General features: G+C 62.8%; 56 protein-coding genes and 1 tRNA gene (1 of these 57 running past the window's edge). 36 read left to right on the forward strand and 21 right to left on the reverse strand.

Annotated elements, in window-relative coordinates; all coding sequences use genetic code 11:
- The first annotated feature begins 839 nt into the window (after positions 1–839).
- The 19 genes from Q0X62_RS04605 (at position 840) to Q0X62_RS04695 (ending at position 19,073) form a co-directional block, all read left to right on the forward strand.
- Positions 840–1,295 carry a hypothetical protein gene (locus Q0X62_RS04605; RefSeq protein ID WP_297732218.1) on the forward strand — a complete coding sequence of 152 codons (456 nt, stop codon included), beginning with the start codon at positions 840–842 and terminating at the stop codon, positions 1,293–1,295.
- Positions 1,296–1,632: 337 nt separating this feature from the next.
- A complete protein-coding gene (locus Q0X62_RS04610; protein WP_297732219.1) occupies positions 1,633–2,490 on the forward strand; it encodes a thymidylate synthase in 858 nt (285 codons plus the stop codon).
- A gap of 11 nt (positions 2,491–2,501) precedes the next feature.
- Positions 2,502–2,840 (forward strand): phosphoribosyl-ATP pyrophosphohydrolase, encoded by a 339-nt coding sequence (locus Q0X62_RS04615; RefSeq protein ID WP_297732220.1) that lies wholly within the window; start codon positions 2,502–2,504, stop codon positions 2,838–2,840.
- A gap of 46 nt (positions 2,841–2,886) precedes the next feature.
- On the forward strand, positions 2,887–3,627 hold the full coding sequence (locus Q0X62_RS04620; protein ID WP_297732221.1) for a hypothetical protein: 741 nt from the start codon (positions 2,887–2,889) through the stop codon (positions 3,625–3,627).
- A gap of 3 nt (positions 3,628–3,630) precedes the next feature.
- A complete protein-coding gene (locus Q0X62_RS04625; RefSeq protein WP_297732222.1) occupies positions 3,631–4,152 on the forward strand; it encodes a dihydrofolate reductase in 522 nt (173 codons plus the stop codon).
- A gap of 124 nt (positions 4,153–4,276) precedes the next feature.
- Complete coding sequence (hflK, locus tag Q0X62_RS04630) at positions 4,277–5,428, forward strand: FtsH protease activity modulator HflK (RefSeq protein ID WP_297732223.1); 1,152 nt, start codon at positions 4,277–4,279, stop codon at positions 5,426–5,428.
- Entirely contained in the window at positions 5,425–6,303 is an 879-nt protein-coding gene (locus Q0X62_RS04635) for a protease modulator HflC (protein WP_297732224.1), read from the forward strand. Before hflK ends, Q0X62_RS04635 begins: the two co-directional genes overlap by 4 nt.
- Positions 6,304–6,550: 247 nt before the next feature.
- The gene (locus tag Q0X62_RS04640) at positions 6,551–7,951 is read left to right on the forward strand and encodes a Do family serine endopeptidase (RefSeq protein ID WP_297732225.1); all 1,401 of its coding nucleotides are present in this window, start codon (positions 6,551–6,553) and stop codon (positions 7,949–7,951) included.
- Positions 7,948–8,874, forward strand: a complete 927-nt coding sequence (gene miaA / locus Q0X62_RS04645) for a tRNA (adenosine(37)-N6)-dimethylallyltransferase MiaA (RefSeq protein ID WP_297732226.1) — start codon at positions 7,948–7,950, stop codon at positions 8,872–8,874. Before Q0X62_RS04640 ends, miaA begins: the two co-directional genes overlap by 4 nt.
- Positions 8,871–9,386: a hypothetical protein gene (locus Q0X62_RS04650; RefSeq protein ID WP_297732227.1), complete on the forward strand. Its 516-nt coding sequence runs from the start codon at positions 8,871–8,873 to the stop codon at positions 9,384–9,386. The genes miaA and Q0X62_RS04650 overlap by 4 nt, the downstream gene beginning before the upstream one ends.
- Positions 9,367–10,371, forward strand: a complete 1,005-nt coding sequence (gene ilvC, locus Q0X62_RS04655; RefSeq protein ID WP_297732228.1) for a ketol-acid reductoisomerase — start codon at positions 9,367–9,369, stop codon at positions 10,369–10,371. The genes Q0X62_RS04650 and ilvC overlap by 20 nt, the downstream gene beginning before the upstream one ends.
- Positions 10,372–10,434: 63 nt before the next feature.
- A complete protein-coding gene (locus Q0X62_RS04660; RefSeq protein WP_297732230.1) occupies positions 10,435–10,959 on the forward strand; it encodes a hypothetical protein in 525 nt (174 codons plus the stop codon).
- A gap of 63 nt (positions 10,960–11,022) precedes the next feature.
- On the forward strand, positions 11,023–11,760 hold the full coding sequence (locus Q0X62_RS04665) for a VTT domain-containing protein (RefSeq protein WP_297732232.1): 738 nt from the start codon (positions 11,023–11,025) through the stop codon (positions 11,758–11,760).
- A gap of 171 nt (positions 11,761–11,931) precedes the next feature.
- On the forward strand, positions 11,932–12,972 hold the full coding sequence (locus Q0X62_RS04670; RefSeq protein WP_291889023.1) for a rod shape-determining protein: 1,041 nt from the start codon (positions 11,932–11,934) through the stop codon (positions 12,970–12,972).
- A gap of 35 nt (positions 12,973–13,007) precedes the next feature.
- Positions 13,008–14,039 (forward strand): rod shape-determining protein MreC, encoded by a 1,032-nt coding sequence (gene mreC, locus Q0X62_RS04675; protein ID WP_297732234.1) that lies wholly within the window; start codon positions 13,008–13,010, stop codon positions 14,037–14,039.
- Positions 14,036–14,557, forward strand: coding sequence for a rod shape-determining protein MreD (gene mreD, locus Q0X62_RS04680; protein ID WP_297732236.1), 522 nt, complete (start codon positions 14,036–14,038; stop codon positions 14,555–14,557). The genes mreC and mreD overlap by 4 nt, the downstream gene beginning before the upstream one ends.
- A gap of 12 nt (positions 14,558–14,569) precedes the next feature.
- Positions 14,570–16,444 carry a penicillin-binding protein 2 gene (gene mrdA / locus Q0X62_RS04685; protein ID WP_297732238.1) on the forward strand — a complete coding sequence of 625 codons (1,875 nt, stop codon included), beginning with the start codon at positions 14,570–14,572 and terminating at the stop codon, positions 16,442–16,444.
- Positions 16,444–17,601 (forward strand): rod shape-determining protein RodA, encoded by a 1,158-nt coding sequence (gene rodA / locus Q0X62_RS04690; RefSeq protein ID WP_297732240.1) that lies wholly within the window; start codon positions 16,444–16,446, stop codon positions 17,599–17,601. Before mrdA ends, rodA begins: the two co-directional genes overlap by 1 nt.
- A 119-nt stretch (positions 17,602–17,720) precedes the next feature.
- Positions 17,721–19,073, forward strand: a complete 1,353-nt coding sequence (locus tag Q0X62_RS04695; RefSeq protein WP_297732242.1) for a sodium-dependent transporter — start codon at positions 17,721–17,723, stop codon at positions 19,071–19,073.
- On the opposite strand, the gene pip is transcribed toward Q0X62_RS04695, so the two are convergent.
- A complete protein-coding gene (pip, locus tag Q0X62_RS04700; protein ID WP_297732244.1) occupies positions 19,070–20,035 on the reverse strand; it encodes a prolyl aminopeptidase in 966 nt (321 codons plus the stop codon). The two genes, Q0X62_RS04695 and pip, sit on opposite strands and share 4 nt — an antisense overlap.
- 334 nt (positions 20,036–20,369) lie before the next feature.
- Between pip and Q0X62_RS04705 the strand changes: the two genes are divergently transcribed.
- Positions 20,370–20,810: a hypothetical protein gene (locus Q0X62_RS04705; RefSeq protein WP_297732246.1), complete on the forward strand. Its 441-nt coding sequence runs from the start codon at positions 20,370–20,372 to the stop codon at positions 20,808–20,810.
- Positions 20,810–21,412, forward strand: coding sequence for a class I SAM-dependent methyltransferase (locus Q0X62_RS04710; protein WP_297732248.1), 603 nt, complete (start codon positions 20,810–20,812; stop codon positions 21,410–21,412). The genes Q0X62_RS04705 and Q0X62_RS04710 overlap by 1 nt, the downstream gene beginning before the upstream one ends.
- Here Q0X62_RS04710 and Q0X62_RS04715 read toward each other — a convergent pair.
- Genes Q0X62_RS04715 through Q0X62_RS04725 form a run of 3 tightly spaced genes read right to left on the reverse strand, consistent with a single transcriptional unit; the run spans position 21,372 to position 24,458 of the window.
- A complete protein-coding gene (locus Q0X62_RS04715; protein ID WP_297732250.1) occupies positions 21,372–22,469 on the reverse strand; it encodes a hypothetical protein in 1,098 nt (365 codons plus the stop codon). The genes Q0X62_RS04710 and Q0X62_RS04715 overlap by 41 nt on opposite strands.
- A complete protein-coding gene (locus Q0X62_RS04720; RefSeq protein WP_297732251.1) occupies positions 22,469–23,188 on the reverse strand; it encodes a methyltransferase domain-containing protein in 720 nt (239 codons plus the stop codon). The genes Q0X62_RS04715 and Q0X62_RS04720 overlap by 1 nt, the downstream gene beginning before the upstream one ends.
- Positions 23,189–23,192: 4 nt before the next feature.
- Positions 23,193–24,458 carry a glycosyltransferase family 4 protein gene (locus tag Q0X62_RS04725; RefSeq protein ID WP_297732253.1) on the reverse strand — a complete coding sequence of 422 codons (1,266 nt, stop codon included), beginning with the start codon at positions 24,456–24,458 and terminating at the stop codon, positions 23,193–23,195.
- A 149-nt stretch (positions 24,459–24,607) separates the two neighbouring features.
- Between Q0X62_RS04725 and Q0X62_RS04730 the strand changes: the two genes are divergently transcribed.
- Genes Q0X62_RS04730 through Q0X62_RS04750 form a run of 5 tightly spaced genes read left to right on the forward strand, consistent with a single transcriptional unit; the run spans position 24,608 to position 29,295 of the window.
- The gene (locus Q0X62_RS04730; protein ID WP_297732255.1) at positions 24,608–25,780 is read left to right on the forward strand and encodes an MFS transporter; all 1,173 of its coding nucleotides are present in this window, start codon (positions 24,608–24,610) and stop codon (positions 25,778–25,780) included.
- A 19-nt stretch (positions 25,781–25,799) separates the two neighbouring features.
- The gene (locus Q0X62_RS04735; protein ID WP_297732256.1) at positions 25,800–26,945 is read left to right on the forward strand and encodes an ABC transporter permease; all 1,146 of its coding nucleotides are present in this window, start codon (positions 25,800–25,802) and stop codon (positions 26,943–26,945) included.
- On the forward strand, positions 26,942–27,715 hold the full coding sequence (locus Q0X62_RS04740; RefSeq protein ID WP_297732258.1) for an ATP-binding cassette domain-containing protein: 774 nt from the start codon (positions 26,942–26,944) through the stop codon (positions 27,713–27,715). The genes Q0X62_RS04735 and Q0X62_RS04740 overlap by 4 nt, the downstream gene beginning before the upstream one ends.
- A gap of 3 nt (positions 27,716–27,718) precedes the next feature.
- A complete protein-coding gene (locus Q0X62_RS04745; protein ID WP_297732260.1) occupies positions 27,719–28,669 on the forward strand; it encodes an MlaD family protein in 951 nt (316 codons plus the stop codon).
- On the forward strand, positions 28,666–29,295 hold the full coding sequence (locus Q0X62_RS04750) for an ABC-type transport auxiliary lipoprotein family protein (protein WP_297732262.1): 630 nt from the start codon (positions 28,666–28,668) through the stop codon (positions 29,293–29,295). The genes Q0X62_RS04745 and Q0X62_RS04750 overlap by 4 nt, the downstream gene beginning before the upstream one ends.
- On the opposite strand, the gene Q0X62_RS04755 is transcribed toward Q0X62_RS04750, so the two are convergent.
- Positions 29,292–31,331, reverse strand: coding sequence for a hypothetical protein (locus Q0X62_RS04755; protein ID WP_297732264.1), 2,040 nt, complete (start codon positions 31,329–31,331; stop codon positions 29,292–29,294). The two genes, Q0X62_RS04750 and Q0X62_RS04755, sit on opposite strands and share 4 nt — an antisense overlap.
- 173 nt (positions 31,332–31,504) lie before the next feature.
- Entirely contained in the window at positions 31,505–31,771 is a 267-nt protein-coding gene (locus tag Q0X62_RS04760) for a hypothetical protein (protein WP_297732266.1), read from the reverse strand.
- 142 nt (positions 31,772–31,913) lie between these two features.
- Between Q0X62_RS04760 and Q0X62_RS04765 the strand changes: the two genes are divergently transcribed.
- A complete protein-coding gene (locus Q0X62_RS04765) occupies positions 31,914–33,083 on the forward strand; it encodes a DUF418 domain-containing protein (RefSeq protein ID WP_297732268.1) in 1,170 nt (389 codons plus the stop codon).
- A 99-nt stretch (positions 33,084–33,182) separates the two neighbouring features.
- A complete protein-coding gene (locus tag Q0X62_RS04770) occupies positions 33,183–34,007 on the forward strand; it encodes a nuclear transport factor 2 family protein (protein WP_297732270.1) in 825 nt (274 codons plus the stop codon).
- Here the strand turns inward: Q0X62_RS04770 and maiA are convergent.
- Together maiA and Q0X62_RS04780 are read right to left on the reverse strand one after the other, a co-directional pair.
- Complete coding sequence (maiA, locus tag Q0X62_RS04775) at positions 34,004–34,651, reverse strand: maleylacetoacetate isomerase (RefSeq protein WP_297732271.1); 648 nt, start codon at positions 34,649–34,651, stop codon at positions 34,004–34,006. The genes Q0X62_RS04770 and maiA overlap by 4 nt on opposite strands.
- A gap of 3 nt (positions 34,652–34,654) precedes the next feature.
- Positions 34,655–35,299 (reverse strand): fumarylacetoacetate hydrolase family protein, encoded by a 645-nt coding sequence (locus tag Q0X62_RS04780; protein WP_297732273.1) that lies wholly within the window; start codon positions 35,297–35,299, stop codon positions 34,655–34,657.
- Between the two features lie 84 nt (positions 35,300–35,383).
- Between Q0X62_RS04780 and Q0X62_RS04785 the strand changes: the two genes are divergently transcribed.
- Entirely contained in the window at positions 35,384–35,857 is a 474-nt protein-coding gene (locus tag Q0X62_RS04785; protein ID WP_297732275.1) for a MarR family transcriptional regulator, read from the forward strand.
- Here the strand turns inward: Q0X62_RS04785 and Q0X62_RS04790 are convergent.
- A complete protein-coding gene (locus tag Q0X62_RS04790; protein ID WP_297732277.1) occupies positions 35,854–36,333 on the reverse strand; it encodes a paraquat-inducible protein A in 480 nt (159 codons plus the stop codon). The genes Q0X62_RS04785 and Q0X62_RS04790 overlap by 4 nt on opposite strands.
- Positions 36,334–36,618: 285 nt before the next feature.
- Between Q0X62_RS04790 and Q0X62_RS04795 the strand changes: the two genes are divergently transcribed.
- From Q0X62_RS04795 to Q0X62_RS04805, 3 genes are all read left to right on the forward strand, one after another.
- On the forward strand, positions 36,619–37,128 hold the full coding sequence (locus tag Q0X62_RS04795) for a hypothetical protein (protein WP_297732279.1): 510 nt from the start codon (positions 36,619–36,621) through the stop codon (positions 37,126–37,128).
- Positions 37,129–37,158: 30 nt separating this feature from the next.
- On the forward strand, positions 37,159–39,174 hold the full coding sequence (locus tag Q0X62_RS04800) for a TonB-dependent siderophore receptor (protein WP_297732281.1): 2,016 nt from the start codon (positions 37,159–37,161) through the stop codon (positions 39,172–39,174).
- Between the two features lie 121 nt (positions 39,175–39,295).
- Positions 39,296–40,999 carry a methyl-accepting chemotaxis protein gene (locus Q0X62_RS04805; RefSeq protein ID WP_297732283.1) on the forward strand — a complete coding sequence of 568 codons (1,704 nt, stop codon included), beginning with the start codon at positions 39,296–39,298 and terminating at the stop codon, positions 40,997–40,999.
- Positions 41,000–41,091: 92 nt separating this feature from the next.
- Here the strand turns inward: Q0X62_RS04805 and Q0X62_RS04810 are convergent, their stop codons facing one another.
- The 4 genes from Q0X62_RS04810 to Q0X62_RS04825 form a co-directional block, all read right to left on the reverse strand.
- Complete coding sequence (locus Q0X62_RS04810) at positions 41,092–42,216, reverse strand: alpha/beta hydrolase (RefSeq protein WP_297732285.1); 1,125 nt, start codon at positions 42,214–42,216, stop codon at positions 41,092–41,094.
- A 135-nt stretch (positions 42,217–42,351) separates the two neighbouring features.
- Positions 42,352–42,427 (reverse strand) — tRNA-Lys (locus Q0X62_RS04815).
- A 115-nt stretch (positions 42,428–42,542) separates the two neighbouring features.
- A complete protein-coding gene (locus Q0X62_RS04820; RefSeq protein WP_297732287.1) occupies positions 42,543–43,643 on the reverse strand; it encodes a lyase in 1,101 nt (366 codons plus the stop codon).
- Positions 43,644–43,710: 67 nt separating this feature from the next.
- Complete coding sequence (locus Q0X62_RS04825; protein ID WP_297732289.1) at positions 43,711–44,178, reverse strand: hypothetical protein; 468 nt, start codon at positions 44,176–44,178, stop codon at positions 43,711–43,713.
- Positions 44,179–44,332: 154 nt separating this feature from the next.
- Between Q0X62_RS04825 and Q0X62_RS04830 the strand changes: the two genes are divergently transcribed.
- Positions 44,333–44,659: an Hpt domain-containing protein gene (locus Q0X62_RS04830; protein WP_297732291.1), complete on the forward strand. Its 327-nt coding sequence runs from the start codon at positions 44,333–44,335 to the stop codon at positions 44,657–44,659.
- 6 nt (positions 44,660–44,665) lie between these two features.
- On the opposite strand, the gene Q0X62_RS04835 is transcribed toward Q0X62_RS04830, so the two are convergent.
- Positions 44,666–44,992, reverse strand: coding sequence for a chorismate mutase (locus tag Q0X62_RS04835; protein WP_297732293.1), 327 nt, complete (start codon positions 44,990–44,992; stop codon positions 44,666–44,668).
- A 169-nt stretch (positions 44,993–45,161) separates the two neighbouring features.
- Between Q0X62_RS04835 and Q0X62_RS04840 the strand changes: the two genes are divergently transcribed.
- The gene (locus Q0X62_RS04840) at positions 45,162–45,785 is read left to right on the forward strand and encodes a glutathione S-transferase family protein (RefSeq protein ID WP_297732295.1); all 624 of its coding nucleotides are present in this window, start codon (positions 45,162–45,164) and stop codon (positions 45,783–45,785) included.
- A gap of 10 nt (positions 45,786–45,795) precedes the next feature.
- On the opposite strand, the gene Q0X62_RS04845 is transcribed toward Q0X62_RS04840, so the two are convergent.
- Together Q0X62_RS04845 and Q0X62_RS04850 are read right to left on the reverse strand one after the other, a co-directional pair.
- A complete protein-coding gene (locus Q0X62_RS04845) occupies positions 45,796–46,971 on the reverse strand; it encodes a VWA domain-containing protein (protein ID WP_297732297.1) in 1,176 nt (391 codons plus the stop codon).
- A 118-nt stretch (positions 46,972–47,089) separates the two neighbouring features.
- Positions 47,090–49,519, reverse strand: coding sequence for a TonB-dependent receptor (locus tag Q0X62_RS04850; RefSeq protein ID WP_297732299.1), 2,430 nt, complete (start codon positions 49,517–49,519; stop codon positions 47,090–47,092).
- Positions 49,520–49,739: 220 nt separating this feature from the next.
- On the opposite strand from Q0X62_RS04850, the gene Q0X62_RS04855 reads away from it, so the two are divergent.
- Positions 49,740–50,402 carry a TetR/AcrR family transcriptional regulator gene (locus tag Q0X62_RS04855; protein ID WP_297732301.1) on the forward strand — a complete coding sequence of 221 codons (663 nt, stop codon included), beginning with the start codon at positions 49,740–49,742 and terminating at the stop codon, positions 50,400–50,402.
- On the opposite strand, the gene Q0X62_RS04860 is transcribed toward Q0X62_RS04855, so the two are convergent.
- Positions 50,403–51,521, reverse strand: coding sequence for an SO2930 family diheme c-type cytochrome (locus Q0X62_RS04860; RefSeq protein WP_297732302.1), 1,119 nt, complete (start codon positions 51,519–51,521; stop codon positions 50,403–50,405).
- Positions 51,522–51,535: 14 nt separating this feature from the next.
- Positions 51,536–52,774, reverse strand: a complete 1,239-nt coding sequence (locus Q0X62_RS04865) for a parallel beta-helix domain-containing protein (protein ID WP_297732304.1) — start codon at positions 52,772–52,774, stop codon at positions 51,536–51,538.
- A 257-nt stretch (positions 52,775–53,031) separates the two neighbouring features.
- On the opposite strand from Q0X62_RS04865, the gene Q0X62_RS04870 reads away from it, so the two are divergent.
- A complete protein-coding gene (locus Q0X62_RS04870) occupies positions 53,032–54,162 on the forward strand; it encodes a hypothetical protein (protein ID WP_297732306.1) in 1,131 nt (376 codons plus the stop codon).
- 20 nt (positions 54,163–54,182) lie between these two features.
- On the opposite strand, the gene Q0X62_RS04875 is transcribed toward Q0X62_RS04870, so the two are convergent.
- The 3 genes from Q0X62_RS04875 to Q0X62_RS04885 form a co-directional block, all read right to left on the reverse strand.
- Complete coding sequence (locus Q0X62_RS04875) at positions 54,183–54,548, reverse strand: VOC family protein (RefSeq protein WP_297732308.1); 366 nt, start codon at positions 54,546–54,548, stop codon at positions 54,183–54,185.
- Between the two features lie 53 nt (positions 54,549–54,601).
- Positions 54,602–55,270, reverse strand: coding sequence for a CatB-related O-acetyltransferase (locus Q0X62_RS04880; RefSeq protein ID WP_297732310.1), 669 nt, complete (start codon positions 55,268–55,270; stop codon positions 54,602–54,604).
- Positions 55,271–55,427: 157 nt separating this feature from the next.
- Positions 55,428–55,991, reverse strand: the 3' portion of a protein-coding gene (locus Q0X62_RS04885; RefSeq protein WP_297732312.1) for a hypothetical protein. Its footprint extends 198 nt past the window's final position; 564 of the gene's 762 nt are visible here — the last part of the coding sequence; its start codon lies beyond the right edge, outside the window — the gene reads right to left on this strand; the stop codon is at positions 55,428–55,430.

Consider the following 55,991-nt stretch of genomic DNA (forward strand, 5'->3'; position numbering starts at 1 on the left):
CCCGCTTGCGGAGTTTTCCCGGGCTGTCTCCACCCCGATTCCAATGCGCCAGGTAGATGGGGTCGGTCGTTTAGTGCCCCGCGACCCGGTCGCACGCCCTGCCGGAGCATCGGGATGTCATCCCCGAGGCGCAGACAGGCTCCGCTCGTTTCCGGGCACAAGTGACAGGGCCCGTGCCTCCCATCCCGAAAACCACGGGTATTATCGCTTGAGGTGGAGGGGGTGGGGATAAGTTTTTGACTTTTTCGCCCCACACACCGTCATCCCGGCGCAGGCCGGGACCCAGTCTGCGACGCAAGCTATTGCCAAGATTGGGAAATCCGCGCCTGCGAGACTGGGTCCTGACTTTCGTCAGGATGACGGTGTGTGGGGCGGAGGGCGGGGGATAAGCGTTCAGGATGGGCGGCAGGGTCCACAGGCCGGTCGCGTGGGCTTTTTCTCCGCACATCGTGGGGCGGGGGTCTCGGTAAGCGGAAATTGGCGGGGATTGCGCTGTCGGCGCGGGTCGATGAGGGGCATTGGTGAAAAACGGTGTGTGTCCCCGGAGATTTCGGCGACACCTTCTATGCGGGCTATTTCCGTGACCCGAACGGCAACAAGCTGAATGTGTCCTGTATGGGCGGCTAAGCTGCGGGACCGATGCAGACGGACCTTCCCCCGCCCGGCGGGGGAAGTGGCCCTCCGAGGCCAAGGCGTAGGACGGACGATGGGGGGGCGGCAGACGAGACAAATCTCGCGTCTCTCCCCCATACCTGCCGAGCGATCGCCCGCGACCGGTCGTCCCGAATCTGCGATGGACGCCGAGTGTGCATTTGGCTAGGCTGCCATCAGAGGTGGCTATGACTGAAGCAAGAAGCAGGGTGGCGCGCAGCGCGCTGGGCGCGATCATTTTCGTGGTGGTGATGGCCGTGCCCGTCTGGGCCAAGGTCGTGACCGGACAGGATCCGGCCGGGGCGCTCTTCAGCTGGTTCACGCCGCTGGCGTTCGGACTGGCCCTCTTGCCAACCTATAAAGGCCTAGCGCGCCTCATCTTGTGGAGCTTCGCCTTTGTTACCGTCCTGACCCACGTCACGGTCTTTGCTCTGGCATTCGGGATGACCGTCTTTGTCGCGCCTGAGTTTTCCCTTGGTCATTATGTGGGTGAAATCGGGACCGGATTTGGCGGTCTGATCCAGATCGCTTGCGCGCTCTTTGTTGTGCCTGTCCTGCTGGCCCGGGACCGACGCCCGTCATCGCTCCCGGAATTCCCTGACAGCCTGACCGGGCGCTTCGAGCGACAAGCTGATGCCGGGTAGAGGCGTCGGAAGCAGGGTTGACCGGAACACGGCCTTCTCTTGGCAATCGAATTATGGTTGAGCGTGCGCCGAAGCGCCACGTGAATGGCCTGTTTCGCGTCACACTCTCTACTCCCCCAGGCGAAGACCCGGGTCCCATGAGACCATCCGCAAAGTGATGGGCCCCCGGGAAAGCGGAGGCATTGCCGTCAGGCAGGCTACCCGCCACCCCGCACCCAATTCACCGCAGCGCCACCAAGCACTTGCCGCGACTATCCCCGGCTGATCTGGCCTCGCTGGTTCAACCCGGCTGACTTCCCTGGCATGCTGCGGGCGGCAGAATCACCGGGAGAGCGACATGGCGGTTATCGACAGTGAGAGCTTTGCGGCCGCGCGCACCGGTGCGGCGGGATCGGACGTCGAGCGCGCCTATCTCGATCTACTGCGTGACATCCTGGAAAACGGCGCCGAGCAGGCGGACCGGACGGGTGTCGGCACGCTGTCGGTCTTCGGGCGCCAGCTGCGCTGTGACCTCTCCAAGGGCTTCCCGCTGCTGACCACCAAGAAGGTGCATTTCAAGTCGATCGCCATCGAGCTCCTCTGGTTCCTGCGCGGCGAGACCAATGTGCGCTGGCTGCAGGAGCGCGGCGTGTCGATCTGGGATGAATGGGCGGACGAGAATGGCGATCTCGGTCCGGTCTATGGCAAGCAGTGGCGTCGCTGGGAGGGGCCGGACGGCACCGAGATCGACCAGCTCTCCAACATCCTTGAGCAGATCCGCAATAATCCGTCCTCGCGGCGGCTGATCGTGTCGGGCTGGAACCCGGCCGATGTGCCCAATATGGCGCTGCCGCCCTGCCACACGCTCTACCAGTTCAATGTCGCGGGCGGAAAGCTGAGCTGCCAGCTCTACCAGCGCTCGGCCGACATGTTCCTCGGCGTGCCCTTCAATATCGCCTCCTATGCGCTTTTGACGGCGATGGTGGCGCAGGTCTGCGGGCTCGAGCCGGGCGAATACATCCACACTTTTGGCGACGCCCATATCTATTCCAATCATATGGACCAGGTCCGCGAACAGCTCTCGCGGGAGCCGCGCGCCCTGCCGCAGCTGAAGCTCAATCCGGAGGCGAAGGATCTGTTCGGGTTCGAATACGAGGATATCGCGCTGGAGGGGTATGACCCGCATCCGCGGATTGCCGCCCCGGTCGCCGTTTAGGGGCGGCGGGCATGTCCGGACCGCTCGACGCGCTGGCCGACAGGATCGTCCGGGTCTCCGACATCTATGCCGAACATTTCGGGATTGATCGCTCGGGCGACTGGCCGCTTCTGAAACTCCAGGAGGAGATCGGTGAGTTGACCCAGGCCTATCTCACCACCACCGGCCGCACCCGCCGTCCCGCCGACGAAGCGGCGCGCGAACAGCTGGCGCTGGAAATGGCCGACGCGCTGGGCATGCTGCTGATTATGGCCAAGGCCGAAGGCATCGATATGGATCAGGCCATGCAGGACAAATGGCTGCACTGGCTGGAACGCGACAGTGCCGTGATGGAAGTGGGCGAGGGCTGAGCTGTCAGTCGATTAGGTCATGAAGCATGGGCAGTGCAAGTACTGTTTGAAAAAGGCCGAACTATGCGTTTCGCATGCCATACCGAATGCTTATTTCCGCAAAATGTTCAGAATGGATGGTGGAAACGCGATACATCTAACAGATGGGCCCGACAAAAATAAAAAGACCCAGGACTCAGGCTCAGATTACTTGCTGTGCGAGCAGTGTGAGGATGCGTTCAATGCGGAGTTTGATCGACCTGCCATCAGCTTCCTCAAAAAGTACCGAACGCAAATTTCAAGTACCGGTCACCGAGGTATTTACCCAATTAGAAATTTATTCCAATTCGTTGTTTCCGTGATCTGGAGGGCGGCTGTTTCCAGAGCTTCACTTTACTCTCAAGTTCAGCTTTCTAGTGCCGATGAATTCAGAATACGCAGCGCACTATTTAACAGGAAGCAGCTGCGGAACGTGGCGTCAGTGTCCATTCGAAACCTATCAGATTCGACACCAAACGGATTCTCTGAGAGCGAGCTAGCTAACTTTATCCAACCTCCGGCGCGCTTCGATGGGATATCCAAGGGGAAGAATTATGCCCTTTATGCGATGATATTTGATGGTTTCGTGCTTACTATCCACTTGCCTAGATTACCTTATCCAAGGGGGCGTAAGCGAACCTTTGTTACGTCGGAACACCGGCGCGTGTTTGCAGCGGATTTCGATATCTTTAGCTATCCACCAATGCTGCAAGTGATGAGGTCAGCTTTCCAAAAGTACAAAGCTGGTCATCAGACATTCAAGGGCTGAGTCATGGTCACCATCATTCCCAGGATCGCCTTCGTTGTGGCGCGCGGTGCCAATGGCGTCATTGGCGCGGACGGTGACCTGCCCTGGCGGCTGTCGTCTGACCTCCGGCGCTTCAAGGCGATCACCAGCGGCAAGCCGATTATCATGGGTCGCAAGACCTGGGAGAGCCTGCCGCGGCGACCGCTGCCGGGTCGGCTCAATATCGTCATTACGCGCCAGGCTGATTATCAGGCCGAGGGTGCCTGCGTGGTGCCGGATCCGGGCGAGGCCCTCAAGGCGGCGTTTGACCAGGCCCGGCAGGACGGTGTCGACGAGGTCTGTGTGATCGGAGGTGCGCAGATTTACGGCGCGATGATGAATTTGGCCGAACGACTCTATCTCACCGAGGTCGAGGCCAGCCCGCCAGGTGATGCCCGCCTGCCGGAGATCATCGAAAGCGAGTGGCACGAGGTGGCGCGCGAAGCGCATCCGGCCGGCGAGCGCGATGACCATGCCTTTGTTCTGCGCACACTCGAGCGCGCCTGACACAGGGTGCTCGCGCGGCAAAGGGGGGATGCGCTGCTGCGCCGTCCCGTCCGATTACCCTTGAACCGCAACGCGCATACGTTCATTTAGGGCACAACGGAAATTGAGAGGATCGATCCAGCACATGCCGTGGAACGACAATCAGGGTGGAGGCGGCGGAGGCCCATGGGGCTCCGGCGGAAACAATAATAACGGCCAGAACCCGTGGGGACAGCGTCCCCAGGGTGGTGGCGGACCGGACGGTCCCGATCTCGACGAGGTCGTCCGCGACATGCAGCGCAAGATTCGCGGCATGTTTGGCGGCGGCGGCGGCTCCGGCAAGGATGGCGGCTCTGGCGGCGGCAAGGGTGCCGGCGCGTTCGGCTTCGGCCTGATCCTGCTCATTCTGGTCGGTGTCTGGTTCATCATGCCGGGCTCCGGCTGGTATCAGGTTGGCCCGAACCAGGCCGGTGTTGTGCTGCGCTTTGGCGAGTACAGCCGTACGACAACTCCGGGCTTCCACTTCAAACTGCCCAGCCCGATCGAAACCGTGATGCTGCCGGAAGTGACCACGACCAACTCGATCACGATCGGTCAGGGTCCGGCCGGTCAGATGCTGACCCGGGACGAGAATATCGTCGATATCGATTTCGCCGTGCAGTGGCGTGTTGATCTGGGTTACCAGGAAGGCGTTCGCGACTTTCTCTTCAATGTCCGCGATCCGGAAGGCACGGTTGCCGATGTTGCCGAAAGCGCGATGCGTGAAGTTGTCGGCACCTCCGACCTGCAATTCATCATTACCGAAGGCCGCGCTGAAGTTTCCCGGCAGACGCGTGAAATTCTGCAGGAAACACTGAACGAGTACGAAGCCGGGATTGAAATCCTGCAGGTCAACTTGCGGAACGCGCAACCGCCAGAGCGCGTGATCGACGCCTTCCGTGGTGTCGACATTGCCCAGCAGGAAGCCGAGCGGGCCCAGCTGAACGCGACGGCCCACGCCAACCGGGTTATCCCCGAGGCACGGGGTGTTGCAGCTCAACTGACCCAACAGGCTGAAGCCTATCGTGACAGCGTGATCGCCGAAGCCCAGGGTAATGCCGACCGTTTCGTGGCGATCTATGAGGAGTATGCGCGCGCACCGGATGTCACCCGTCGCCGCATGTATCTGGAAACCATGGAGCGTGTGCTGGGGAGTTCCGAACTCATCATCCTCGACGGTGAGGCAGGTGCGCTGCCCTATCTGCCGCTTGATCAGCTTGGTCAGAACCGGGTCCGTACCCAAGGAGGCAACCAATGATTCGCACACTGGGAATCATCATTCTCGTCGTCGCCGTCTTTGTCGGCCTCCAGAGTGTCTACACGGTCTCGGAAACTGAACAGGCGCTGATCCTGCGTCTCGGCGAGCCGGTGGATGCGGTCAATGAATCCGCCGAGCCGGATCCCGGGCTGCATTTCAAGCCGCCCTTCATCATGGACGTCCTGATTTTCGACAAGCGGAATCTGGAACTCGATCTGGATGCCGAGGAAATCCTTGCCTCCGATCAGGAACGTCTGATCGTCGACGCTTTCTTGCGCTACCGGATCACGGATCCGCTGCGCTTCTACCAGACCTTCCGTGACGAGCGCGGGGCGCGGGTGCGCCTCGAGCAGATCATGGATGACAGTTTGCGCGGCGTGATCGCGTCCATCCCGTCCTCTGATGTGATCTCTGGTCAGCGTGCCGAACTGATGACACGGGTCCAGGCGGCGGTTGAGGCTCAGGTCCTCACCGGAAGCTTTGGCATCGAGGTCATCGATGTGCGCATCCTGCGAGCCGACCTGCCGTCGCAGATCGCGGACAACGTCTTCGAGCGCATGCGCTCCGAGCGTGAACAGGAAGCCGCCCGGATCCGGGCCGAGGGTGAGCAGCGCGCGACCGAGATTCGCGCCGACGCTGATCGCCAGGCCTCGATCATCGAAGCCCAGGCTCGCGCGGACTCCCAGCGCCTGCGCGGTGAAGGTGATGCGCGTCAGAACCAGATCTACGCACAGGCCTATAATCGCGACATGGAGTTCTTCGCCTTCTATCGCTCCATGCTCGCCTATGAGCAGGCGGTCCAGGAAGGCACGCCGATCGTGATTCCGCCGGACTCGGAATTCTTCCGCTATTTCCGCAGCGAGACCGGCGAATAGTCGAGAGCTGACGGATATCTGGCAGGGCAGGGCCCGGTACCGCGCAGGCGGGCCGGGCCCTGTTCGTTCCGGGGCCTGGCAGGAATCATCGCCGCGGGTGACGAAAGCGTCATGCGCATGACGATTGCGACACTGCGGTTGCGGTGAACCCTCGCGAAGCGGTATTCACCTTGTCAGGCTTGAACTTGCCCGGAATTTGCTTGGGCTTTTGGCAGCGACCCGACTTAACGATCCAGCACGGCGGACCATGATGCAGCGTTTCCTTGTCCTAACGACTTTCCTGGCGTCTCTACTTTGCGTGGCTGTGACGCCCGCATTGCAAGCCCACCCGGCGCCGGACGGCTTCGCCGACCTGGCTGAGCGGCTATCGCCGGCTGTCGTGAATATTTCCGCTGCCCAGCGGCTGGACAGCGGCGACGGCCTCCCGGATTTCCCCGAAGGCTCGCCACTCGAGCGCTTCAACGACATTTTTGGCAATGCGCCGCGCATCGCCAATTCGCTCGGTTCGGGCTTCATTATCGATCCGTCCGGTCTGGTCGTGACCAATAATCACGTCATTGACGGTGCCGATGAGGTCGAGGTCGCGCTGCCTGATGGCCGTGTTTTCCGCGCCGAAGTTGTCGGAATCGACAGCGTCACTGATCTGGCTGTGCTGCGCATGGACGTCGATGAACCCATGCCTTTCGTGGCCTTTGCCGACAGTGACAGCGCCCGTGTTGGTGATTGGGTGATTGCGATCGGCAATCCCTTCGGCCTTGGCGGCACGCTGACGGCGGGCGTGGTTTCGGCACGCGGTCGTGAGGCCGGCGGACGCTATGACGACTATATCCAGACCGATGTCGCCATCAATACGGGCAATTCCGGGGGGCCGCTCTTCAACATGGATGGTGAAGTTGTGGGTGTGAACACGCTCATCCTGTCGCCGACCGGTGCCAGTGTTGGTATCTCCCTGTCCATCCCGTCCAATCTCGCGGAGATCGTGGTCAATCAATTGGTTGAGTTCGGCGAAACCCGCCGGGGCTGGCTGGGTGTATCGGTTCTGCGTGTGACGCCGGAGATGGCAGAAAGCTTCGAGCTCGCAACACCTTATGGCGCGATTGTCTCGCGCATCGAGGAAGATGGTCCGGCTGCCGGAAGCGGGCTGCGCAATGGCGATCTCGTTTTGCAGTTCGACGGTCGCCGCGTGCGCGACAGCCGGTCTTTCCCGCGTATGGTCGCCGAGACCGAGATCGGCCGTGAGGTCGAACTCGACATCATTCGGCGTGACCGGCCGATGACCGTGTCTGTCACCATCGGTGAACTCTCCGAAGGTGATGATGACGGCGCCACCGCCAATGCCGAAGTCGTGGCGCCGACACCGGCCAATGGCAATGAAATCATGGGCATGACTTTCGGGACGCTGGACACGGCGTCGCGCCGGCGTTTCCGCGTCCATCCCGATGCCGAAGGTGTGCTGGTGACCGAGGTCGATGCGACCAGCGATGCGGCCGGCAAGGTCCGTCCGGGTGATGTGATCGAGGAAGTCGAATTCACGCGTGTCGACAGTGTCGCCGCGATCCGCGAAATCGTGGATGGCCATGGCGGCGGCCCGGTTCGCTTCCAGATCAATCGCGGCGGGCAATACGTGCTGCAGTCAATCCGGCCGTGACGCCCTGCCTGCTGATTGCGGGCCCAACGGCGGCGGGCAAGACCGCGCTCTCGCTGGCAGCCGCGGAATCGCTCGGCGGGGAGATCATCAACGCCGATTCCATGCAGGTCTATGATGGCTTGCCCCTGATCACGGCCCAGCCCGATGCCCACGAGCGGGCGCAGGCGCCACACCATCTCTTCGGCACCATCGATCCGGCCGTGCGCTATTCGGTCGGGGAGTGGACGCGCGATGTGCTGGCCCTGATCGGCGCGTGTCGGGCACGGGGCCGGGTGCCGATACTGGTGGGCGGTACCGGTCTGTACTTCAACGCGCTGGTACGCGGTCTGGCTGCGGTGCCGGAGATCAGCGACGCCACTCGCAAACATGTCGCCAACATGCTGGACGCGGCCGGCCTGTCCGGCCTGCGCGCTGAAGCCCTGCGGCTTGACCCTGTGGCTGCAAGGCGCGTCGAGGCTGCGGACCGCCAGCGCCTGATGCGCATCGTCGAGGTCGCCATTGAGACCGGGCGTCCATTGAGCGCCTTCCAGGCCGATACGGTGGCGCCCCTGGTTGCGGGGACATGGCGCGGGATCGTCATCGAGCCGGATCGCGAGGCGCTCTACGCCAGGATTGATACCCGTTTCGACCGCATGCTCGATATGGGCGCGCTGGATGAGGTGGCCAACTTCGCCGCCCGCGGTCTCGATCCGGACCTGCCCGCCTGCAAAGCCCTTGGCGTGCCCCAGCTGATGGCGCATCTGCGCGGCGAGATGACATTCGACGAGGCAGTCGATCTCGCCAAGCGGGACAGTCGCCGCTACGCCAAACGGCAGGGGACATGGTTTCGTAATCAAGCGGCCAGCTGGGATCGCATAACCTCCCTCGATCCGGTCACTGCCCGCGAGGCGCTGGCTGTCATGCTGGAGGGGGAAGCGACATGAAAACACTGATCACAAGTGCGAGCCTGGCCCTGGCCATGGTCCTTGCCGGACCAGTGCTGGCCCAGAGCCCGGCGGATACGGTTGCCGCTATCCTGCAGGCCGACCGCGACTTTGCTGCCATGGCCGCCGAAGAGGGGGCCGCCGCGGCCTTCGGACAATGGATGGATCCGACCGAGGGGCGCCTGGTCCGCGGCACGCCGGAGCCGGTCATCGGGACAGAGAATATCGCTCCGCTCTACGCGGCTTTCACCGGCGATACCCTGCTTCACTGGGAGCCATCGGAAGGCTTTGCCGGGAGTGGCGATGATTTTGGCGTCACCTGGGGTGTCTGGAGCATTCATACCGATGGCGACAGCGCGTCCGCACCGGTGGCGCGCGGGACCTATGTCACGGTCTGGCACCGCAATGAAGACGGCAAGTGGCGCGGCCTGCTGGACATGGGCACGGAAGACCCGTCCTATCGGCCCGAGCCAGCCGGGAGTGAGTCGTCCGATGACGGTGGAGACGAGTGAGCCGCTATACACAGCTGATATCGATCTTGAACCTGTAAGACAGTGCCGGCTCGCGATTGTCGGCTATGGCAATCACGGGCGCTCGCACGCACTCTGCCTGCGCGAAAGCGGCGTGCGCGAAATCCGCATCGCCTTGCGCGACGGGTCACCCTCGCGTGCCAAGGCGGAGGCGGACGGGTTCGAGGTAATCGCCTTGCCGGAGGCGGCTGCCTGGGCAGACGCGATTTCCCTGCTGGCGGCCGACGAGGCGCACCGCCAGATCTGGTCCGACTCGATCCTGCCGTTTCGCAAACCCGGGCAGGCCCTGATCCTGTGTCATGGGTTTTCCATTCATTACGGCCTGATCGAGCCGCCGGCGGATGCCGATATCATCCTTGCGGCCGCCAAGGGGCCGGGCGGGGCGGTGCGTCAGGAGTATGAAAAAGGCAAAGGCCTGATCGGCTTCTGGGCGGTCCATCAGGATGCGTCCGGGCGCGCGCGGGAGCTGGCTCTGGCCTATCTCGCCGCCATCGGCTCGGGAGAGGTCGGCATCTTCCCGACGACCTTCCGCGAGGAAACGGTCTCCGATCTGTTCGGCGAGCAGGTTGTTCTGGTCGGCGGCTTGGTCGCACTGGCCAAGGCGAGCTATGAGCGTCTGGTGGCCGCCGGTGTCAGCGAGCGCATGGCCTATATCGACTGCGTCCACGAGATCAAATATCTCGCCGACCTGATTCAGGCGCGGGGGATCGCCGGCATGTATGAGGCGATTTCTGACACCGCCGAATTCGGCGCGCGCCAGATCGAGGGCAAGATTGCCGGTCCCGCGCTGAAAGCGGTGTTCGACCAGGCGATGGCAGACATTGAAAGCGACCGCTTTGCCCGCAAATGGGTCGAAACCTATGAGGCGGGTGATGCGATGAAGGCCGAGCGGGCGGCTGACCGGGCTCTCCCGATCGAGGCGGCCGGGGCGGATCTGCGTCGACGGATTTACGGTGCCACGAAATAGCCAATAAGGCGCGCCACCTGTAATAGGGATATTCGGAAGCAGAATCGCGCGCGGGGGCGAAACATGTCATTCAATCCAGTGAAAGTTCGACGCTATGGCGAGCCCAAGGAGGTGGTGGCGCGGGTTTTCGAGGAAGTCGGCGGGATACCGACGGTCATGGAATTGCTCGATCTCAGCCGAACGCGCGTCTATGCGCTGGCCGATCCGGACTCAACCAACGAGATTTCCTACACCCGCATCGCCAAGCTGACCGAGTCGGGTGCGACGGCCGCCGCCCAGCATCTGGCCGCCTTGGCGGGAGGCATATTTCTGCCGATCGAGAAGGCTGACGATGCCAATTGGCTGGCCCTCGCCGGCGAAGCGAGCCGCCGCAATGCACGCAATATCTCCGCCATCATGGAAAGCCTCAGCGAGACCGAGCGCTCTCCGGGCCGGATCGATCAGGACGAGGCGCGGGATATTCTCAAGGTTCTGGATGAGCAGTTGGGGGTTCTCGCCATCCAGCGCGCCAAGCTCGCGGCGATCGCCTCCGGCGAGGCGGTGGACATGACAGGTGAGCCCGCCAGCCAGGAAAACGGCGCTGACTGATTGCCCGGTGCGCAAAGCGTGCTTAGTTAGGCGCTCTTCCGTCTTGACCGGACCCGTGTCGCGATGAACCGACTGACTGATTTCTTTTTGCGAATGGACGCGCGTGCCGCGCGGGCCATCGCTGTGTCGGTCGCGCTCTTCTTCATCGTGGCCCTGGTTTTCCTGATCGGCCGCTTCGTGCTCGATATCGAGCCGGGGGCTGCGGGTAGCTGGTTCCGGGCCTCGGCCAGTGAATGGTATGCGCTGCCGCTGACCATTCTTGTTTTTACCGCCCTGTCTTTTCTGGGTGCGCCCCAATTCGGGCTGATCGCGGCGTCCCTTGTTGCGTTCGGACCGACCACAGGGGCCATCTATGCCTTTGTCGCGACCCAGTTTTCTGCTGCCGTGAATTATGTCGTCGGTCGCTTTTTCGGCGCCGATATTCTCAAACGCTATGGCGGTGACTGGGCCAATCGCATCTCCGATTTCATCGGTCGCAATGGCTTGCTCGCCTCGATGGTCGTGCGCTGGGTACCCTCCGGGCCCTTCATCATGGTCAATATGGGGTTTGGCGTCGCCCGTACGCCCTATTGGGCCTTCGCCCTGGGGACGATGCTCGGTTCGGCGCCGAAAATCTTCATTGTCGCGCTGATGGGCGAAAGCATTCGCACCATGTTGAGCGAGGGCAAGGTCTTGCTTGGCATTGCCTTCGCGGCAGCAGCCCTGGCCTGGATCGGTATCATGCTTGTGGCGCGTGGCTGGTTGCGGCGCAATCGTACGCCGGCTGCGGTTGAACCGGATGATGCCGCCAAAGAGCCTTGATCGGGGCTGATAAGGTCGCAAACCCGGATCACTGTCCTAAAGACTGGTTAACACCTGCCCGGTATCACCGGGAATGCTGGTGCGCCCCTTGCAATCTTGCGCGGAGCATCGCACAAGAAAAACAGTTGCATCGCGGCTTTGCCGCCACACTTTTCGAGACCCAGCGCCCCCATGCTCAACAGCCTCTTCGGTTTGCTCTCTGCGGATATCGCCATCGACCTTGGAACGGCGAATACGCTCGTTTACGTCAAAGGCCGGGGTGTCGTGCTCAACGAGCCGTCCGTCGTCGCCTACAAGGTGGAGAAGGGCCGCAAGCACGTGCAGGCGGTTGGCGCCGAGGCCAAGCTCATGCTCGGCAAGACACCCGGCAATGTCGAAGCCATCCGCCCGATGCGCGATGGTGTCATTGCCGACTTCGATGTCGCCGAGGAAATGATCAAGCACTTCATCCAGAAAGTGCATAACCGCCGCGCCATGGTCAGCCCGCAAGTGGTGATCTGTGTGCCCTCCGGCGCCACCGCCGTCGAGCGCCGCGCGATCCATGAAAGCGCTCTGGGCGCCGGTGCGCGCAAAGTCTATCTGATCGACGAGCCGATGGCCGCGGCTGTCGGCGCCGGCCTGCCGATCGATGAGCCGACCGGCTCGATGATCGTCGATATCGGTGGCGGGACCACCGAGGTGGCCGTGATGTCGCTCTCGGGCATTGTCTATTCTCGCTCGGTCCGCGTCGGCGGCGACAAGATGGACGAAGCCATCATCAACTATATCCGCCGCTCGGCGAACCTTCTGATCGGCGAGACCTCGGCCGAGCGGATCAAGAAGGAAATCGGGTCGGCCATGCCGCCGGTGAAGGGCGAAGGCCTGTCACTGGATATCAAGGGGCGCGACCTGATGAATGGCGTGCCGCGCGAGATCGCGGTGACCGAAGCGATGATCGCTGACAGCCTGTCCGAGCCGGTCGAGCAGATTGTCGAAGCGGTCAAGCAGGCACTCGAAGCCACACCGCCGGAATTGGCGGCCGATATCGTTGACAAGGGTATCGTTCTGACCGGTGGCGGGGCGCTGCTGCGCAATCTCGACACTGAGCTGCGCGAACGGACCGGGCTGCCGGTGAGCCTGGCTGATGAAGCCCTGTCCTGCGTGGTGCTGGGCTGTGGCAAGGCCGTGGAGGACCTTCGGATCTGGCGTCCCATCCTCTCCGAAGCGGTGTAATCTCCACCTCGTAACGGGGGAGAAGGAGTGAGGCGTTGGCGTCGCGACGCTCGACACGACATGATGGTGATCAGGGTGTCCGCTTCTCGCGGACGCTGTTCATTGCCCTTCTCGTCGTGTCCGGCGCGTTGATTGCCTTTGATCGTCCGGCCTCCCGCTCAGCCCCCTTTGCCAGCTTTCGGGCCGGCTTCACGGATGTCTCCGCCCCCTTGCTCGATCTTGTCGCCCAGCCGCTGCGGGCGATCAAGAATATCGGTCCCTATTGGCGTCGGCAGGGTGAGTTGGCCCAGGAGAATGCCCGGTTGCGCCAGCAATTGATCGAAGCGCGCTACTGGGAAGATCTCGCCTACCGCCAGCGTGACCGTATCGAGGTCTATGAGGATGCGCTCGACGTTGAAAGCGCCGCCATCGAGGACCGCATCGGCGCCTGGACCGTGGCCGATCCGCGTGGCCCCTTCGTCCGCGCCCGCCTGATCGGCCGCGGCAGCGAGGCCGGGATCCGCGACGGCTATCCGGTGATCAATCTTTATGGCCTGGTGGGCCGGGTCTATGAGACCGGGCGCCGGTCCGCACGCGTACTCCTGCTGACCGACCTCAATTCTCGCGTGCCCGTGATGGCGGACCGCTCCAATGCCCGTGCTATCCTGGTGGGTGACAATTCGGAGTTTCCGCGGCTCGACTATGTCGGACGGGCGCCGGACATCGAGCCGGGCGATCGCATCGTCTCTTCCGGTGATGACGGCATCCTGCCGCGCGGCCTGCCCGTCGGGGAGGCCGTGGCCACGCGCGACGGTGGCTGGCGGGTTCGGCTCTATTCCGATCAGGCGCCGGTTGATTTCGTCTGGGTCTGGCCTTTCCGACGCGTGACCCCGCCGGACCAGGAGGTCGAAGCGGAAATTCCGGCAACTGAAGGTCCGCTGATTGCCGATCAGTTGGTGATCGAGCCAGCGGCTGATAGCTCAGGCGAGGCAAGTAGCTTGGGCGAAGACGCTGACCAAGGTGCAGGCAATGGCGCAGGCGATGACGTAGCCGCGTCCGACGGGACCGCGACGGAGGATAACCGGTGAGGAAGCCAACGGATCGCAATTCGCCCTGGCTGGCCGCGACCGGCTGTATCGCCTCGGTCCTGGTCGCCCTCATCATCCAGGCCTCTCCGACACGCCTTGTCGACGGGCTGACCATCATGCCGACCTGGACGCTGATGGCGATCTTCCTGTGGGCCAATGTCCGGCCGCACTTCATGCCGCCGATCGCCGTGTTCGCGATCGGCCTGACCCAGGATTTGCTCACCGGAGCGCCGATGGGCGTTTGGGCGCTGGCCTATCTGGTATCGATCTCGGTCTTCCGTTTTCGTGGCGAGGACGGCATGCCGCGCGATCTGCCGCCGGTCCTGCTGCGCTTTGGCGCAACGCTCCTGCTGGCGCACGGCATTGCCTTCGCTGCGGGCAGTTTCGCGCTCGAGCAGATGGCCGACCTGCAGCCCCTGGTGATCGAAATCGTGGCCTCCATCCTCATGTTCCCGCTGCCGGCCTATCTGGTCCTGCGGCGCCGCCGTTCTCGCGGCTCGGGCTTTATCGGGGGGTGATGACAGCTTCTCATGCGCGCTGACCGTCAGGAACAGGATCTCAAATTCACCCGGCGTGCCCTGCTGATGGCGGGCGCGGGCGGGCTGGCTTTCCTGGGCCTGGGCGCACGGCTGTATTCCTTGCAGGTATTGGAGACCGAGCGCTATCGGCTGATGTCGGAAGACAATCAGTTCAACTTCAATCTCCTGCCGCCCTCACGCGGACGCATTCTCGACCGCTTTGGGGTGGCGGTTGCCGATAATCGCGACAGTTATCGTGTCTTGCTGGTACCGGAACAGTCCGGGGATGTGGCCTCGGCGCTCGACCGGCTTCAGCCCTTCCTGCCGCTGGGCGAGTATGATCGCGAGCGAATTCTGCGCACCGCCCGCAGCCAGCGAAGCTTCCACGCCATCACGGTCGCCGATGACCTGGACTGGCATACTTTCGCCTCGATCAATTTGAACGCGCCCGACCTCGCCGGTGTGACCCCGGATGTGGGGGAGGTTCGTTCCTACCCCTTCGGCCCCGCCTTCGCGCATGTGCTCGGTTATGTGCAGCCGCCCAATGACGAGGACATTGCCAATAATCCGCGCGAAGCCGAGCGGCTCTTGCGACATCCGGGTTTTCGCATTGGCAAGACCGGTGTGGAGATTGCGCGCGAGAGTGATTTGCGCGGCCAGGCCGGTGCGCTCAAGACCGAGGTCAATGCGCGCGGTCGGGTGATCCGGGAATTGCCTGAGCAATCCACCGAGCCGGATGCCGGACGAGACGTGGTATTGACCCTGGATGCCGATATCCAGCGCTATGCCCATGAACGTCTCGGCCAGGAAAGTGGCTCTGCAGTGGTCATGGACGTCAATACCGGTGAGCTGATTGCCCTGGTTTCTGCGCCGAGCTTTGATCCCAATCTCTTTGTTGGCGGCATCTCGTCGGCAGACTATGCCGCCTTGCGAGAGAATGATCGCAATCCGCTGTTTCAAAAATCAATTCAGGGGACTTACCCGCCTGGTTCGACTTTCAAGGCGGTTGTTGCCGCGGCAGCGCTGGAGCACGGCGTTGCGCCGCCCGGTGAAACCGTGCGCTGCACGGGCTCTGTTCGCCTGGGCGATCGGGAGTTTCACTGCTGGCGCCGCAGGGGCCATGGTTCGGTCAATCTCCGCGAGGCGGTCAAGACGTCCTGCGATATCTACTTTTACGAGATCGCCGAGCGGCTCGGTATTGATCGCTTGCACGAGATGGCCACACGCTTCGGGATTGGCGAGCAATTCGATATCGGTATCGCCGGCGTGCGGCGGGGCAATATGCCCAATCCGGCCTGGAAACGGTCCCGCTATAATCAGGGCTGGTCGACAGGCGACACCTATAATACCGGCATCGGGCAAGGCTTTGTGACGGCTTCGCCGCTTCAGCTGGCCGTGATGACGGCGCGCGTGGCATCCGGGCGTTCTGTCTCGCCCACACTGTATCGCAATGCCATGTTGCCACCGGCCGCGCATATCGGCGTGAGTGATGACGCCTTGGCGCGTGTCCGAGACGGATTGCGGGCCGTGGTCGAAGAACCGGGCGGTACGTCCTTCTCGCTTGGCGGGTTGGGTATTGATGATATCGAGATGGCTGGCAAAACCGGGACCGCACAGGTCTATTCCATTACCGCAGCCGAGCGGGAAGCTGGTGTGCGCGACCAGGAAGACCTGCCCTGGCGCCTGCGCGATCACGGTCTTTTCATGTGCTATGCGCCGGCCGACAATCCCAAATATGCCTGCGTCGTGGTGATCGAGCATGGCGGCGGATCCTCCGCGGCCACACGTCCTGCCCGTGACATCCTGCGCCGTGTCGTGGCACGCGACCCGTCCAGCCGGGCCGGCGTCTTCGCCGATCTCGGCAATGCCCGTCCGGGAGGCGCCTGATGGCTGTTTTCCGAGAGAGCGTGCCGCGCGATATTCCCGGCAAGATGATGGAGCTCAACTGGACCCTGGTCCTGCTTCTGGTTCTGCTGGGAGCGGCGGGTGTCGGCATGCTCTATTCGGTCGGGGGAGGGAGCTGGGAGCCCTGGGCCATCAATCATGCGATCCGCTTCGCCCTCGGTTTCGTCGGAATGATCGTGATCGCGATGTTTCCGCCGCGCTTCTGGATGGGGCTGGCCTATCCGGTCTATGTCGGAGCCTTGATCCTGCTGGTCCTCGTGGAGGTCGCCGGGGTCACGATCAATGGCGCCCAGCGTTGGGTCGATATCGGTCCGATACGCATTCAGCCTGCCGAGATCATGAAGCTGGCCCTCGTTCTCGCCCTGGCGCGCTTCTATCACGATCTCGAGGATACCAAGGTCACCACGATTTCCGGTCTCTTGCCGCCGCTATTGATCATCGGCATTCCTGCCATCTTGATAGTCAGCCAGCCGGATCTGGGGACGACACTCCTGCTCGCCGCGACCGGTGTGGTGGTCATTTTCATGGCGGGCTTGAGCTGGTGGTTCATCATGGCCGTGGCTGGCCTCGGCCTCGCGGGCATTGTCGGTGTCGGTATTTACGGCCTGGAGAATATCCTTGCCGAGTATCAGATGGACCGCGTCCACGCTTTCCTCAACCCGGATTTCGATCCGCTGGGGATCAATTATCACCCCAACCAGGCCGTGATCACGCTCGGCTCGGGCGGCATGACGGGCAAGGGCTTCCTGGAGGGCACCCAGTCCAAGCTGGGTTATCTGCCGGAGATGCAGACCGACTATATCTTCACCGCGCTCGGTGAGGAATTCGGCTTTGTCGGCGGCATCTCCGTCCTGGCCGTGAATGCGCTGATCATGGCCCAGGGCGTGATCATCGCGATCAGCTGCAAGTCGCCCTTCCTGCGCCTGATGACCATCGGCGTGATCACTACCTTCGCCTCCTACGTCTTCATCAATATCGGCATGGTCTCGCGCCTCCTGCCCGTGGTCGGTGTGCCCTTGCCGCTGATTTCCTATGGCGGCACGGTTGTGCTGGCCGTCATGGCCGGCTTCGGACTGATCCTGGGCGCGCATATTCACCGCAATGCGGAACCGCCGCGCGGAGCCGGTTTGTTCGGCTGATTTTGCGCCGCACTGCAACAACGTCGCGCGCTTGACCGGCTGGGCCGGTTGGGGAAGTGTGCGCGGCAATTCTGTAAGGGGTGGACGCGCCTTCGCGTCCTGTTTCAGGGGAGAGTCTCATGGCGGCAACACCAGCCGGTCAGCACGCGCATTGGTCGTCGCGTTTCGCATTCATTCTCGCCGCGGTTGGCTCCGCGGTCGGTCTCGGCAATCTTTGGCGTTTCCCGTTCCAGACGGGCGATAATGGCGGGTCGGCCTTTGTGTTGATCTATATCGGTTGTGTGGCCCTGTTTGCCCTGCCGGTGCTGATGGCCGAGATCGCCATTGGTCGCCATGCGCAGCAATCGGCTATCTCCTCGACCCGCAAAATGGCGCAGGAAGCCGGACGATCCGCCAATTGGGCCATCGTCGGCTGGGTCTGTACGGCAGGCGGTTTCCTGATCCTGACCACTTATTCGGTGATTGCCGGCCAGGTGCTGGCCTATTCCGCATCCGGCTTCTACGGCGGCTTCTCTCAGCCTGATGGCGCCAATCTCTTCTATCGGGGTGAGTTTACACAGCTGGCTTGGCATGCCGGCTTCATGATCATCACGGTGCTGATTGTGGCGCGGGGCCTGAAAGGCGGGATTGAGCAGGTCGCGACCTTCCTGATGCCGCTTTTCTTCGTGATGCTGATCGGTCTGACCATCTATTCGCTGGCCACTGGGGCGGCGAGCGAGGCGATTGCCTATCTGTTCACGCCCGATTTCTCGGCGGTGACCGGCCAGACTTTCGTTGCCGCACTTGGCCAGGCCTTCTTCTCGGTCTCGGTCGCTTCGGCCATCATGATCACCTATGGCTCCTACCTGTCCAAGGACACCAATATCGGCTCGTCCTCGATCCTGATCGCCTCGGCAGACACGCTGGTCGCGCTGATTGCCGGTCTGATGATCTTCCCGATCGTCTTCATGGTGGGTATCGACCCGGCCGCCGGCCTCGGCCTGATCTTCACCGCGCTGCCGGCTGTGTTCGCCGACATGCCGGCGGGCAATATCATTGGCGGCGCCTTCTTCGCGCTGGCCTTCATCGCGGCGATTACCTCGTCGATCTCGCTGCTTGAAGGCACCGTGGCCTTTGTCGAGGAGCATTCTGATTTCTCGCGTCCCACAGCCGCCTGGCTGCTCGGCTTTTTCGCCTTCATGATCGGTGCGGGCGCCGTCTGGTCTTCGGACTTCGGCGGTCTCTTCGTGGATTGGCTGTCCGGCAGCTTCCTGCTTCCGCTTGGCGGTCTGCTGGTTGCGGTTTTCGCCGGCTGGGTCATTCCCAAATCGCTGATGCGAGAAGAGTTGAGCCATGCCTCGAACGGCCTGTTCGCCTTCTTCCACTTCTGTGTGAAGTTCGTCGTGCCGCCGGCGATCGGCTTCATTCTTTTCCTCGGCCTGGACGCCAAGTTCAATGGCGGCGCAATTGGCGCCATGCTGGGTCTCGGCTAGCCGAACTTGTCGGCAAAGGCGTCGGTCGCGCGCACCAGCGCGTCGACCATGCCCGGCTCGCCGGCCGCATGGCCGGCATCGCCAATCATCTGGAGCCTCGCTCGCGGCCACGCCCGGGCGAGGCTCCAGGCCGTTTGGGGCGGGGTGACAACGTCATACCGGCCCTGGACGATGACACCGGGCAAATGGTTGTAGCGCCCGGCATCTTCCAGCAATTCACCATCGCGCTCGAAGAAACCTTTGTGGAAGAAGTAATGGCTTTCCATCCGCGCTAGGGCATCTGCGCGCACGGGATCGGCGAGCGGCGCTGACGGGTCACCCGTCATTGAAATCAGGGCGCTTTCCCAGCGCGACCAGGCCAGCGCATCCGGACGCCGACGAATAATGTCCGGTTCGGCCAGGCGTTCGTAATAGGCGCGGATGATGTCGCCGCGCTCTTCCGGGCTCAGCGGATCGACCAGGCGTTCCCAGGCATCCGGGAAGAGCATGTTGGCGCCATCCTTGTAGAACCAGTCGAGCTCGCGCTGGGTGCAGGTGAAGATGCCGCGCAATATAAGGCCGATACAGCGATCGGGATGGGCGCGGGCATAGGCGAGCGCCAGGGTCGCGCCCCAGGAGCCTCCGAACACCACCCATTTCTCGACGCCCATGACTTCGCGAATGCGCTCCATGTCGTCGATCAGGTCCTGGGTCGTATTGTGGCTCAGCTCGCCGTGTGGGGTCGAACGCCCGCAGCCGCGCTGGTCGAACAGGATGATGCGATAGCGGCGCGGATCGAAGAAGCGGCGCAGCGCCGGGGACACGCCGCCGCCGGGACCGCCGTGCAGCGTAACGACCGGTAGCCCATCGGGGCGACCGCATTCCTCGATATAGAGGTCATGACCATCGCCTACCGCCAGTCGTGAGGCCTGAAGAGGCCGGATCGGCGGGTAGAGGAGGCGTCGTGAGTAGGAGGCATCCATGTCGGCTACTGTGCCGTTAGCCAGTCTTAAACACAATAAACCATAGCCTAATTGGCCTTCGCTCTGTATCGTCAATCCCGATTTGGGGCTTTAAATCGATCTTGGGACCAACTGTGTGATGATCGCATTCCGGCGCGCTCTGCTAGCCATTTGTTTTTGCAGTCTCGCTTCTGCCTGCGCGAGTGCGCCGATCTCGATCGCCGCGTCCTCCCTCCCGGGGTCACGAGCAGCCTCCACCCCGGCTCAGCTAGAACTGGATCGAGCGGCCGACAATTTCACATCGTCGCTTCGAGCGCGCGGCCTGGTCCGCGAAGCCAGTTCGATGGACACGGCGATGCGCTGGATGAACCAGCTCGCCGGGCAGGATGCTGAAACTGATGCCAGCGGCCTGACGCTCTATGTCGAGACCGCTGAGCTCGACCTGACAGCATCGCCGACGCTTAATCGGATCGCCATCCATCTTGTCGAGACCTGGCAAGGTGCGGCAGCCATCGATGCGGCATCCCGCGCCCTCATGGTCGAGGGGGCCGGCCTGTCGCGCTCGGACGTGACCGATGCTCTCGGCACCGTGGAATCGGCGATGGCCAATGCCCAGACAGCGCAATCCGTCTTCGACGCTGCGCTGCTGGAACTGACCACATATCATGATGCCGAGGCGCTGGACGGACTTCGTGTCGAGCGGGATCTCCTGGCGCTGCGGGTCAGCGATTTGCGGGATCGTGCCGATGAGTTGGCCGATCTACGTCGCCAGATGCTCAATCCATCCATTTCCTGATGATCCATCCCGATGATGTCAAAGGCTTCCTCGACCCCGAGGAAGGCGAAGCGCTGGCCGCACTCGCCGCCGAATCCGGAGGTCTGGGTCCCGTGCTGGAGATCGGATCCTATTGCGGCAAGTCCGCGCTTTATCTCGGTCCGGCGGCACGTCAGGCCGGGACCATCCTTTACACGCTGGACCATCACCGCGGCTCCGAAGAGCATCAGCCCGGCGAGGCGTATCACGATCCCGAGCTGTTCAATGCCAAGCTGGGCGCTGTCGAGACGCTGCCGGCCCTGCGAGAGACCCTGTTCCGCGGCGAGCTGGAAGACTGTGTCATTCCGCTGGTTGGACGGTCTGCCGTGATTGCCGCCAACTGGACCACGCCGCTGGGCATGGTCTTCATTGATGGCGGGCATTCCATGGAGGCGGCGCTGGCCGATTATCGCGGCTGGGCCGGACGTGTCGTCGCCGGTGGCATCCTCGCCATCCACGACGTCTTCCCCAATCCCGAAGATGGCGGACGCCCGCCTTACGAGATCTGGAAGCTGGCCTGTGCGTCGGGCCTGTTCGAACCGGTCAGGCGTACAGGAACGCTGGAAGTTTTGCGGCGGCTCTAGTCGCCGGATACTCCGGCAGATGGTTGGCCACCAGCAGTGTGTGGCCCGGACTCAGTCCTTCGATCGCATCCGCCGCCATGATCAGCGCACCGGATGTCCAGGACGGACGCTCGCGCGGCCAGATGATCGACTCCTCGAACTGCCAACCCATCCAGTAACCGCCATCCCGGGCGATCAGTGGCGCCAGATTGGCGATCAGCGCGCGCGCTTGTTCATGCTTGCCAACCGTCTGGCAGGCGAGGGCGAGTTCGGCCGTTTCCGCCGCGGTGACCCAGGGCTGGTCGGAGACGCAGCGGCAGCCCAGGCCCGGTTCGACGAATTCAGTCCAGCGGGCATAAAGGCGCGCTCGGCCGATATCGGTCGGCAGGACGCCGGCGAGGGCAGGGTAATACCAGTCCATGGCAAAGCCGCGCCGGTCGGTGCCCTTGCGGTCAAAGCGGGCATCATTCTCGCGCAGGGCTGCACCGATCTTGCGGCGGGCCTCCATCCAGCGCTCGACCGGTTTTCCCAGCCGGCGTCCCATCAGGCTGGCGCATTCGAGCGCCTTGTAGAGGCTGGCATTGCCGGCGCGCAGACTGTCGATCTCGGTCAGGGTCTGTTCATCGCCGCGGGCCCGCCAGACGATATCACCATGCGGGGTCTGGTGGGCGAGGACGAAGTCCATCGCCGCCTCGATCATCGGCCAATAGCGAGGCAGCTGGTCGATCGCTTTCAGCGCCAGCAGGCTACGCAGCACGGTGACCGCGACATAGCCGGAGAAATTGGTGTCCCGTGCCGTTTTCGGCTTGCCCGGCACGAGATGTCGGTTGGCGTCGTCGAGCGGAACCGAAGCACCGAGATCGCCGGTCCAGCCGCCATCGGATTCCTGGCGATCCATCAACGCGGTCAGGGCGAGCCGGGTTTCGCCTTCACGTCCGGCAATGGCGAGACCCATTGTCGCTTCGCCGTGATTCCAGGCGTCCCACACGCCGGCCTCGATCCAGGGGATGGTGCCGTCGCTGCGTTGCAGGGCAGCGATATGATCGGCGCAGGCCCGAATGTCGACCAGATCGCTCATCAGCTCGTCTTCCTGAAATACATCACCACTGACTTGCCCATCACCGGATCGAGCAGCCCTTCCAGGGCCCGGGTGAGCCAGGGGCGCTTGATCAGATCCCATTCCAGGAAGCGCCGGTAAAGCGCCACCAGACCATTGCTTTCCTGCGTGTCCCAGACGGCACAGCGCAGCCACCAATAAGGACTGTGCAAGGCGTGGGCCCAGTGGCGACGGAAACGCCGGAAACCATGTTTTTCAACATCATGGCGGAAGGCTTTCGGCTTGAAGATACGAACATGCCCGCCCGGCGTGTTCTGATAGCCAAAGGACAGCGACCAGCAGATCGCCTCCGGCCAGTAACGCGGCACCGAGGCCGCAAAGATTCCGTCCGGCTTCAGAACGCGCCTGATCTCCGCCAGAAACAGCTCCGGGTCTGGCACATGCTCAAGCACTTCGGAGCAGATCACGCGGTCGAACGTGTTGTCGGGGAAGGGCAGCGTCTCGCCCGTCCCGGCCGTAAGCACGGCATGGCGCAGTGGCGAGGCCGGCTCGGGGGGCGGCAGCTCGAAAAACTTGTCGAGCGCGATCACCACATCCTCATAACACAGGTCCAGCCCTACGGCGGTGACGGGCGTCTCGTCCCAATACAGGCCGTGCAGATGCCGGCCCTGGCCGCAGCCAAGGTCGAGAATGCGCATGCCGGGCTCCAGCGCCAGGCTTTCCGTCTGAATGGTTTGCATGGGTTCAGGCCCTGACCTGTTCTGACAAGGCCTCGACATAGAGATGCGAGGCGGCAAGCGCGTGGCTGGACCAGTTGAACGCTTCCCGGGCCCGGGTCGCGGCCCGTACGCCCAGTTCATCGGCCAGGCCCGGGTCATCGAGCAGCCGGGCGAGATTGTCCGCCATCGGTCCGGCTTCACCGGCTGGAGAGACCAGTCCGGCATCGCCCACCACTTCCGGCAGCGCGCCGCCATCGCTGGCGACCACGGCGGCACCGCAGGCCATCGCCTCGGCCGCGGGAAAGCCAAAACCTTCAAAGCGCGCCGGGCAGGCGACAATATGGGCGCGACGGTAAAGGTCGGCGACCTCGGCCCGGCTCAAGTCGGAGGATGTGGTGACGCGGTCGGACAGGCCATGCGCCGCCAGCATGCGCTTGGCGGGGCCATCGCGCAGCGTGCCGATAATGTGCAACCGGGCTGCGGGCCGCGCTGCGGCGACACGGGCGAGGGCCTCGATAAGCACATCCAGCCCCTTGATCGGCACATCGGCGCTGGCCGTGGTCACGATCAGCCCGCGCTCGCGTTCGACCATCGGGTCTGGGCAGAAAGTGTCATGATCCAGCCCGTTGAAGGCAACCCGGACACGGTTCGCATCGACGCCATATCGCTCGGCATGGGTCTGGCGGGCGGCGTCGGACACGGCCAGATGACGTGGCAGGGCGCGGGCGGTTTTCGCCTGCATGTCGATGAAGCGGTACCAGCGCCGGGTCAGCAGGCGTTCCCACCATTTGCGACCCGCGGCGATGGCATAATCGCGATCAATGGCGATCGGGTGATGCAGGGTGGTGATGACCGGGATGCGGGCATTGATCCGGACCATGGGGGCCGACAGGGTCTGATTGTCATGAACAACGTCGAACCGTCCTTCATGCGCCTTCAAGAAGCGGTCGAGCCGACGCCCGAAGGCGTAAAGTTCCCCGAACGCCCCGGAATTATGCGCCAGCCATTCCGACAGATCGGCCCAGGATGTCAGGTGCTGCGGACGCAGGGCGAGGAAGGCATTGTCCTCGGCGAACAGGTCGAGCGAGGGCAGTTCATGCAGGGTGATGCCGGGATCGAGCTCGGGATAGGGCGGACCGGAAGCAACCGAGACCTCATGGCCGAGCGCGGTCAGGGCACGGGTCAGCTCTCGCAGATAGACGCCCTGTCCGCCGACATGGGGATGGGACCGGTAGCCGGTGACAAGGACGCGCAAGAGCCGCACCGGCGTGACCTCACTCTCCTTTTCCATCCTTGTGGAAACAAGGTTATGTCCATCCATGAGGCGTGATTCCGGCGGTGGCAATTGAACCGCGAACCTATAGAAGTGAACATTGTTCGCCAAGCCGGTCCTGCCGGGAAATGCGGCGCTGCAGCGAAGCCTGTGATCAGGAAGACATGATGGTCAAACCCACAGCCCTGCGCTTTGCGACCTATTATGGCGCCTTCTATCTCATGTTCGGGGCTTTCCTGCCCTATTTCCCGCGCTGGCTGGACGGGCGCGGCCTGTCGCCGGAATGGATTGGCTGGATCCTCGCCGCAGGGATGATCGGCCGGACGCTGGTGTCGCCGATCGGCGCGCGCTGGGCGGATCGGGCGGTGCGTCATCGCGATCCCATCCTCGCCTTTGCCATCGGCAGCGTGATCGTTTTCGCCCTGCATATCCCGGTCGACTCGCCCTGGCTTCTTGTCGTTCTGTCCTTCGCCGCCGGGGCACTGGTATTTGGTCAGATCCCTGTCACCGACGCCTTTGCCATCCGCGCCGCGCGCGATCACGCTTTCGAATTCGGACCGGTCCGCGCTTTCGGATCGGCACTTTTCATCGTCGCCAACTTCGCCGCTGGCGCGCTCATCGACCGGACCGGGACAGAGAGCGTGCTGGCCTGGGTCATCATTGCCGGCGGGCTGATGGCGCTGGCCGCGGCCTGGTTGCCCCCTGGGCATCGCCCTGCGGCCCATATTCCGAGACCTGATGAGTGGAGGGAATTGCGCCGCCTCCTCATCGGGCCGCTGGGGCTCGCCCTGGCCGCTTCGGCCCTGATCCAGTCGGGCCATGCTTTCTACTATGTCGTCTCGGCCAATGCCTGGACCCAGCAGGGTATCAGCGGCGCCATGGTCGGGACGCTCTGGGCCTCCGCAGTGGCCTTCGAGATCGCCTTTCTGTGGCTGTCCGGTCGGGGCTGGCTCGGCCGCCTCAGCCCGGCTGGTCTGATGATGTTGGGCGGGTTGGCCTCGCTGGTTCGCTGGGGGCTGACCGCACTCTCGCCGCCAGTCTGGGCCCTGTTTCCACTGCAGGCCTTGCACGCCCTGACCTTCGCCGCCACCTATGTCGGCTTCCTGCGTTTCACCGCCCAGGATATGCCGGACGACCAGACCGCCCTGTCACAAGGCCTCAATTCGGCCTTGTCGGGTGGCATCATATTGGCAGCGATGTCGACCCTGTCAGGCTATGCCTTCGCATCCTTCGGAGTGGGTGGCTTCGCTTTCATGATGGTGCCGGGGCTTTTGGGCCTGGTTGCCGCTCTGGGTTTGCATCGCGTTTCTTCACTCCCGCGTCGGGAAAATATCGACTAGGATTTGCACGATGAGGGGAATGCGGGACGAATCATCGCCAAGGGCGGAACTGGTTGTGCGCGAGGAGGGCGAGCGCACGATCCTGGAGCCGCATGGGGATTGGGTGGTCGACACGATCGGCCGTCATGATAGTGCGATCCGCGCGGTCGAGAATGCGACCGACCCCTGCAACATCATCGTTGATGTTACCCATCTTGGCCGGGTCGATACGTCCGGTGCCTATCTGCTTGGGCGGGCGACGCGGCGTTGCCCGACCCCGGACGCGGACTTTCACTTCGTTGGCGAACACCGGACGGTGCGCCGCCTGATCGAGGAAGTGCGCCAGCGTACTCAGGTCTGCGGGCCTGACGAAGTGCCGACATTCGGTTTCATCAAGGCCCTCGCCCGGATTGGCGCCGGCCTGGAGGCGGCCTACCAGGAGGCGGTCGACACATTTGCCTTCTTCGGCAAGACGCTGACGACCGGAATTTCCTGCTTCCTTCAGCCTTGGCGCTTCCGCCTGACGCCGACCGTCTGGGCGATGGAGGAAGTCGGCGTCAACGCCTTGCCGATCGTCGCCGTCCTGTCCTTCTTCATCGGTGCTGTGGTGGCCTATATGGGCGCCAATCTGTTGCAGAGTGTCGGCTTCTCCGTCTTCACTGTCGAGCTGGTGGGGATTTCGGTTCTGCGTGAGTTCGGTGTCTTGATCACGGCGATCATGTTGGCGGGCCGATCGGACAGTGCCTTCACGGCCTCGATCGGGGCCATGAAGATGCAGCAGGAAGTCGACGCCATGCGCGTGCTCGGCCTCGACCCGTTCGAAGCGCTGGTCCTGCCGCGCGTCGTGGCCTGTGTGCTGATGGCGCCGCTGCTGACCTTCGGGGCCATGGTCTCCGGCATCTTTGGCGGCATGCTGGTGGCCTGGTCGGCTCAGGATATTTCGCCGGCCCTGTTTTTCACACGCCTGCATTCCGAGCTGGATATCAGCCATTTCTGGGTTGGCATGTCCAAGGCCCCGGTTTTTGGTCTCGTCGTCGCCATCATCGGTTGCCGCCAGGGCATGCAGGTGCAGGGTGATGTGGAGTCGCTGGGACGGCGCGTCACCGCCTCGGTCGTGCAATCCATCTTTGCGGTGATCGTGCTCGAAGCCCTGTTCGCGATGATGTATCTGGAGCTCGGCATATGAGCGAGGACATCCTCATCTCCGTGCGCAATCTGCGCAGCGCTTTCGGCTCCCATGTCGTACATGAGCATCTAGATCTGGATGTCCGGCGCGGCGAGATTCTCGGCATTGTCGGTGGATCGGGTACGGGCAAGACGGTGCTCCTGAACACCATTCTCGGCCTGAAACGGCCCGAAGGCGGAGACGTTTTCCTCAATGACCGGCGGCTGTCGGAACTGTCCGATGCCGAACGTCGTCTCATCGATAGCCGGATGGGCGTCCTGTTCCAGAATGGCGCGCTATTCACCTCGCTCTCCGTGCTGGAGAATGTGATGGCGCCGCTACGTGAGCACATCGACATGCCGATCTCGCTCATGGAGGAGATTGCCGGCATGAAGATCGGTCTCGCCGGCCTCGATCCCAGCGCGGCGGATCGCTTTCCGTCCGAATTGTCCGGCGGTATGCGCAAGCGCGCGGCTCTGGCCCGGGCCCTGGCACTGGATCCGGAAATCCTCTTTCTCGACGAACCAACCGCCGGGCTCGATCCGATCGGGGCGGCGGCCTTTGACAATCTGATCCGGGAATTGTCCGACGCGCTGGGGCTGACTGTGGTCATGATCACACACGACCTCGACAGTCTTTACGCGATCTGTGACCGCGTTGCGGTTTTGGCCGACAAGCGGGTTGAAGCCGTTGCGCCGATAAGGGAGTTGTTGGGGAACCCCCATCCCTGGATCAAGCAGTATTTCCACGGACCGCGCGGGCGTGCCGCGCTGGCCGGCAAGGAGAATTAGAGCATGGAAACCAAAGCCCATCACGCCCTGGTCGGCCTGTTTGCTGTCCTTCTTCTGGCGGCCGGTGGCTTCTTCGCCCTCTGGCTCGGCAAGGTCTCCTTCGACGAGGACTACGCCTTTTATGACATTGTCTTTGACGGGCCTGTCCGGGGGCTGCGCGAAAGCGGTGAAGTGCGCTTCAACGGGATTCAGGTCGGGGAGGTCACCGACCTGGAACTGGATGATCAAAGCCGGGTGATCGCCCGCATCCGTGTGCTGGCGCAGACGCCGGTGAGGGTGAACAGCGAGGCCCAGCTCGAACCACAAGGGCTGACCGGCCTGTCCTATGTCCTGATCACCGGCGGCACGCCGGAGGCCCAGCGCCTGGAGAGCCCGGCCAATCGTCCACCGCCGCGCATCTTTGCGCGCCGGGCCCAGCTGGAAGGCCTGGTCGAAGGGTCCGAGGATGTTCTCGACGCGGCGCAGACGGCACTCTTCCGGCTGACCGCCCTCCTGTCCGAGCAGAATGTGGATGAAGTCTCTGCAACTTTGACCAATCTGCGCGAGATCACGGATCGGCTCTCCGAGGAAGAGGCGTTGATCGCAGATATGCGCAACACGCTCGCCAGCATTGATACGGCCGCCCAGGGCATGAATGAGGCCGCGGTCTCGCTGGAGCGGTTCGGCGTGACGGCGGAGGCCTTCCTCAACAATGAGATGACACTGGCCACCAATGAGACCACGCTGGCGGCCATGGCCGTGAACCAGGCCGCTGCCGATACCAACCAGATTGTCCTCACGCTTCAGCCGGCGCTGGAAAGCCTGGCCGATAGTGGCATTGAGGATCTCAACCGGACCCTGTCTGATCTGCGGCGCGTCGTGGCCTCGCTCGAACGGATCACGTCCGAGGTGGAAAGCAATCCGGGCAGCTTCATCGCCGGAGCCCCCCGTGAAACCGTGGAGGTGCCGCAATGAGCGGATCGCGTTACATCCGGGCTGCTCTGATCGGGCTGAGCGCCCTTTCGGTCTCCGCCTGCGTCTCGCTGTTGCCCGAGGCCGAGCCGGTTTCGGTCTATCGCCTGTCCTCGCCGGAACCGGCCGAGCTGGCCGGCGAGAACTGGACCATTATCGAAATCGACACGCCGAATGCTCCGCGCGGATTGTCGGGCGACCAGATTGCGATCATGCGGGATGGCTCAAGCCTGGCCTATATACATGGCGCGCGCTGGATATCCCCGGCACCGCGTCTGCTTCAGAGTCTGGTCGTAGACACATTCAATGCGCGTCAATCCGGGCTTGCCCCGACTCGGGCCGATGATGGTGTGCGGGCGGATTACGAGCTTCGCCTCGACATGCAGGAATTTGAGGCTGTTTATGATCGTGGTGAGGACGCCGCGCCCATAATTCGGGTTCGTCTTGCTGCTCGTTTGGTTGCCGAGAACGGCCGTCGTTTCGCCGGGGCGCGGGTGGTGACGTCGGAAGTGCGCGCCAGCGCCAACCGGACCACGGCGATTGTCGCCGCCTTTGATCAAGCCGCGCGCGAAGCCAGCCGGGAGATCGCGGATTGGACGGCCGGGCGCACGCAGGCCGTAAACAACTAGCTGTCCTTGGAGTCCGTGTCGGTCTTGCCAGAGCGGCGACCGCGTTTGGATGTGTCGGCCTCCTCCTCGTCCGGCATGGATGAGAGCAGGTCTTTCCAGCGCCAGCCGGGCTCACTGCCGGATCCGCCGGGGCGGCGCCCGCCGCGCTCCGGGAAGCCGACGGCATTGTCTGCCCGTGGCTGGGTGGAGGCTTCGGAATGGCCCAAAGGCCGATCCATGTCGGCGTCTGATTGTGAATCAGGCGTGTCGGTCGGGGTGTCATCACGCGTCGCGTCAGAACGCCGGGCCTTGCGACCGGCCAACGGGTCTGGCAGCTCATTGCTGCCGAGGTCAGGCGCGCGACGACCGCCTGCGACGGACCCCATGCGCAGCATGAAGTCAGAGAGAAGTTCGTAATTCTGGCGGATACGCGCCTGGAAGGCGGCATCGATTTCCTGGGCTTCCTCTGCGGCTGCCATGGCGGCGGCATTCAGGCCCTCCAGGCCGCGCCGCAATGTGTCTGCTGCTTCCTGAGCCCGGTCACGAGCCATGCCCGGCATTTCCGACAAGCGCTCGGTCATCGCATCGAGATGGCGCTCGACTGTTTGGGTTTCCGAGCGGGCCGATGCAAGCACGCCCTCAAGCCGCTTGCGGACGGACTCGGCGGCCTCGTCTGCGGCGACCGAGGCGCGCTTGGTCAGCTTGTCCGCTTCGGCGAGGCGGAGCTCGAAGGCTTCGTCCGAGCGGCGCGCAGCTTCATAGGCCGCTTCATTGGTCTGTTCGACCTTGCTGGCGACAATATCGGCCTGGGCTTCGATGGCCTCGATCGCGGCTTCGGACACGGCCTTGGCTTCCTGGGCCGAGGCGATGAGTCGCGCGAGGGCGGATTCGTGCTCCTGGGCTGCACTTTCGGTTTCAGACCGGACCCGGCCGGCCATGCTGTCGGCGCGTTCGATTGCTGATTCAACGGCTTCGCGGAATGCGACCGCGCCATTGGAGGCGGCGGAGTTGAGCGCGTCTGCCCCGTCGCGGGCTGTCGAGGCCATGACCTCCAGTTCTGCCTTGTGGAAGTCGAGGGCGGCGGCGATCTTTTCCTGCTCCTGCCGCAGGGCTTCACCGGCATCCGCGAGGCGCTGGCGATGCTTCACATAGGCGGCGTCGAGATTCTCCGAGCGTTCCTTGAGCCCGTCGGACAGTTCGCGCAGATGGCTGCTCCGTTCAGAGATGATCAGGGCGGCCGCATCGCTGCGCTCGGTTACCGCGCTGCCAGCTTCATTGAGGCCATCGACGCTGGCACGGATCCGCCGTTCGCTATCGGAGGCCTGGCTCGCAGCGAGCTCCGCGGCGGCGGCCACCATTTTCGACTGATCGGAGATGGCGGCCGCGATGAGCGCGGCCTTGTCATCCAATGATTCCGAGACCTCGCCCAGACGCAGGCGTTCTGTGCGCAGTCCCTTGAGCAGAGTCTCGGTCCGGTCGCGGGCATCGGTAGCGGATTGTTCCAGTGACTCAGCGTGGTGGCTGATCACTTCTTCCATGGCGGCCAGTCGTGCCAGCGCACTCTCAAGCGCGGAATTGATCCGCTCGACTTCGCCGGACACGGCATCGGACAGTGTCTGGACCTCGTGTCGGGCGTATTGTGCCGGCTCGGCCAGCTTGCGGATGGCCAGCTCGACGCGGCGCGTATTGGCAGAGCTTCGCACGATTTCACGGGCCATCATGCCGGCGATGATGAAGATCAGGGCTGGCAGGAGGGCAAACACGGAAAGGCCCGTAAGCTGACCAAAACTGTAACGGCCCAGGGCTTCGAAGGACTGGATGCCCAGATAGGCCCACAGATAGGCACTGGCGCCGCCGACCCAGCAGAGTGCGAAACAATTGCCCAGCCACACCAGCCAATTGCCCCCCCGCGGCGGCGCGTCGGATCCGTTTGTCTCCCGGACGGCGGGCGCGGTCAGCGCCTGGCGGTCAGTCGGCGCTATCGACGCCTGGTTTTCCTCGTCGGCCATGGTCATCTCCGCGAGTTCGATCGTGTGGTCTTGTCTGGTCTCGGTCATTTCGGGCCTGGCTGCCTGCAATCCGTAATGAGCACGTCCGCGCGCGAGGGCGGGCCGATCAGGCTCAATATGACAGAGAATAGGGGGAGATGCGCGTCAGGCACACAGATAATCTATGCAAATTCAATATTTGCAGCGGAAAGGTCGCGTGGAAGGCGGTCTGTGCGGGGAGGCTAGCTGTTGTAGACCAGCGGCGGTGACAGCAATTCCGGCAATTCGCGATTGTCGATTATCGGCGTCCATTGTGCGCACGGATCAAGACTGACCTTGTGCCAGCCGATCGCCGCGCCGTCATTCAGGTTCATCACCGCTTCGCGATACTCTGCGGGCTGCGGCGCCGGGCTGGAGCCGCACTCGGTGCGCGCGGACGCCTCAATGCCGACCGATGACAGGGCCACCATGGCGAACCATTCGATAAGGGATATCAAAAACTGGACCATGTCTGGTGTGCGCCTGAACGTCCGAAGGATTGAATATGTGACTAGGACCTGCATACGGTGAAGGCAATTCACACAATATGAGAGTTTCATGAAGTCTTCGTAAGAAGATGGCGGAAATGGGGCAGCGCCCGCAGGAGCAGGCATGGACACAGGTGAAGAAGGGGAAGAGGCCGGCATCCTGATCATGCTCGGGGTGACGGTGTTTGGCCTGCTCTTTGCCAATATGCCGGGCTTTGCGCATGTCTGGGCTGCGGCCGACCTCTTGCCGCTGCAAACTGCGACGCCGGGCCCGTTGGACAGTCTCGCCTGGTGGACCGGTCAAACCTTCGTCGCCTGGGTATTCAATATCCTCCTGATCGTCCTGTTCGGGTCTGCGCTGACGCTGCGCCAGCACAGCGGCGCCAAGTCGGGACTGGGTTGGCTCAGCCTGTTGGGGCTCGGTCTCGCCTACCTCGTCTGGTATGGCGAATTGCTGACTGTAATGGCGATCGCGGGAATGATCGCGTTGCCCATGCGGGCCTTGCGGCCTGTGACGCGCTGGGCGTCTCTTGTGGCGCTGGTCGGTGGCACATTCCTGATCGTACTCGGCGGGATCGGCATTACCGCGCTCTTGCCCGACACAATGGGCTTGCCCGATCTACTCGGACTGGACGAAGCCCGCATCGCCGCCATCGAGGCGGCTCATCAATCCGGTTTCTGGGCCCGTTTGCCGCACAATATGGCCACGGCACTTCAATTTCACCTGGTTGAGTTCTTCTTCCTCGGCGGCGGCGTTCTGGGCTTGCTCCTGCTCGGCATGGAGCTGGTGGAGCGCGGCTTCTGGGGCGGACGCTGGCCGGTCATGCCGCTGGTGATCAGTGCCGCCATGGCGCTCGGGATCGGCCTTCCGCTGAGCGGGTGGAGCGCGGTGCAGGCGCTGAGCGTTTCCTTCGCGCCTTCGCAGGCCTGGGAGGGCTTGGTGGGGCGCTCGTTTGCGGCCCTGCTGATGGCCTATGGTTATGCCGCCCTGGTCGTTCTTGCCGTCCGTTTCCGGATCGCCGAGCCGGTCCAGCTGCTCTTCATCCGGGCCGGGCATCTCTGGCTGAGCGTTTATGTCGGGCAGATCATTGTCCTGACGCTGATATTCTCCGGCCTGCCCGGAATGGGTTTGTTCGGGCGACTAGGCCCCGCTGCGCTATTTGCCTTCGGTTTCGCTCTTGCGGGCATTCAGGCAGCGGCAGTCTGGTTGATGGATCGATATCTCCGGCTGGGGCCGCTGGAATGGCTGCTGGATGGCTTCGAAAATCGTCGCTTTGCTCGACTGAGGCGCTAGGCCCAGATCACAATCAGTTGAATGAGATTGCCCAGATTAAACGTGCTTGCCGCAACCGGAATGGCGATCTGTAGGCGAAATCACCCAGGGGACATGATGATGATCCGAACACTCGCCGCGCTCGCAACCCTCACACTCGCTCCGCTTGGCCTGACGTCGGTCAGCCTTGCTGACGACCCCGCCACCGAGGCCGCGCTCGAGCCGCTGGCCGACCGTTTTGCCCGCGGTTTTTACGCACGTGATGCGGAGCAGGTCTTGTCGACCGTCCACCCGGAATTGTCGAAGCTGGGCCTGCGTCCGAATTTCCAGGGCCGTGGCCGCATGGTGATCGAGAATCTGACGCCGGGCGACCTGCAGGTTCTGGGCGAGCTGTACAATGCCGATGGTCATCTGGATCCGATCACGTCAACCGTCGATGTCCGCTTCTTTGACAGCACGGCCGATACCGGCGTCTTCCAGCTGACAGCTGATACGGACTGGTATGACTTCTTCGTCGGCACGCGCATCAATGGCGAGTGGACCCTCGTGAATTGTGCCTATGGCGGCTATGGCTGGATCGACAATCCGGGCCGGGCCGATGACATGCGCATGATCGGCGAGCTCGTCGAAACCTATGCGGCGGCCTGGGATGCCGGCGATGCCGAAACGGTGACCGCCTCTGTCTATCCGGATTTCGACCGCCGCCATGTTGATCGCAGTGGCACGCGGGAATTCCTCGCGCCGGAAACCCTGGAAACGATTGCCATTCATCTCGATGAGACCGGCGCGGCGGACACGCCGTCGACCGTCACGGTTTTCGAGGCGACCCAGATGACCGGCGCGGCGCGCATTGATGCGGCCGATCGGACGGAATGGATATTCCTGCTCCGCGTGGCCGGGGATTGGGAGATCGTGAATAGCTTCTGGGAACCGCGCCGGGCCTAAACCTCTGCGTCAGGCTGGCTTTCCGGGGCTGCATCCCGGAAGGCCGACAGGGCGCGACAGGCTTCATCAGCGGCTGCGAGCGCGGGCCAGTCACTCATGTCGAGACCCCAGCGCCGGGCATTATAGGCCTGAGGCACAAGATAGATGTCAGCCAGGCCGGGTATCTGGCCGCCGAGATACTCGCCGGTTCTTGGAGCAGCCTCAACCAGCGTCTCGAGCGCGTCGAGACCGGATTTCATCCAGCGCTGGGACCAGGCTTTCATGCCGTCCGGACCTTGGCCGAGATCGCCCGCCACGGCTTTCAGTACACGCAGATTCTGCAGCGGGTGGATGTCGCAGGCAATGATGGAGGCCCAGCCGCGCGCCTGGCAGCGGGCGATTGTGTCCCTCGGCAGAAAGGCCGGGTCGGGCCAGGTCTCGTCAATCCATTCCAGGATGGCGGGAGATTGCAGCAGGCGTACGCCGTCATGCTCGAGAACCGGGACCAGACCCTGGGGCTGGATATCCAGCCAGGCCGCTCCCCGCTGCTCGCCTTCCTTCAGATTGACCGGCACTTGCTGGTAGTCGACGCCCTTGAGATTGAGCGCGATACGCAGGCGGTAGGCCGCGCTGGAACGCCAATAGCCATAGAGTTTGGTGGTCATGGATCAGCGTCTTTCCGTGAGCGTAAAATCAAGCGGAGGCAGGCCATCAATGCGGGCCGATACGACGTCGCCAGGCAGAAGGGCGCTGACACCGGCCGGCGTTCCAGTAAAGATCAGGTCGCCCGGCTGTAGTGTGAAATAGCGCGCCAATTGTTGGAGAAGGGCGGCTGGCGGCAGGATCATTTGCTCGAGATCGCCCGATTGACGCGGCGTCCCGTTGACGCTGAGCGTGATCGCGCCGCTGGCGGGCGGTGGGCCAAGCCGAAGCGCGCCCATCGGGGCGGATCGGTCAAACCCCTTGGCAATCTCCCAGGGCGCGCCCTTCGCCTTGAGGCGGGCCTGGAGGTCGCGCTTGGTCAGGTCGACGCCGGTCCCGCAGGCAATGATCTCGCCGCCTTCGCCCAGCGCGAGAACCAATTCCACCTCATGATGCAGATCCTCGGTCTCGCCGGGATAGGGCAGGGCGGGCGCTGTCGAGACGGCACTGGCCGGCTTGGTAAAGAAGATCGCTTCGGCGGCTTCGCCCATCTCCTTGGCATGGTCGGCATAATTGCGGCCGATACAGAAGACGCGACCGACGGGGAAATGGCGGCTGTCGCCATCAAGGGCGAGACGGGGCGCGGCGGGGCAGGTGACAAGATCGCTCATGCGCTATCGATAGCCGAGGAAGGCTTGCGCCGTCGAGCCAACAAACGGCTTGCAGCTGCAGCCGGCATCCGGCAGGTCTGGGGCATGACTGATCCGACCCCGCCTGCGCTTAGCCTGCGCGACTATCTGCCCTATCGCCTGGCCGTCACCTCCAACCAGGTGTCGCGCCTTGTTGCACGGGCCTATCAGGACCGCTTCGGTCTGACGATCTGGGAATGGCGGGTGATTGCGCTTCTGGGCGAGGCCGAGCCGATGACAGCGCAATCCCTGTCGGACATCGCTGCCATGGACAAGGTCTCCGTCAGTCGGGCGGTGAAGGCCTTGGTCGAGCGCGGTCTGGTCATGCGGGCCGAGCGCGTCGCGGATCGGCGGTCGCGCGATCTGCATCTGACAGAGGCAGGGCGTCAGACCTATGCGGAGATCACGCCCGTCGCCCTGACAGCGGAGGCGGACTTGTTGACCGGCCTCGACGAGACGCAGATCGCCGAACTCGCGCGGCTTCTCGATCTCCTGCGCTCTCGGGCCGGCGAGCTCGCGGAGCGGCAGGCGGGCAACTAGCCGCGACCGCGATCGACGATCCGGCCCGCTGCGATCATCGCCAGTACCGCGGACAAGGCAAAGCAGCCGGCGCCGATCAGCGGTCGGGCCTCCATTAGGAAGCTGCCACGCAGGCTGAACACGACGAGCGCGATGACCAGCACGTCTGCCATTGACCATTTTCCGAGCCGTTCCAGCCAACGCAGCGAGGCACTTGTCGGAGGCTGACTGTCCTTCGACAACTGGATGCGCCACATCCAGACGATCTTCGTGAGCGGGAAGCCGACCGAAAAGCCCAGTACTGTGCCGGCCAGCAACCATTCTTTTTCGCGAACCAATGCGACGCCCAGTGAGAGGATGCTGTGCTGGTCATCCCACAGACCAAGATGACGTGTTTCGAGCGCCGGCAGGAAAAGCCCCGGTATGAGGAGTGTGCTCGCCAACAGAAGAATGCCTGTAGTCAGAGCATTGGGGCGAAAATTTTCAGCCGTCTGCATTCTGCTGCCCATCCGGTCGGGGCTGGAGCATGCCGGGATATCCTGCCCCCTGCATCATCCGTCACCGCCTTTGGCGCGATGAACTATACTTCGCAATTTCGTCAATTCCGCTTCTCTCCGTTAACAAGCTTTGAGCAGGTCGTGCAGTAACGGGCAGGTCATAGGATATTACAAGTATTGGTAATATCCAATTACCCAGACGAAATACGGGGTTAATATCCCTCCCCTAATCCCAGCCCATACGCCGCGATGCGGTGACATATGGAACAGGACGGGGTGTCCCCAATGCGTAAATTCATTCTGCCGGCGCTGGCCGGTCTTCTCTTTACCACACCGGCGATGGCCGAGACGACCCAGCGCGATCTCGAAGTGATCGGTCGCGCTCTGAGCTTCGTCGAAGGCGCCAGCGGTTCGGATCGCACAGTCGCGATCGTTTATGACGCGGGCAGCGAAGCCGAAGCCCAGGCCCTGGCCTCTGCCATGGCCGGCGGTCTTTCTGCTGGTCGTGTGACGCTGAATGCTCGCCTCGTGCCCATGGCTGATACCGGTTCGATCGGTGGTGCCGATGCGGCCGTCCTGCTCGGCGCGGCGGCTGGTGATGGTGGTGTCTTCTCCGCCGCCAGTTCGGCCGGCGTGATGACCGTCTCCACCGATATGAGCTGCGTTGAAAGCGCTCAGTGCGTGATGGGTGTGCAAAGCGCCCCGTCGGTGCGGATCGTGGTCAATCGCGGCGCCGCTGACAGCTCGTCGGTCTCCTTCGCGGCGGCCTTCGCCATGATGATCGAAGAAATCTAAGCGCAAACAGAGTTTGAGAGAGTACTAGCCATGAAGACCCAATTCCTCACAACGTCGATCTCCGTGCTTGCGCTGAGCGTCGCCTTCAATGCTGCGGCTTCGGCCCAGTCGCTTGACTATACCGCCATGAGCGAGCTGTTCGGTGAAGCTGTCACTGCAGGTGCCACCGGGGCCCCGCAGCGCGCCTCCGATGTTCCGGCCACAATGGTGATCATCACCCAGGCCGAGATCGAGCGCTTCCCGGAATACGACATCCCGGGCATCCTGCGTCACTATGCGGGCATCAATTTCAACCGCTACGGCTATGGCGATGGTCAGATCTCGATCCGCGGTGCCGCCACGCCTTACTCGCCGCGCCTTCTGGTGCTGGTGAACGGCCGCGAAGTCTATCTCGACAGCTATGGCTACACCGCCTGGTCGACCCTTCCGGTCCAGCTGGAAGAGATCCAGCAGATCGAAGTCGTCAAGGGCGCCCAGTCGGCTCTCTACGGCTTCAACGCCGTGTCCGGCGTGGTCAACATCATCACCCGCAACCCGCAGCATGGAGACTACGCCACAGCGCGCGTGAATGTGGAGTCCGATGGTGGATTTGACGCTGCTTTCGTCGCGGCTCGCCAGTTCGGTGACCGCGCGGCCTTCCGCGTCAGCTATGGCAATGCGGAAACGTCCGAGCTTCCGGCGCATCCGAATGCCACGACCGCCCAGCCGCTCGCCCTGCAGGACTTCCACCGCGAAACCGGCGCTCTCGAGGGCCGCTTCTCCCTGACCGACAAGGTCAGCCTGACAGCGGAAGCCACCTTCACCAATGTCGATCAGTCGGAAATGACGTCGGTCTACTCCTCGGCCCGTGCGCTGTACGAGCTGCGCTCCTACAAGGCCGAGCTGGAAGCGGATACCGATTACGGCGTGATCACCGCGCTGGCGTATCGCAATGAGAGCGAGATCGCCTACTCCTTCGGTCCGCTCAGCGCCGAGCTGACGACCTTCCGTGTGCAGGACCTGTTCAAGGTCGGCACCAATGACACGATCCGGATCGGTGCCGAATACCGCGACGGGCAGACCGCATCCTTCCCGGATCCGGGCAATGGCGATTTCGGCTATGAGTCGATGGCCGCATCGGTGATGTGGAACCACAAATTCTCGAATGAGTGGGACCTGACCCTCGCCGGTCGCTATGATGTTGTTGACTGGAGCCGTGATGGCGCTCCGGGCGCCTTCTATGCCTTTACCCAGGGAGACTACTCGGTCTCGTTCGAGGAGTTCTCCTACAATGCGGCGCTCGTCTGGCGTCCGTCCTTTGGCGGCACGATGCGCTTCATGGCAGGTCGCGGCATCCAGGCACCGACCTCCTTCGATATCGGTTTCACGCTGCAAACGACCGTCGGCGGCAATCCGATCATCCTGTCGGGCAATCCGGACATGGTGCCGTCCATCGTGGACAGCTATGAGATCGCCTATGATCGCGCCCTGTCTCCCACGGTCGACATGCGGGCGGCGGTCTTCCTGCAGGACACGTCCGACGTGCGTGGCCAGTTCGGGCTCTTCCCGGACCTGCTTCCGCCGGCCGTGACCATTCCGACCCTCCTGTTCGATAATCGCGGCGACACCTCGACCGCCGGTTTCGAGTTGGGTCTGTCGGGTGATCCGGAAGGCCCGATTTCCTGGGATGCGAACTACACCTTCCAGGAAACCGAGGATGATCTCGTCGGCGCGTTCGGCCTTGGTCATGTCCAGGATTTCGAGAATGCGACGCCGAGCCATCTGTTCAACGCGCATCTCGGTTGGACCGGCGACAAGCTCAGCCTCGACGGTTTCGTGAATTATGCCTCCGAGACCACCTCGCCGCTGCAGCCGGTCTTCGGTCTGCCGACGCAGGTCGCCATTGACGGCTATGTCGCGATGTCCTTCCGGGCCGGCTACCGCTTCAACGACCACATGGCTGTGTCGCTGAACGCCCAGAACGCCAATTTCGACGACGGCGAGGTGACTTCCGCCAACGCCCAGTCGGAGCAGCGGGTCTGGCTCGGTCTGTCGAGCAGCTTCTAATATGAAATGAGCGCCCCGGTGCCATTTGGCGCCGGGGCGTTAACCCTGACTTCAGCGATTCAGGCGGATTGTCTGAGCAACGGCAAAACCGCCAATCGGTGATGTCATCCGGGAGAGTTCAATGGGCAAGGTTACTTCACTTTTCAAGCTGACGATCGCGCAATCCTTTGCGGTCGCGCCGATCGCGGCAATCATTGCGTTGATCGCTGTCGCGGGCCTGGGGGCCTGGTCCCTGCAGAACGGGTCGGACAGCCAGCAACGTGCGATGGGCGAAATGAATGCGGCCCTCGAACTCACCGATCTGAAATCCGAACTGCAAACCATCAATAGCGACGTTCTCGCCGTCGTCACAGCCCAGGCCGCCGGCAATGAGATTGACGTCATGGCCGAGTTTGACGCGGTTGGCGCGCGTGTCGATGGTCTCTCTGCCCGTATCACCGAACTTCAAACTTCCGGTGCTGACATTGCGGCCGGCACGGACACGTTTGCCAGCCTGGTCGAGCAGCTCGCCCTCTACAAGGACGCGCTCGATTTCGTCGGCCAGATGCTGGAACTCGATTTCGCCAGCTCGGTCGCCTTCCTTCAGCCCTTCGATGCTGTCTTTGCGGAGATCAGCGCGGACCTTGATGACCTGGCCATGGAAGGTGCCTCGCTGGCGCGCATGGATGCTGCCGCGACCGAGGCGGGCGCCCGTAATTCCATCATTATCTTCATTGGCCTGACCATCGGTGTTGGCGTCGCCCTGATCGCACTCGCTGTGATCTTCGGCCGTCAGATTTCCGCATCCGTTCGCAAAATCGCGGCGGCCACGGAAACCCTGGCCAATGGCGACTACTCCCTCGATATTGCCGCGCTTGAGCGCTCTGATGAGCTGGGCGCTGTGGTCGAGAGCCTGCGCCGTTTCCGCGAAAAAGGCCTGCAGGCTGAAGACCTCGAAAAGGAACAGCGCGCCCAGGCCGAGGCCAATGAGCGCCGTGCTGCCAAGCTTAACGACCTCGCCCAGGCCTTCGACGCCGAAGTCATGTCGATGCTCGGCGAAGTCAACGAGGCTTGTTCCTCCATGTCGGCGATTGCCGAGCAGCTGTCGCAAGCCGCGACGGAAGGCTCCGAGCAGTCCGGCCAGATGGCGTCTTCCGCCGCCCAGGCCTCGGCCAATGTCGAGTCGGTTGCCGCCGCCTCGGAAGAGCTGACCGCCTCCATCGCCGAAGTCACCCAGCAGATCCAGGGCTCTTCGGACATGGCCAGCCAGGCGGATGAGCGCGCCAAGTCGGTTCGTACCGTGGTCGACAATCTCGGCGCTGCGGCGCAGGAGATCGGCAATGTGGTCCAGCTGATCAATGATATTTCCGAGCAGACCAATCTGCTGGCCCTGAATGCCACCATCGAGGCAGCCCGCGCCGGTGAAGCCGGCAAGGGCTTCGCGGTCGTCGCGTCGGAGGTCAAGTCTCTCGCCGCCCAGACCGCCAAGGCCACGGATGATATCCGTGATCAGATCCAGGCGATCCAGGATGCGGCCGCCTCGTCCTCGGCCTCGATCGAGGATGTCACGCGCGCGGTTGGCGAGATCTCCCGCTCGGCTTCGGCGATTGCCGCAGCCGCGGAAGAGCAGAGCGCCTCGACCCGCGAGATTTCCAGCTCGGTTGCCCATGCGGCGACCAGTGCACGGGCCGTCTCGGACAATGTCGATGTGGTGTCCCGCTCGGCCCGCCAGACCGGCGATGCGTCCCAGGACGTGCTGCGCGCGGTCCGGACCGTGTCCGAGCGTGCCGAGAAACTGAACTCAACCGTGGAAACCTTCCTGACCGAGGTTCGCGAGGCCGGCTGATCTCTCCCCCCTGATGTCGCCTTGCAACACAAGCGCCCGGACCTTCTCCCCCCTCGGTCCGGGCGCTTTCTTGTCTGGATGCAGGTCAAACGCTAGCGCTCGCCGAGGGCGCGTGCCGGCAGGTAGATGATCCGTGCCGCGATATCGGACAGGGCACCCACACCGCTCTCGCGTGATTGCCCCATTTCTCCGTTCAATGCCTGTGACAGCGCGCCGCTTGCGGCCAGCTGCATCAGCGTTTCCGATGTCGCGAAGTCGACATGACCCAGGAAAGTGCCGTCGCGCAATCCGGTCAGATCAATCACGGCAATCCCCCGCTCCACCAGCACGTCGCGCTGATGACCAATGCCGAGGCGTGTCCGATTGCCACCGCGCAGGGAGTCGGACAGGGCCAGAACGCGATCCCGGTCCGAGACCAGAACCGCCAGATGCGCGGGCGGTGGATCGAGCGCATCGAGCTGGTTCAGGAAAATATCGAAATCGATATCCGGCGAGGCCAGAATGACGGGGTCGAGCTTGGCCAGGACATCGCGCCGGCCCTCAAGGCTGAGCTGACGCAGCGCCTCCATCGTCACCAATGATCCCATGGAGTGGGCGAGAATGGTGATCGAGACGGCGGGGCTGTCGGACACCCGTTGCAGCGTTTCGACCAGGCCGTCACGGGCAAATTGCGCGCTGTCACGATCATAGAGATAGGCCGGCCACTGGCCCGCCGAAGGCCAAGCATAATGAACGGCCGCCGTTCTTACCCCGAAATCGTTCAGGATCTGGGCGTTGAGATAGAGCCCGTCCGAGAAAGGGGTGTTGAAGCCGTGCACAAACACGAAGACCTGACGCTCCGCCAGCGGCATGGATGATAAATGCCGGTCGAGCATGGCCGACCAGTCGGACGGTGCGATGTTGGCCTGGTAGCCAGTGAGTCCGAATTCATGCGCCGGATCGGCCTGGCGTGACGGATAGGTGATCTCACCGGCGAGGCGATTGGCTGGAACCCAGACATCGGCCCGGGCGAAGGAGAGGGCGCTTCGGTCCGCGGTCAGGCGGATGTCGGGATCGGCACTCGGTGTCCGCGTCGTCGCAATCAGGATTGGCTCACTGACACCCGCCGCGACATCCGTCGGCATGATGGGCAGATGGGCCGGAGCGGTGGTGCATGCGGCGAGCAGGATGAGGGCAAGGGCGAGGACAGGCCATGAACTGGCGGAGGGCAGGCGCATTGCGACGGTGACTTTCCAAGGCTCGGAACAGGCAGTTGCAAGGATCGACGCAGCCGGTCCCGCGCGTCAATGCCTGACAGGCCCGGCCCCGACCTGTCGGGCCCGCGTGCAGATGATGAGCGTAATATCGGATATTGGTGCGCCCACCAGGACTCGAACCTGGGACCCGCTGATTAAGAGTCAGCTGCTCTACCAACTGAGCTATAGGCGCGCCGGTTGGGAAGCGGCGGAAAATACGCGTGCCGCGCGTAAAATCAAGCCATTCCTTTGCCCGATCACACATATCTCCCATGCGTGATTGGCCGGCTTATCGTGGACCTTGTTTCCTATTCCACCCGGGCCCGGCCGATCGTGCCCATATCACTGCCAAACCAGAACTCGCCCGTCGCCGGCAGGTATTGCATGTGGCGGACCACACCGCCGCCGGAGGGAATGCCGGTGATGGAGAAAAATTCCTCGCTGGACGGATCGAAACCCACGAACCAGTTCGGGTCCACACCGGTTTCAACGAACCAGATCCGGTCCTGGCCATCCACGGCGAGGGCATAGGGGCGGGCATTCGTGCCGGAGGGCATTTCCCATTCGGTAACCGAGCCGTCGGTCGGGTCAAACACGCCGAGATAGCCGTCGGCATAGTCGCCATACCAGACGCGCCCGTCGGAGGTGATTCCGATGCGACGCGGGCGGGTGGTCTCGCGCGGCAGCACATGCTCGGTCAATTCAAGCGTTTCCGGGTCGACCGAGGCCAGCTTGTTGGTCCCGAACAGGGCGACCCAGATCGTACCGTCCGGCGCCAGCTTGATGCCATAGGCGCGGGCCCCCTCGGTCGGCACCATGATGGTGTCGAGTTCGCGGGTTTCCATGTTCAGACGGCTGACCGAATTGCTGCGCTGGCTGGTGAACCAGACATGACCCTGACCGTCGAAGATCTGGGTATGCGGATCGGCCGTCGTGTCGCGCGGTGTCTCGATATAGTCGAAGCTCTCGGTTGCCGGGTCATAGATGCCGATATGGGCATCGCGATTGCCGGCATACCAGACGCGGCCATCATCCTGGACGATGAGATTGTGCGGCCCGGCGCCGTCGCGCAGGTCGATCCGTGTCATCTCGCCGGTCGCGACATCCAGGCGGGCGATATAGGAATTGGCTTGGCCCACAAACCAGACAGTCTCGCCGTCGAGCGTAAAGGGGTCGCGCGGGCGCCCTTCCCAGGGCACGTCCCACTCCTGCAGGTCGACGGCGGCGATCTCGGGGCTGTTGTCGGGCGCTGTCACGCCATCGGCTGGACGCGTTTCGTCCGGCATGGTCGTCGTGTCATCGGAGGCAGGCGGCGTTTCCGGCGCGCTCGGGGCGGGTTGCGAGCAGGCCGCCAGCAAGCTGGTGATGGATACCGAAACGGCAAGCAGGCGGGTCAGTCGGTCACGCATGATCAATCTCCCTTGCGGTAGACGTATCGCGCCACTGACCTGCCTTCAAGCCGATCGGTTCATGGACCTACCAGTGGCGACGATGGCCGCGCAGATAGCGGATCAGGCGGGCCGAGCCGCGCACGGTGTAAGTCCGTCCATAGCGGTCACGGCAAACGCGGACCGAAACCAGGGCGGGGCGACCGCGGAAATGGGAGCGCTGGCTGTCGCTCCAGCAGCGCGAGCGGTAGTGGCGGGCGGCGCGGTAATCATTGCGATGATTGCGGCGATAGCCGCCACGGTGATCATCGCGGTAGCTGCGGCGATAGCCGTCGCGATGTCGGCGGCGATCATGATGCCCGCGCGAGGATCTGCGGTCGCGATATCCGTGGCGATCGCGATGCCCGCGCCGTTGCAGTCGTTTCTCACCTGTCTCCGTGGCGAATTTCTGGGTCTGGCTGGCGGGTTGAATGCGTTCCGAAGCGGCACTGGCAAGGCCAGTCGCGCCGAGCGTGAGGGCAATCCCGCACGCGATGATCCGAACCGACTTGATCATGTTTACCTCCCGGTTGCTGTTGCCAGCCTCACATTTCGCGCCTGACGCGAAACTGAACGCTTCATTCACCAAGATGAGCGATGCGGCTTTGCCGGGCCGGAAATTAAGGAGGGTGTTAAGGGCCCTTCGCTAGACATGCGCTATGATTGCCGCCATGGAAAATCCCGCATCACCGCTCTTCGATGCCGCTCATCTCGCTCGCTATACGGGCGGCGATGCGGCTCTGCGCGATGAGTTGCTCAGCTTGATGTGTGATCAGGCGCAACGCTGCCTGGCGATCATGGCTGCGCCGGCCGACGCGACCGCCTGGCAGGCCGCCTGTCACACGCTCAAGGGCGCGGCCCGCGGCGTCGGCGCGTTCGCGCTTGCTGATTTGTGTGATGCGGTGGAAGCCGCAACGGAACCGGCCTGGCCGGGTGCGCGCCTGGAAGTGGAGCGCTGTGTCCGCGAAACCGAGCTCGCCTTCGCGCAAGCGGACTGACCGGTTTCAGCCCTCGCGGGTCCTGTCCCAGACGCTGAATTCATAGGCAATGGAGCGTTCGACCAGTTCGCGCCAGACGGGTTCGGCGATTTCGACGGCCAGTCCGTGTTTGCCGGCTTCCGCCGTGACCTTGGCAATTACATCATTGATCCGCCATTCATCACGGACCACATCTCGGCTCGGCTTGATCCGGGCCGCAGCTTCCATATAGCGCGCCCGCTCGGCAATCAGGGCGACCAGCTCGCGGTCGAGCGCGTCCACGCCGGCGCGCACATCCTGCATGGTCTTGCAGGCTTCGGGTTGGGGTATGCCGGGGCGGCTGGACGTGGTCATGCGGGCGGACACCTGTACTTGTTTCGCCCCTTATAAGCGGGCTCGCGGCGAGGCCCAAGCGGCGGACTGTCACAGCTGGCCAATGCGCGCTGATGCGCTTGACACGCATTCATCATATGACCCGGCGGGCAGTGGCGTTATGCTGCGGGCTCAGACAAGGGAGTCGTCCATGAGCCAGCCCGTTCGCATCTATGGTGATCAGCGCAGTGGGAATTGCCTGAAGGTGAAATGGACGGCCGACCGGCTCGGCCTCAATTACGACTGGCATGAGGTCGATGTCGCCAAGGGCGAGACCCGCACCGAGGATTTCCTGGCCATCAATCCGGCCGGTCAGGTGCCCTGCCTGGAGCGTGAGGATGGCCGCATACTGGCCCAGTCCAACGCCATTATCTTCCATCTTGCGGACGGTTCAGACCTGGTCCCGGACGATGCCTTCGATCAGGCCAAGATGCTCGAATGGATGTTCTGGGAGCAATACAGCCATGAGCCTTTCATCGCTGTGCGCCGATTCCAGAAGGCTTTTCAGGGTATGAGTGACGACACGATTGACCCGCAACTCATGGCCAAGGGGCGGCGGGCGCTGGGGGTGATGGAAATGCGTCTCCTGTCCCGCGACTTCATTGTCCGTGACACGCTCACCCTCGCCGACATCGCGCTCGTCGCCTATACGCGCGTCGCCGATGAGGGCGGTTTCGATCTGGATGAATTCCTCGGCGTCCGCAGCTGGATCGCCCGCGTCGAGAACGAGCTCGAGCTGGATTATGATGAAGGCCGGATGACGGTGCTGGCTTAGGCCCCCGCTACTACCGCGCCAATTCCTTCATCGCCGCATCGACGCCTTCCAGGGTCAACGGGAACATGCGGTCGGCGCCGATAATGTCCTGGACGAGGCGGGTGGAGTAGGAGTGCTCCCACCATTTCTCCGGCGTCGGATTGATCCAGATCAGGTGCGGCCAGGTCTCAACAATGCGCTTGAGCCAGACCGCACCGGCCTCTTCATTCCAGTGCTCGACCGAACCGCCATCATGGGTGATCTCATAAGGTGCCATGGCCGCATCCCCGACCAGGATGACCTTCCAGTCGGCCGGATATTTGTGCATCACGTCCAGGGTCGGCACGGTCTCGGTGCGACGGCGCAGGTTTGACCGCCACACGCCCTCATAGGGGCAGTTGTGGAAGTAGAAATATTCCAGATTCTTGAAGGTCGTGCGGGCGGCCGAGAACAATTCCTCGCAGAGCCGGATATGCGGGTCCATCGAGCCGCCGACATCGAACAGGGCGAGGACCTTGATGGCGTTGCGGCGCTCCGGGCGCATGATGACATCGAGCCAGCCCTGCTTGGCGGTGGCGTCGATCGTCTCGCTCAGGTCGAGCTCCTCGCGCGCGCCATCGCGGGCAAATTTGCGCAGGCGGCGCAGGGCGACTTTCAGATTGCGCGTGCCCAGCTCGCGCTCGCCGTCGAGATCCTTGTAGCGGCGCTGTTCCCAGACCTTGGCCGCGCGCTTGTTCTGGCTTTCGCCGCCAATGCGCACGCCGGACGGGTTATAGCCGGAATGACCAAAGGGCGAGGTGCCGCCGGTGCCGATCCACTTGTTTCCGCCCTCATGCCGCTTTTCCTGTTCTTCCAGGCGCTTCTTGAGGGTTTCCATCAACTCGTCAAAGGGCAGGGCCTTGAGCTCGGCCATCTCCTCCTCGGTGAGCATGCGCTTCATCATCGCCTGCAGCCACTCGTCCGGGATTTCCTTGTCCTCGAACATCTGGGAGAGCATTTCGACCCCCTTGAAGACATGGCCGAAGACCATGTCGAACTTGTCGAAATCCTTCTCGTCCTTGACCAGCGCCGCGCGGCTGACCGAGTAGAAATGCTTGATCTCCGGCTCGATGACGCCCTTGTCGAGCGCTTCCAGCAAGGTCAGGTATTCCCGTGTGGTGACAGGGATCTTGGCGGCGCGGAGCTCGGTAAAGAAGTGATGCAGCATAATCCCAATCTAGCGAGCTTCGCGCGGCAGGGAAGGGCCGGAGTGTGTGCAATCTGACCCCCAAAAGGAAACGGCCCCGCCCAAAGGCGAGGCCGTCCAGCCGCTATGGCGTTCGTGACTAGAAGTCGTAACCGAACTCCACCCCCCAAACCCGCGGCGTCGAAATCGAGGCGAACGCTGTGCCCAGCGTGCTCGCCGTGATGTTGTTGACGCCCTCGACATACTGGTTGTCGAAGACATTATTGACGAAGGCGCTGACCGTCAGATCGCCATTCGGCGCGGTCCAGCGCGCGCGCAGATCGGTGCGGTTGCGCGCTTCGCCCAGAGCAAAGGCCGGATAGCCGCCGCACGTGCCCTGCAAGGTCGACTGACTGTTGCAGCGGCCCTCACCACGCCAAGCGTGATTGGCCTGAAGGGTCAGATCGCTGCCATTGGCATAGTCGATCACAAACTCACCGCCGAAGGCGACATTCCAGAAGGGTTCACCGGTCGGTTCGCCCGACAGATCGGTGCCATTGCTGTCCATACGGCGCTTGTGGGTGGAATCGATCCATTGCGCATTGCCGTAGAGACGCAGCGCGTCAGTCGTCTGCCAGTCCAGCTCCATGTCGACACCGATAGCCTCATCATCCGAGGTCTGGACCAGGTATTGCGGCACACCGCCACCGGTCGGCACCACCAGTCGGATCGACTGCTTGCCCTCATAGACATAGGAGAAGGCGGACATGTTGAAGATCAGGTCGGGATTGAGAAAATCCGACTTGAAGCCGACTTCCCAGCTGGTGACGGTCTCGTTCTCGAAGCGCGAGCCGACCTCGACCGAGTTGTACCCCCCCGCCTTGTAGCCTTCCGAGAAGGAGCCATAGACCATGACATTTTCGGTCAGCTGATAGTCGACGACGACACGCGGGCTGAGATTGTTCCAGCTGTCTTCCATGATGCAGGCCACGCCTTCGGCGACATTGACGCCATTATCGCAGGCCACGCCCGCCAGCGGTGACAGGTCGAAGACAAAGTCGAAGAGGAAGTCATTGGGCGATGCGCCAGCGAGGCCCAGAATGCCGGCATTGTCGAGCGCGGCCAGAGTCTGGTCGAGACTGTTGGCGACGCGAGGCCCATTGGTCCACTGGAAGGTCTTCTCGTCTTCGGTATAGCGCAGGCCGAGCGAGATGTTCAGGCGGTCCGTGGCCGACCAGATCATGTCGGCATAGACCGCCCGCGCCGTGAACTCGCCCTCATTGCTCATGATTTCCGACCAGGAATGGCCGAGCATCGAGAAGGGCAGGCCGTTAGGAACAAGCAGGCCGTATTCCAGATCGGTGAAAGGCGTGCCGGCGCCGATATTACCCAGCACGGTGTTCACCGTATCGGTGAAAGTGAAGGTTTCGGAGGCCTGGATCGCGGTCTCGTCATAATAGCTGGCGCCGATCAGCCAATCGACCGGGCCGCTTGTGCCGGCGAGGCGAAACTCCTGATAGAAGGCTTCATTGCTCTCGACATTCGACGTGTCGAAATAGGTGTCGATCCGGTTGGTACCGTCCTCGTCCTCGCGGTTCATCGTGTCGAATTCACGGTAGGAGGTCAGCGAGGTCAGCGTCATCTCGCCGATATCCTGACGGATGGTCAGCGTGGTTTCGGCCAGGTCGCGGGCTTCGCGATTGAAGACCACATCATTGCGCAGCGGCGCGTTGAACGGGTTGAGATAGGCGTCGGTATCAACGGGCAGGGGCGGTGTGCCCGGGGCGGCCGGCAAGTCGACGATGCCGATCGCCGGGCGGGCGTCCTGGTCGATACTGTCACGGCTGTGGCGCAGCAGGATCTGGGTCGACGGGGTCGCATCCCAGCGCACGGTGATGCGGTCGGCGGAGGCGTCCTCGCGGCGATAATCCTCGCCGGTGACGGCGTCGGTCAGCCAGCCATCGGCGCTGTTGTCGAGGAAGTTGGCGCGCACGGCGAGTGTGTCGGTGATCGGGATATTGATCATTGCCTCGGTGCGCACACGATTATGGCTGCCCAGACGGACCGCGACGCGTCCCTCCAGCTCGTCGCTGGGTTCGCGCGTGATAATGGAGACGGCACCGGCGGCGGAGTTGCGTCCGAAGAGCGTGCCCTGCGGCCCCTTCAGAACCTCGATCCGCTCGATATCATTGAAGGCCAGAAGGGACGCGCCCGAGCGTGCCGCATAGATGCCGTCGACATAGATACCGACCGCCGGGTCGGTTCCGACTCCGAAATCGCTGGTGGTGATGCCGCGGATGGAATAGCGCGGCTGGGTCGGGCTGCCATTGGAAACATCGAGGCCCGGCACGAAGGCGTCCAGATCACCCATATCATCGGCGGCGACCGAGCTGATGAATTCGCTGTCCATGACCTGCAACGAGATCGGGACGTCCTGGGAAGACTGGGCGCGTTGCTGCGCGGTCACCACGATGACGTCCTCGTCCATGGCCTCGTCCTGAGCCAGCGCGGGTGCCGCCGCGATGCAGGCAACGGTCGAGGCGAGCAGTGCGCGCAGGCTGTGCCGGCGGGCCGATTGGATGCGTGTCATTTTTCCTCCGCTGGGCGCTGGGCCCATTTTCGGCCAGCCGCGCATCTGATTGCGCATGTCGGGCCGATTTCCCCTTGGATTCTCCGTCCGGATACCCAATTAAATGAAACAGAATTTTTTTCTGTTATTCAAGCGAGTGCGAGGCGGTAGCAGACGAAGGTGGGCAGGCGACGCAAAAGGGTCACACTTGCCTCGCCGGAATGTTGTGCCAGATTACAAAATGAATTCAACGAGGCAGCTTGTGAACGAACGCGCACCGACAGAAGTGGTCGACCTGGAAAGGCGAGCCGCGCCGCGGCAGAAGCGGTCCCAGGTTCGAATCGCCAAGATCGTTGCGGCCACCAAGACCTTGCTGGAGCGCGGCGACGTGGATGCGATCACAACCTCGACCGTGGCCGCCGAAGCGGGCGTGCCGGTGAGTTCGGTCTATCGCTATTTCCCGAACATCTACTCCATTCACCGCACCATTCTGGAAGAGTTCAAGACCGAGACCGACCGGATCGTGACCACGATCATGGAGGATCCCGATGAGCAGGACTGGAAGGTCAGCCTGTCGGGGATGATTTTCGGCTTGCGCCAGCTGGTCGCCAGCAATCCGTCCTATGGGGCCGTCTTCCGCCTGACCCTGACGACGCACGAGCTTCGTACCGTCCGCGAGGCGTGGAATTTGCGCCTGGCCGGATTCCTGGCCGATCGATGGCGCAAGGGGCTGGATGGTTTTCATGGCGGAAACCCGGACGTGGTCGCGCGAATGACCGTAGAAATCTATTGCGCCGCGGAAGTGCTGATCTTCGAAACGCGGGACCGCCCCGCCGATGCCGAGATCTATTTCACCGAAGCCCTGATGGCACTTCAGCGCTATCTCGCGCCCTATCTGGACTGATCAGTCGCAATTGCCGGGAAGGCTCTCAATCCAGGCCCGGATGAGTTCGACGCCCTCGGTGTGGATGGTCGAACGCCCCACTTCCGGCATCATCTGGTCCGGCTCGATATTATCGAGGCGGAAGAGCAGGATGGACTCGTCCGGCTGGCCGGGAACGATGTCATGGCGACGATCCCCTGTCCCAGCGCCTGCCGCGATCGGCAGTTTGCAAATGCCCAGGGCCGGGCCGTGCGGGATGCCCGGTTCGAGGTCGAGGCCTGATGTGTCGGCCGGTCCGACCGGGCTGTGGCAATGGGAGCAATTGGCGTCGAGATAGGCCCGGGCGCGATCTTCCAGCGTGGCGTTCAGATCGGCCCAGTCCGCATTGCGCGGGGCTTCGGCCGGGGCCGGGGCGCCAGTCAGAAAGCCGATCTGGGTGAGGTAATCGAGCTGGTTCATCGGACCGTCCGGATAATCGAAGTCACGGTTCAGATGACGCGGCTTTGGTCCGATCGGCGCGATCGCGCGGGTATTGGAGTCCGGGGCATGGCAACTGGCGCACTGATTCACATCCGGCATCACATAATTGAAGTCCTGTGCGTCACCGTCGGCTCCGACCAGGGTCAGCGGCACAACGTCGCCATAGCGATGCAGAACGGCTTCGCTCTGATCCTCATTCCAGCGATAGGGTAGGGCGGCCCAGCCGTCTTCGCGGTGAACGAGAATGCGGGTCTCGATCAGCTGGACCTGTGACAGGTCCAGCGCACCATCGGCATCGATCAGGGCGTGCCCGTCGCCGCGCATGACAGCGCCCGGTTGGTCGGCGAGCGGGTAGTAGAAGGTCTTGGTGATCACGGTGCCGACCGGGAAGTCCAGCGTCTCGCCTTCGCGATAGCCCGCCTGCATCCCCTCCGGCATCCAGATTGTGCGCAGTTTCAGCGCGTAGTCCGTGAAGAGCGGGGTGTTGAGGTCATAGGCCACAACGCCCTCGCCCAATCGCAGTGTTTCGCCACTAATCCCCACTTGGCCCCATTCGGACAGAAGACGGGGCGTGTCGACCGCATGAAATTGCGGCGTCGGTTCGCTGGGGGCGCAGGCAGCAATGCCCAACGCCAGCAGGAGGGTCAGTCGGCGAAACACGGCGAGAGTCCTGATCAGTCGGCGAGAGCGAGCTCGACCGGCGCGAGGCCATCGAGCGTGCAACGGAAGCTTTCGGTCTCGACTCGCGGTGAGCCATAGCCGTTCGGGCCGTCGGCATTGAGCACGTCGACATCATCGGCCACGCAGATGCGCAGTGCGTCCGGCAGGACGCCATCGACAAGCTTCTCGTCATCGATATAGCCGTCGAACAACACGTCCGGCAGAGCACCATTCAGCCCGAACAGAGCAATTTTCAGCGCCGTCAGGTCGAGGCCGTCCGGCGACGTGCCGCCACCGGAATAGGTGTTGTCATGGATCCAGATCGTCTCCGGATAGGGGTCGAAGTCGGTCTGCACCGAGTAATCGGAATAGCCGGTCGAGTGCAGGCTCGAGATGATGATGTTGGCGGTGTCATTGTCCGAGATGCGATTGTTGAAAATCTCGACCTGGTCATTGGAATTGATGACGATGCCGGACCCGGCCGGGACGCTGGCGACCGGTGTGCCGGCATGGCCGAAATTCTCGGTATTGTTCTCGAAGATATCATTGTCATAGACGCGGGTGTGATAGCCCGGCTGCGGCAGGTTCGGCATGTTGAAGACGAGAATGCCGCCGGTATTGTTGGTCGCGACATTGCCGTAGACATCGGCGCCGATGCAATTCTCGATCTCGATGCCGGCGACATTGTATTCGGCGCGATTATTGCGCACGACGACATTGCGGGACTGGCCGACATAGATGCCGGCATCCGAGGCGCCAATCGCGACCGTGTTCTCGACCAGGACATTGGTGGTCTGGACCGGATAGATGCCGTAAGCGCCATTCTCGGTGGAATAGCCATTCGTCCACTCAACGCGGACGCCGCGAATGATGATGTTCTCGCCGCCATTCACCTTCAGCCCGTCGCCGGACGTGTCTTCGATGGCGAGGTCTTCCAGGGTAAAGTCATTGGCTGTGACGATCAGGCCTTCAGCGCCCGCGATCTGGTCCTGGAAGTTGAGAATGGTCTGGTCCATGCCGGCGCCACGAATGGTCACGCCGTCAACATTGAGGCTCAAGGATCGGTTGAAGCTGTAGACACCGGCGGGGATTTCGATGATGTCGCCCGGCTGCGCGTCGATCAATTGTTCCAGCAGGACGGACTGGTAGTCCCGGTCCGCTTCGGAGACATCGCGGCCGTCCTGGCCACCATTGCCGCAAGCGGTCAGAATCAGCGCCGCGGCGCCCACAATCAGATATCGCGTTATTTTCATTGCCTTCTCCCCGGCATTCGCCCGCACTTGAGCCTTGAGACTGCTGCGCGCTGTCCGTCTGTTGTGCCACAAATTTCCATATCCGGAAGCGATAGACAATCGGAAACGGAAAAAGTTTCTGTTTTTAGCGCAGCCGACGACCGTCTGACGCCTTGTCGGGGCGCCGCACGCGGATCACCGGATTGTGATCACTTGCGATGCAGGCGCTATGGGCGACCCGGTCCAGTCTGGGATGGCACACGGCTCGAGGACAGGGAATGACCAGCACGATATTCGCAGTGGCGATGGCCCTGCAGACGACAACCCCCTGGGTGGATTTGCCTTCGGAGACATTCGCCCCGGCCATGGCGACCGAGGACGCCCGGGCCTATGATTTCTGGCGCGGTGAATGGACCACGAATTGGCGGCCGCGCGACCCCGAGGGGCTCGACTTTGTCCGCGAGGGAACGCAACTCCGCCAGCATGTCTACACCATGCTGGGCGGCAAGGCCCTGGTGGAGTTTGGCGAGCCGCTCGAGCCGGATCCAACCATTGCCTCCGGTCGTGGCATCTCGATCCGGTATCTCGACGGTGAAACGGGCGAGTGGATCATGGTCCAGAACTGGCCCAATGCCGGTTTCGACGGACTGGCGCTTACCGATCAGCTTATGGGTCCGGCCCTTCGCAATCGCGTTCAACTCTACAGCCATGATGCCCAGCGCTCGACGCCGGACGCGCCGGTTGTGCGACGCTATACCTTCTCCGACATTCACGAAGGCAGTTTCCGTTGGGAAGGGGCCAGCACGTTTGATGGCGGCACGAGCTGGCAGACCTGGACGATTATCGATCTCGACCGGATCGCCACGCACGCCGCACCGGTGAACGCGTCAACGGGTTGGCCGGGCCAGCACGGCGACCTGCTCTGTCCGGACCAACCGCACGGCGCGTTTGATGGCCTCGCCGGCAACTGGACGGTGACGCTCACAGCTCCGGATGGCACCGCCACCACGGGGCGTTTCGAAGCCGCCCGGATGCTCGATGGCTGCGCTGTCGGCGGGCTGATGATGATGGATGGTCACGAGACCCTGCTGATCTGGAGCTGGTCGCCCATCCTGCAGCACTGGGTGCAATTCTCGCTGACCGACAGGCCGGGCGAACGCCACAGCTATGCCATCGCGCGAGCGGGCGGTGAGGGCGCCGACTTTCACACGGCACCTGACCTCGTTATCGCCTCTTACCAGGCCAATTTCTATGACGGCTTCCGCACGTTCATTCCGTCTGCCCTCGCGCGCTGGCGCTGGTCATCAATGACGGATGACAGGGTCACGATCGACGCCGAGACCCGCCTTGACAGTGAGGCCGACTGGTCGGCAACCGGGACCTATACGCTCACCCGCTTGACGGACTGAGCCCCCATCCGGCGAGCCGGTCAGCGCTCGAGATTCTGCCCGAACGTCACCAGCACACCAAACGGGTCGAGGATGGCAAATTCGCGATACCCCCAGGGTTTGTCTTCGAGCTTGCCATTGGGGTGCAAGCATCCCACCGCAATCGCCTGTTCATGGATGCCCGTGACATCATCGACATCGACCCGGCAGGACGTCCATTCGCAGACCTCCTTGCGGTCGGTGGTGAAGAAATGCAGCTCGGCCCCGTCGCGGGTGACCCCGCCATAGCTGGGCGGATCTTCCCAGCCCCAGGCCTGAAATCCCAGCCGCTTGAAGAAGGTCAGGCTGTCGCTGACCTTGAGCGATGGCAGGACCGGGATGGCCCGCAGGAGTTTTGTTTCGGACATTTTGGCCTCCCCATTGAGCGCACAGTGTCGCCAATGAGGAGGCATTTCCCGAATTAATTCGGCGCAAGTTGTTCCAGCGCGTCGATATCCGCCTTCATCAAGGCGTCGGACGCCACCCGGATCGCCTCGACCGGCCAGTCCCACCAGGCGAGCTCGAGCAGGCGCTCGATATCCGCTTCGGGCAAGCGCTTGCGGATCGGCTTGGCCGGATTGCCGCCGACGATCGTATAGGGATCGACATCGCGAGTGACGACGGATTTAGCGGCAATGATGGCGCCATGACCGACGGTCACGCCAGGCATGATGACCGCGTCCCAGCCGATCCAGACATCATGGCCGATCGTGATGCCGCCCTTGTTGGGCCAAGGGCCGGGATCGGGCTCACCCCAGCAGCCGAAAATCGGGAAGGGGTAGCTCGACAGGCGATCGGCGAAATGATTGCCGCCATTGAGCACGAAACTGGCATCCGCGGCGATCGAACAGAATCTGCCGATCTCCAGCCGGTCCTCGATGAAGTCGAAGGCGTATTTGAGCTGGGTTTCGGCAAAGCAGGCCGGATCATCGAAGGAATGGATATAGCTGTAATCGTCGGCCGTGATCTTGGGATGTCCGGCGATGAGCGGTTTGAGATAGGCCATGGATGCCGCCGCCGGCAGGGGCGACGGGTTCATGGGATCGAGGGCGGGGTGGTCGAAGACGGGCGTATCGGTTGAGGTCGTCATGAACAGACTCCGGGCGTGACGGGTTTCAGATACTCGAAACGCGCCTCCGGTCTCCCGGTCAGGCGCGGACTAGCCGCGATTGTTCATGTCAGCCTCCCGACTGTTGATGATGTCTGAGCCGTGCACCGTGACAGTGCCGCGGTCGCCTATGGTGATTTCAATCTCTGAAGCGGCGGGACACGCCTGCAAGACTCCACATCACGATAGCGCCATCTTCCACCGCGTCAAACGTGTCGGAGTAGTAATTGGCGGGTGTAGTCTGGTGCGGTTGGTAAAGCACTTGCCGGAACCGCAACTGACGCATGAGGGATCGGGTGCGATTTTGGAAACGGCGGATCTCATTGGATCGTTGAAATCGTTCGGCACTGCAAACTGCGACCAGGTCGCGGTCGGCCGTGGTGTAGCACCCGACGCCGTCATAGAAGTCGTCGATATTGTTCAGGCTCGCTCGCAGGCGCGGCAGCAGACGGCGTTGCTTGCGGGCGAGGTGCAAGATGAGCCGGTTGACGCGCTCGAGTTCTTCGCCGTTCAGTTGATGGGTCTCTGACTGAGCTACCACACCGACCCAGTCTTCCAGCTGATTGAGGACGGCAACAACACCATCCCAGTCCAAAGCCCTCAGATCCGGAGAATAGGCGTCGATGGCCGCGACCGCGCGATCCACATCAGCGACATAAAGCGATGCAGCTTCCTGCATGCGGGCATCAACCGTGGCGTCGTA

It is taken from the genome of uncultured Maricaulis sp., from assembly GCF_947259345.1.
Classification (GTDB): domain Bacteria; phylum Pseudomonadota; class Alphaproteobacteria; order Caulobacterales; family Maricaulaceae; genus Maricaulis.

Coding starts and splice junctions, on each gene's coding strand:
- Q0X62_RS04785 (WP_297732275.1), top strand. CDS start 35,384: ATGACTGATCCGACCCCGCCTGCGCTTAGCCTGCGCGACTATCTGCCC.
- Q0X62_RS04805 (WP_297732283.1), top strand. CDS start 39,296: ATGGGCAAGGTTACTTCACTTTTCAAGCTGACGATCGCGCAATCCTTT.
- hflK (WP_297732223.1), top strand. CDS start 4,277: ATGCCGTGGAACGACAATCAGGGTGGAGGCGGCGGAGGCCCATGGGGC.
- Q0X62_RS04850 (WP_297732299.1), bottom strand. CDS start 49,519: ATGACACGCATCCAATCGGCCCGCCGGCACAGCCTGCGCGCACTGCTC.
- Q0X62_RS04840 (WP_297732295.1), top strand. CDS start 45,162: ATGAGCCAGCCCGTTCGCATCTATGGTGATCAGCGCAGTGGGAATTGC.
- Q0X62_RS04705 (WP_297732246.1), top strand. CDS start 20,370: ATGCGCTGGATGAACCAGCTCGCCGGGCAGGATGCTGAAACTGATGCC.
- Q0X62_RS04625 (WP_297732222.1), top strand. CDS start 3,631: ATGGTCACCATCATTCCCAGGATCGCCTTCGTTGTGGCGCGCGGTGCC.
- Q0X62_RS04750 (WP_297732262.1), top strand. CDS start 28,666: ATGAGCGGATCGCGTTACATCCGGGCTGCTCTGATCGGGCTGAGCGCC.
- Q0X62_RS04765 (WP_297732268.1), top strand. CDS start 31,914: ATGGACACAGGTGAAGAAGGGGAAGAGGCCGGCATCCTGATCATGCTC.
- Q0X62_RS04865 (WP_297732304.1), bottom strand. CDS start 52,774: ATGAAAATAACGCGATATCTGATTGTGGGCGCCGCGGCGCTGATTCTG.
- Q0X62_RS04740 (WP_297732258.1), top strand. CDS start 26,942: ATGAGCGAGGACATCCTCATCTCCGTGCGCAATCTGCGCAGCGCTTTC.
- maiA (WP_297732271.1), bottom strand. CDS start 34,651: ATGACCACCAAACTCTATGGCTATTGGCGTTCCAGCGCGGCCTACCGC.
- Q0X62_RS04875 (WP_297732308.1), bottom strand. CDS start 54,548: ATGTCCGAAACAAAACTCCTGCGGGCCATCCCGGTCCTGCCATCGCTC.
- Q0X62_RS04650 (WP_297732227.1), top strand. CDS start 8,871: ATGAAAACACTGATCACAAGTGCGAGCCTGGCCCTGGCCATGGTCCTT.
- Q0X62_RS04615 (WP_297732220.1), top strand. CDS start 2,502: ATGTCCGGACCGCTCGACGCGCTGGCCGACAGGATCGTCCGGGTCTCC.
- Q0X62_RS04725 (WP_297732253.1), bottom strand. CDS start 24,458: ATGGAAAAGGAGAGTGAGGTCACGCCGGTGCGGCTCTTGCGCGTCCTT.
- Q0X62_RS04715 (WP_297732250.1), bottom strand. CDS start 22,469: ATGAGCGATCTGGTCGACATTCGGGCCTGCGCCGATCATATCGCTGCC.
- Q0X62_RS04640 (WP_297732225.1), top strand. CDS start 6,551: ATGATGCAGCGTTTCCTTGTCCTAACGACTTTCCTGGCGTCTCTACTT.
- Q0X62_RS04710 (WP_297732248.1), top strand. CDS start 20,810: ATGATCCATCCCGATGATGTCAAAGGCTTCCTCGACCCCGAGGAAGGC.
- Q0X62_RS04780 (WP_297732273.1), bottom strand. CDS start 35,299: ATGAGCGATCTTGTCACCTGCCCCGCCGCGCCCCGTCTCGCCCTTGAT.
- Q0X62_RS04870 (WP_297732306.1), top strand. CDS start 53,032: ATGACCAGCACGATATTCGCAGTGGCGATGGCCCTGCAGACGACAACC.
- rodA (WP_297732240.1), top strand. CDS start 16,444: ATGGCTGTTTTCCGAGAGAGCGTGCCGCGCGATATTCCCGGCAAGATG.
- Q0X62_RS04755 (WP_297732264.1), bottom strand. CDS start 31,331: ATGACCGAGACCAGACAAGACCACACGATCGAACTCGCGGAGATGACC.
- Q0X62_RS04735 (WP_297732256.1), top strand. CDS start 25,800: ATGCGGGACGAATCATCGCCAAGGGCGGAACTGGTTGTGCGCGAGGAG.
- Q0X62_RS04745 (WP_297732260.1), top strand. CDS start 27,719: ATGGAAACCAAAGCCCATCACGCCCTGGTCGGCCTGTTTGCTGTCCTT.
- Q0X62_RS04730 (WP_297732255.1), top strand. CDS start 24,608: ATGGTCAAACCCACAGCCCTGCGCTTTGCGACCTATTATGGCGCCTTC.
- ilvC (WP_297732228.1), top strand. CDS start 9,367: ATGACGGTGGAGACGAGTGAGCCGCTATACACAGCTGATATCGATCTT.
- Q0X62_RS04610 (WP_297732219.1), top strand. CDS start 1,633: ATGGCGGTTATCGACAGTGAGAGCTTTGCGGCCGCGCGCACCGGTGCG.
- Q0X62_RS04660 (WP_297732230.1), top strand. CDS start 10,435: ATGTCATTCAATCCAGTGAAAGTTCGACGCTATGGCGAGCCCAAGGAG.
- Q0X62_RS04605 (WP_297732218.1), top strand. CDS start 840: ATGACTGAAGCAAGAAGCAGGGTGGCGCGCAGCGCGCTGGGCGCGATC.
- Q0X62_RS04670 (WP_291889023.1), top strand. CDS start 11,932: ATGCTCAACAGCCTCTTCGGTTTGCTCTCTGCGGATATCGCCATCGAC.
- Q0X62_RS04720 (WP_297732251.1), bottom strand. CDS start 23,188: ATGCAAACCATTCAGACGGAAAGCCTGGCGCTGGAGCCCGGCATGCGC.
- Q0X62_RS04845 (WP_297732297.1), bottom strand. CDS start 46,971: ATGCTGCATCACTTCTTTACCGAGCTCCGCGCCGCCAAGATCCCTGTC.
- Q0X62_RS04855 (WP_297732301.1), top strand. CDS start 49,740: ATGAATTCAACGAGGCAGCTTGTGAACGAACGCGCACCGACAGAAGTG.
- Q0X62_RS04800 (WP_297732281.1), top strand. CDS start 37,159: ATGAAGACCCAATTCCTCACAACGTCGATCTCCGTGCTTGCGCTGAGC.
- Q0X62_RS04830 (WP_297732291.1), top strand. CDS start 44,333: ATGGAAAATCCCGCATCACCGCTCTTCGATGCCGCTCATCTCGCTCGC.
- Q0X62_RS04880 (WP_297732310.1), bottom strand. CDS start 55,270: ATGACGACCTCAACCGATACGCCCGTCTTCGACCACCCCGCCCTCGAT.
- Q0X62_RS04760 (WP_297732266.1), bottom strand. CDS start 31,771: ATGGTCCAGTTTTTGATATCCCTTATCGAATGGTTCGCCATGGTGGCC.
- Q0X62_RS04665 (WP_297732232.1), top strand. CDS start 11,023: ATGAACCGACTGACTGATTTCTTTTTGCGAATGGACGCGCGTGCCGCG.
- Q0X62_RS04770 (WP_297732270.1), top strand. CDS start 33,183: ATGATCCGAACACTCGCCGCGCTCGCAACCCTCACACTCGCTCCGCTT.
- Q0X62_RS04635 (WP_297732224.1), top strand. CDS start 5,425: ATGATTCGCACACTGGGAATCATCATTCTCGTCGTCGCCGTCTTTGTC.
- Q0X62_RS04795 (WP_297732279.1), top strand. CDS start 36,619: ATGCGTAAATTCATTCTGCCGGCGCTGGCCGGTCTTCTCTTTACCACA.
- Q0X62_RS04835 (WP_297732293.1), bottom strand. CDS start 44,992: ATGACCACGTCCAGCCGCCCCGGCATACCCCAACCCGAAGCCTGCAAG.
- Q0X62_RS04810 (WP_297732285.1), bottom strand. CDS start 42,216: ATGCGCCTGCCCTCCGCCAGTTCATGGCCTGTCCTCGCCCTTGCCCTC.
- pip (WP_297732244.1), bottom strand. CDS start 20,035: ATGGATGCCTCCTACTCACGACGCCTCCTCTACCCGCCGATCCGGCCT.
- Q0X62_RS04825 (WP_297732289.1), bottom strand. CDS start 44,178: ATGATCAAGTCGGTTCGGATCATCGCGTGCGGGATTGCCCTCACGCTC.
- Q0X62_RS04790 (WP_297732277.1), bottom strand. CDS start 36,333: ATGCAGACGGCTGAAAATTTTCGCCCCAATGCTCTGACTACAGGCATT.
- Q0X62_RS04695 (WP_297732242.1), top strand. CDS start 17,721: ATGGCGGCAACACCAGCCGGTCAGCACGCGCATTGGTCGTCGCGTTTC.
- Q0X62_RS04820 (WP_297732287.1), bottom strand. CDS start 43,643: ATGCGTGACCGACTGACCCGCCTGCTTGCCGTTTCGGTATCCATCACC.
- mrdA (WP_297732238.1), top strand. CDS start 14,570: ATGCGCGCTGACCGTCAGGAACAGGATCTCAAATTCACCCGGCGTGCC.